The 57,227-nt window shown below is 68.6% G+C and carries 47 protein-coding genes and 1 pseudogene (2 of these 48 cut by a window edge); 33 read left to right on the forward strand and 15 right to left on the reverse strand.

Annotated features, from left to right (window positions below; all coding sequences use genetic code 11):
* Positions 1–494 carry the 5' end (the start) of a lipid A deacylase LpxR family protein gene (locus AB3X08_RS03820; protein WP_369936337.1) on the reverse strand. It extends 574 nt beyond the left edge of the window, so 494 of the gene's 1,068 nt are visible here — the first part of the coding sequence; the start codon lies at positions 492–494; its stop codon lies off the left edge, out of view.
* A 270-nt stretch (positions 495–764) separates the two neighbouring features.
* On the opposite strand from AB3X08_RS03820, the gene AB3X08_RS03825 reads away from it, so the two are divergent.
* The 4 genes from AB3X08_RS03825 to AB3X08_RS03840 all read left to right on the forward strand — a co-directional run bounded on the left by AB3X08_RS03825 (position 765) and on the right by AB3X08_RS03840 (position 5,198).
* Entirely contained in the window at positions 765–1,043 is a 279-nt protein-coding gene (locus AB3X08_RS03825; protein WP_369936339.1) for a DUF493 family protein, read from the forward strand.
* A gap of 98 nt (positions 1,044–1,141) precedes the next feature.
* Positions 1,142–1,744 (forward strand): lipoyl(octanoyl) transferase LipB, encoded by a 603-nt coding sequence (lipB, locus tag AB3X08_RS03830; protein WP_369974782.1) that lies wholly within the window; start codon positions 1,142–1,144, stop codon positions 1,742–1,744.
* Between the two features lie 22 nt (positions 1,745–1,766).
* Positions 1,767–2,783 carry a lipoyl synthase gene (lipA, locus tag AB3X08_RS03835; RefSeq protein ID WP_369936340.1) on the forward strand — a complete coding sequence of 339 codons (1,017 nt, stop codon included), beginning with the start codon at positions 1,767–1,769 and terminating at the stop codon, positions 2,781–2,783.
* A 237-nt stretch (positions 2,784–3,020) separates the two neighbouring features.
* Positions 3,021–5,198: a carboxy terminal-processing peptidase gene (locus AB3X08_RS03840; protein ID WP_369936341.1), complete on the forward strand. Its 2,178-nt coding sequence runs from the start codon at positions 3,021–3,023 to the stop codon at positions 5,196–5,198.
* A gap of 310 nt (positions 5,199–5,508) precedes the next feature.
* Here AB3X08_RS03840 and AB3X08_RS03845 read toward each other — a convergent pair whose 3' ends face one another.
* On the reverse strand, positions 5,509–6,252 hold the full coding sequence (locus AB3X08_RS03845) for a sulfite exporter TauE/SafE family protein (RefSeq protein WP_369936343.1): 744 nt from the start codon (positions 6,250–6,252) through the stop codon (positions 5,509–5,511).
* Positions 6,253–6,337: 85 nt separating this feature from the next.
* Between AB3X08_RS03845 and AB3X08_RS03850 the strand changes: the two genes are divergently transcribed.
* Positions 6,338–7,252: a LysR substrate-binding domain-containing protein gene (locus AB3X08_RS03850; RefSeq protein WP_369936344.1), complete on the forward strand. Its 915-nt coding sequence runs from the start codon at positions 6,338–6,340 to the stop codon at positions 7,250–7,252.
* 24 nt (positions 7,253–7,276) lie between these two features.
* Here AB3X08_RS03850 and AB3X08_RS03855 read toward each other — a convergent pair whose 3' ends face one another.
* Positions 7,277–8,158 carry an endonuclease/exonuclease/phosphatase family protein gene (locus AB3X08_RS03855; protein ID WP_369936345.1) on the reverse strand — a complete coding sequence of 294 codons (882 nt, stop codon included), beginning with the start codon at positions 8,156–8,158 and terminating at the stop codon, positions 7,277–7,279.
* A gap of 86 nt (positions 8,159–8,244) precedes the next feature.
* Entirely contained in the window at positions 8,245–9,240 is a 996-nt protein-coding gene (locus AB3X08_RS03860; protein WP_369936346.1) for a glycosyl hydrolase 53 family protein, read from the reverse strand.
* A gap of 284 nt (positions 9,241–9,524) precedes the next feature.
* On the opposite strand from AB3X08_RS03860, the gene AB3X08_RS03865 reads away from it, so the two are divergent.
* From AB3X08_RS03865 to AB3X08_RS03890, 6 genes are all read left to right on the forward strand, one after another.
* A complete protein-coding gene (locus AB3X08_RS03865; protein WP_369936347.1) occupies positions 9,525–10,580 on the forward strand; it encodes a bifunctional nicotinamide-nucleotide adenylyltransferase/Nudix hydroxylase in 1,056 nt (351 codons plus the stop codon).
* A gap of 64 nt (positions 10,581–10,644) precedes the next feature.
* Positions 10,645–12,069 (forward strand): nicotinate phosphoribosyltransferase, encoded by a 1,425-nt coding sequence (locus AB3X08_RS03870; protein WP_369936348.1) that lies wholly within the window; start codon positions 10,645–10,647, stop codon positions 12,067–12,069.
* 38 nt (positions 12,070–12,107) lie between these two features.
* The gene (locus tag AB3X08_RS03875) at positions 12,108–13,184 is read left to right on the forward strand and encodes a hypothetical protein (protein ID WP_369938410.1); all 1,077 of its coding nucleotides are present in this window, start codon (positions 12,108–12,110) and stop codon (positions 13,182–13,184) included.
* Positions 13,177–14,250, forward strand: coding sequence for a DNA methyltransferase (locus tag AB3X08_RS03880; RefSeq protein ID WP_369936350.1), 1,074 nt, complete (start codon positions 13,177–13,179; stop codon positions 14,248–14,250). Before AB3X08_RS03875 ends, AB3X08_RS03880 begins: the two co-directional genes overlap by 8 nt.
* 77 nt (positions 14,251–14,327) lie before the next feature.
* On the forward strand, positions 14,328–15,068 hold the full coding sequence (locus AB3X08_RS03885; protein WP_369936351.1) for a DUF2242 domain-containing protein: 741 nt from the start codon (positions 14,328–14,330) through the stop codon (positions 15,066–15,068).
* A 143-nt stretch (positions 15,069–15,211) separates the two neighbouring features.
* Positions 15,212–15,580, forward strand: a complete 369-nt coding sequence (locus AB3X08_RS03890; protein WP_369936353.1) for a glycine zipper 2TM domain-containing protein — start codon at positions 15,212–15,214, stop codon at positions 15,578–15,580.
* Between the two features lie 197 nt (positions 15,581–15,777).
* Here AB3X08_RS03890 and AB3X08_RS03895 read toward each other — a convergent pair whose 3' ends face one another.
* A complete protein-coding gene (locus AB3X08_RS03895) occupies positions 15,778–16,665 on the reverse strand; it encodes a TIGR01777 family oxidoreductase (RefSeq protein WP_369936354.1) in 888 nt (295 codons plus the stop codon).
* A gap of 216 nt (positions 16,666–16,881) precedes the next feature.
* Between AB3X08_RS03895 and AB3X08_RS03900 the strand changes: the two genes are divergently transcribed.
* Both AB3X08_RS03900 and gnd read left to right on the forward strand, forming a co-directional pair.
* Positions 16,882–18,183: a hypothetical protein gene (locus AB3X08_RS03900; protein ID WP_369936355.1), complete on the forward strand. Its 1,302-nt coding sequence runs from the start codon at positions 16,882–16,884 to the stop codon at positions 18,181–18,183.
* Between the two features lie 69 nt (positions 18,184–18,252).
* On the forward strand, positions 18,253–19,194 hold the full coding sequence (gene gnd, locus AB3X08_RS03905) for a phosphogluconate dehydrogenase (NAD(+)-dependent, decarboxylating) (protein ID WP_184412140.1): 942 nt from the start codon (positions 18,253–18,255) through the stop codon (positions 19,192–19,194).
* Between the two features lie 15 nt (positions 19,195–19,209).
* Here the strand turns inward: gnd and AB3X08_RS03910 are convergent, their stop codons facing one another.
* Entirely contained in the window at positions 19,210–20,253 is a 1,044-nt protein-coding gene (locus AB3X08_RS03910; protein WP_369936357.1) for an oxidoreductase, read from the reverse strand.
* Positions 20,254–20,406: 153 nt separating this feature from the next.
* On the opposite strand from AB3X08_RS03910, the gene AB3X08_RS03915 reads away from it, so the two are divergent.
* From AB3X08_RS03915 to AB3X08_RS03935, 5 genes are all read left to right on the forward strand, one after another.
* Entirely contained in the window at positions 20,407–20,796 is a 390-nt protein-coding gene (locus AB3X08_RS03915) for a BON domain-containing protein (protein WP_369936359.1), read from the forward strand.
* Between the two features lie 200 nt (positions 20,797–20,996).
* Complete coding sequence (locus AB3X08_RS03920; RefSeq protein WP_369936361.1) at positions 20,997–21,359, forward strand: hypothetical protein; 363 nt, start codon at positions 20,997–20,999, stop codon at positions 21,357–21,359.
* A 200-nt stretch (positions 21,360–21,559) separates the two neighbouring features.
* On the forward strand, positions 21,560–23,371 hold the full coding sequence (locus AB3X08_RS03925) for a sensor histidine kinase (protein WP_369936363.1): 1,812 nt from the start codon (positions 21,560–21,562) through the stop codon (positions 23,369–23,371).
* Entirely contained in the window at positions 23,368–23,808 is a 441-nt protein-coding gene (locus tag AB3X08_RS03930) for a response regulator (protein WP_019797077.1), read from the forward strand. The genes AB3X08_RS03925 and AB3X08_RS03930 overlap by 4 nt, the downstream gene beginning before the upstream one ends.
* 6 nt (positions 23,809–23,814) lie before the next feature.
* The gene (locus AB3X08_RS03935) at positions 23,815–25,329 is read left to right on the forward strand and encodes a response regulator (RefSeq protein ID WP_369936365.1); all 1,515 of its coding nucleotides are present in this window, start codon (positions 23,815–23,817) and stop codon (positions 25,327–25,329) included.
* Between the two features lie 156 nt (positions 25,330–25,485).
* On the opposite strand, the gene AB3X08_RS03940 is transcribed toward AB3X08_RS03935, so the two are convergent.
* Positions 25,486–26,325, reverse strand: coding sequence for a 20S proteasome subunit A/B (locus AB3X08_RS03940; protein ID WP_369936366.1), 840 nt, complete (start codon positions 26,323–26,325; stop codon positions 25,486–25,488).
* A gap of 95 nt (positions 26,326–26,420) precedes the next feature.
* Here AB3X08_RS03940 and folK point away from each other — a divergent pair, with 95 nt between their 5' ends.
* Positions 26,421–26,942 (forward strand): 2-amino-4-hydroxy-6-hydroxymethyldihydropteridine diphosphokinase, encoded by a 522-nt coding sequence (gene folK / locus AB3X08_RS03945; RefSeq protein ID WP_369936368.1) that lies wholly within the window; start codon positions 26,421–26,423, stop codon positions 26,940–26,942.
* 117 nt (positions 26,943–27,059) lie between these two features.
* On the opposite strand, the gene AB3X08_RS03950 is transcribed toward folK, so the two are convergent.
* On the reverse strand, positions 27,060–27,794 hold the full coding sequence (locus AB3X08_RS03950) for a pteridine reductase (protein WP_369936370.1): 735 nt from the start codon (positions 27,792–27,794) through the stop codon (positions 27,060–27,062).
* A 54-nt stretch (positions 27,795–27,848) separates the two neighbouring features.
* Here AB3X08_RS03950 and AB3X08_RS03955 point away from each other — a divergent pair, with 54 nt between their 5' ends.
* The 3 genes and pseudogenes from AB3X08_RS03955 to AB3X08_RS03965 form a co-directional block, all read left to right on the forward strand.
* Positions 27,849–29,033, forward strand: coding sequence for a class I SAM-dependent methyltransferase (locus AB3X08_RS03955; RefSeq protein ID WP_369936372.1), 1,185 nt, complete (start codon positions 27,849–27,851; stop codon positions 29,031–29,033).
* On the forward strand, positions 29,033–29,440 hold the full coding sequence (locus tag AB3X08_RS03960) for a VanZ family protein (protein WP_369936374.1): 408 nt from the start codon (positions 29,033–29,035) through the stop codon (positions 29,438–29,440). Before AB3X08_RS03955 ends, AB3X08_RS03960 begins: the two co-directional genes overlap by 1 nt.
* Before the next feature lie 340 nt (positions 29,441–29,780).
* A pseudogene (locus AB3X08_RS03965) lies at positions 29,781–30,383 on the forward strand (expansin EXLX1 family cellulose-binding protein); the annotation flags it as partial.
* Positions 30,384–30,664: 281 nt separating this feature from the next.
* Here AB3X08_RS03965 and AB3X08_RS03970 read toward each other — a convergent pair.
* Positions 30,665–33,295 (reverse strand): TonB-dependent receptor, encoded by a 2,631-nt coding sequence (locus tag AB3X08_RS03970; RefSeq protein WP_369936375.1) that lies wholly within the window; start codon positions 33,293–33,295, stop codon positions 30,665–30,667.
* A 258-nt stretch (positions 33,296–33,553) separates the two neighbouring features.
* Complete coding sequence (locus tag AB3X08_RS03975; RefSeq protein WP_369936376.1) at positions 33,554–33,685, reverse strand: hypothetical protein; 132 nt, start codon at positions 33,683–33,685, stop codon at positions 33,554–33,556.
* A gap of 737 nt (positions 33,686–34,422) precedes the next feature.
* Between AB3X08_RS03975 and AB3X08_RS03980 the strand changes: the two genes are divergently transcribed.
* The 11 genes from AB3X08_RS03980 to AB3X08_RS04030 all read left to right on the forward strand — a co-directional run bounded on the left by AB3X08_RS03980 (position 34,423) and on the right by AB3X08_RS04030 (position 51,287).
* Positions 34,423–37,122, forward strand: a complete 2,700-nt coding sequence (locus AB3X08_RS03980) for a TonB-dependent receptor (protein ID WP_369936378.1) — start codon at positions 34,423–34,425, stop codon at positions 37,120–37,122.
* Between the two features lie 111 nt (positions 37,123–37,233).
* A complete protein-coding gene (gene galA / locus AB3X08_RS03985; protein WP_369936380.1) occupies positions 37,234–40,110 on the forward strand; it encodes a beta-galactosidase GalA in 2,877 nt (958 codons plus the stop codon).
* Positions 40,111–40,159: 49 nt separating this feature from the next.
* Complete coding sequence (locus AB3X08_RS03990) at positions 40,160–42,469, forward strand: alpha-N-acetylglucosaminidase (RefSeq protein ID WP_369938411.1); 2,310 nt, start codon at positions 40,160–40,162, stop codon at positions 42,467–42,469.
* Positions 42,466–43,620 carry an acyltransferase family protein gene (locus AB3X08_RS03995; RefSeq protein WP_369936382.1) on the forward strand — a complete coding sequence of 385 codons (1,155 nt, stop codon included), beginning with the start codon at positions 42,466–42,468 and terminating at the stop codon, positions 43,618–43,620. The genes AB3X08_RS03990 and AB3X08_RS03995 overlap by 4 nt, the downstream gene beginning before the upstream one ends.
* 104 nt (positions 43,621–43,724) lie before the next feature.
* A complete protein-coding gene (locus AB3X08_RS04000; protein ID WP_369938413.1) occupies positions 43,725–44,447 on the forward strand; it encodes a GntR family transcriptional regulator in 723 nt (240 codons plus the stop codon).
* 38 nt (positions 44,448–44,485) lie between these two features.
* Positions 44,486–45,766 (forward strand): sugar MFS transporter, encoded by a 1,281-nt coding sequence (locus tag AB3X08_RS04005; protein ID WP_369936383.1) that lies wholly within the window; start codon positions 44,486–44,488, stop codon positions 45,764–45,766.
* A 42-nt stretch (positions 45,767–45,808) separates the two neighbouring features.
* Positions 45,809–46,876: a LacI family DNA-binding transcriptional regulator gene (locus AB3X08_RS04010; RefSeq protein WP_184412124.1), complete on the forward strand. Its 1,068-nt coding sequence runs from the start codon at positions 45,809–45,811 to the stop codon at positions 46,874–46,876.
* A gap of 8 nt (positions 46,877–46,884) precedes the next feature.
* Positions 46,885–47,913, forward strand: a complete 1,029-nt coding sequence (locus AB3X08_RS04015) for an SIS domain-containing protein (RefSeq protein WP_369938414.1) — start codon at positions 46,885–46,887, stop codon at positions 47,911–47,913.
* Positions 47,913–49,058 carry an N-acetylglucosamine-6-phosphate deacetylase gene (gene nagA / locus AB3X08_RS04020; protein WP_369936385.1) on the forward strand — a complete coding sequence of 382 codons (1,146 nt, stop codon included), beginning with the start codon at positions 47,913–47,915 and terminating at the stop codon, positions 49,056–49,058. The genes AB3X08_RS04015 and nagA overlap by 1 nt, the downstream gene beginning before the upstream one ends.
* Before the next feature lie 98 nt (positions 49,059–49,156).
* Positions 49,157–49,975, forward strand: a complete 819-nt coding sequence (locus AB3X08_RS04025; protein WP_369936387.1) for a fructosamine kinase family protein — start codon at positions 49,157–49,159, stop codon at positions 49,973–49,975.
* A 130-nt stretch (positions 49,976–50,105) separates the two neighbouring features.
* Positions 50,106–51,287, forward strand: a complete 1,182-nt coding sequence (locus tag AB3X08_RS04030; protein ID WP_369936389.1) for a M23 family metallopeptidase — start codon at positions 50,106–50,108, stop codon at positions 51,285–51,287.
* Between the two features lie 139 nt (positions 51,288–51,426).
* Here AB3X08_RS04030 and AB3X08_RS04035 read toward each other — a convergent pair whose 3' ends face one another.
* From AB3X08_RS04035 to AB3X08_RS04055, 5 genes are all read right to left on the reverse strand, one after another.
* Positions 51,427–54,195: a zeta toxin family protein gene (locus AB3X08_RS04035; protein ID WP_369936390.1), complete on the reverse strand. Its 2,769-nt coding sequence runs from the start codon at positions 54,193–54,195 to the stop codon at positions 51,427–51,429.
* Entirely contained in the window at positions 54,192–54,530 is a 339-nt protein-coding gene (locus AB3X08_RS04040) for a hypothetical protein (RefSeq protein WP_369936392.1), read from the reverse strand. Before AB3X08_RS04040 ends, AB3X08_RS04035 begins: the two co-directional genes overlap by 4 nt.
* 27 nt (positions 54,531–54,557) lie before the next feature.
* On the reverse strand, positions 54,558–54,923 hold the full coding sequence (locus tag AB3X08_RS04045; protein ID WP_369936394.1) for a zeta toxin family protein: 366 nt from the start codon (positions 54,921–54,923) through the stop codon (positions 54,558–54,560).
* Between the two features lie 763 nt (positions 54,924–55,686).
* Complete coding sequence (locus tag AB3X08_RS04050; protein WP_369936396.1) at positions 55,687–56,922, reverse strand: multifunctional CCA addition/repair protein; 1,236 nt, start codon at positions 56,920–56,922, stop codon at positions 55,687–55,689.
* 128 nt (positions 56,923–57,050) lie between these two features.
* On the reverse strand, positions 57,051–57,227 hold the 3' end of the coding sequence (locus tag AB3X08_RS04055) for a transglycosylase SLT domain-containing protein (protein WP_369936397.1). 1,776 nt of this gene lie beyond the right edge of the window; the window shows 177 of its 1,953 coding nt (coding positions 1,777–1,953); its start codon lies off the right edge, out of view — the gene reads right to left on this strand; it ends in the stop codon at positions 57,051–57,053.

The raw sequence follows: 57,227 nt of genomic DNA on the forward strand, positions 1-57,227 counted from the left end.
TGCGCCGATGGACCGACCATGCCCAGGGTCAGCTGGGTGGTGCGCAGGCGGTCCTGGTTGCGCGCGTTGTAACCGAAGTTCACCGCCAGGATGCCGGCGTACGGGCGGTCGTCCTTGATCAGGTCGCGGCGGGTCTTGTCGGTCGGGGTGAAGATGGCCTGGCCGAAACTGAAGATCATGTTCTGCTGCTCGAACTCGCCCGGGTGCAGGCGCTCGAGGTAGCGGTTGACCGCCCGCGCCAGCCGCGGCAGGCAGGGGTCGTCGGTGAAGTCGACCAGGTTCGGCGACACCAGGGTCACGCCGAAGCCGTTGGTATAGCCCTGGTCCTGGCCGGCACCGCCGAACAGGTCGTTGTCGACGCGGAAGTTCACCGTCGGCGGGGTGTCTTGCAGTGCGCTGCCGGCGCACCGGTCGGTGGCGGCGGCAGCAGCAGCGGGCAGCGCAGCGAGGGCGAGCAGCACGGCGAAGGCGAGAGGCAGGCGCGATGACGGCATGGGCGACGTCCCTGGGGGAGGAGGGGATGGGGTAAGCCGACGCTAGCGGGACGGGTGCACGCGTCCCGTGAAGCCTGCATTCATGAAAGTGCGGGGCCGAGCATAGGCCGCGGCGGTGTTCGCGCGAAAGCCGTGTGGCCGTATCGCTTCGTCCTATCGGCATCGCTTGCCAACGGCGCTCACATGCTGCCAAAGCGCTGCGGCTGCGCGAGCGGCCTGCCGGCGCGCCGCGGCCTTGGGTTTGCCCGGCGCCGGCCCGATAATGCAGCCATGGATATCTCCTCCGACAACCCCGATCACGGCTTCCAGTTCCCCGGTGTCTTCGAGCTCAGCGCGATGGGCGCCGCCAATACCGGGCTGGAGACCGAACTGCCGCGCCTGCTCGCCCAGGCCGGCGTGGACGTGCTAGAAGAGCGCGTCAGCTGGAAGCATTCGTCCAACGGCAAGTACGTGTCCGTGCGGATCGCCTTCCGCGCCGCCGACCGCGCCCAGTACGACGCCGCGCACCTGGCGTTGCGCGAGCATCCGGAAGTGAAGTGGACGCTGTAGCCGGCGCCGCGGTACTGCCACCGGAACCGGCGCAGGCGCTGCCGCCGTGCCAGGTCCGCGATCTCGGCCGCCAGCCCTACGAGCCGGTGTGGCGGGCCATGCAGCGCTTCACCGATGCGCGCGGGGACAGCAGCGCCGACGAGCTGTGGGTGGTCGAGCACGATCCGGTGTTCACCCTCGGCCAGGCCGGCAAGCCCGAGCACGTGCTGGCGCCCGGCGAAATCCCGGTGCTGCACGTGGACCGCGGCGGCCAGGTCACCTATCACGGCCCCGGCCAACTGGTGGTGTATCCGTTGCTGGACCTGCGCCGGCTCAAGATCGGCGTGCGCGACTACGTGTGCCGGATCGAACAGGCCATCATCGATACGCTGGACGAATGGAACATCCTCGGCCAGCGCCGCGATGGCGCGCCCGGCGTCTACGTCGGCGCGGCCAAGGTCGCAGCGCTCGGCATCCGCGTGCGCCGCGGCTGCACCTTCCACGGCCTGTCGTTCAACGTGGCGATGGACCTGGAGCCGTTCCATCGCATCAACCCCTGCGGCTACCAGGGCCTGCAGGTGACCTCGGTGCTAGACTTGGGCGGTCCCTCCGGCATGCAGGCCGTCAAACCGGTGCTGCTGGCCCAACTGGCGCGCCAGTTCGGGCTGACCCTGCAGCCGCTCGACGCCTTGCCCGACCTCACGCTCACGCACGCGGCCTGACCGCCTGCCCGCCGACGACGCCATGACCCAGCCCAGCGCACGCACCATCCCCCTGCAGGTCCTTTCCGGCGACAGCGCCTCCGCGTCCGCGCCGCTGCAGGCCGGCGTCAAGCAACTGGGCGGGGACAAGATCAACCGCTCGCCGGTGCAGTTCGCCGACGCGCCGGTGCTGCGCAAGCCGTCGTGGATCCGGGTGCGGATCCCGTCCGGCAATGCCGTGCAGACCCTCAAGGCCAAGCTGCGCGAGAACCGCCTGGTCACGGTCTGCGAGGAAGCCAGCTGCCCGAACATCCACGAGTGCTTCAGCCACGGCACCGCCACCTTCATGATCCTGGGCGAGGTCTGCACCCGCCGCTGCTCGTTCTGCGACGTCGCCCACGGCCGGCCCAAGCCGCCGGACGCCGGCGAGCCGGCCAGCCTGGCGCAGACCGTGGCCGACATGGGCCTGCGCTACGTGGTGGTGACCAGCGTCGACCGCGACGACCTGCGCGACGGCGGCGCCCAGCACTTCGCCGACTGCATCGGTGCGATCCGCGCCGCGGCGCCGGCCACCCGCATCGAGATCCTGACCCCGGACTTCCGCGGCAAGGGCCGCATGGACCGCGCGCTCGAGATCCTGGCGACCAATCCGCCGGACGTGTTCAACCACAACATCGAGACCGTGCCGGACCTGTATCCCAACGTGCGTCCCGGTGCCGACTACCAGTGGTCGCTGACCCTGCTGCAGAAGTTCAAGGCGCAGCACCCGTCCATCGCCACCAAGTCCGGGATCATGCTCGGCCTGGGCGAGACCATGGAGCAGGTGCAGGCCACGCTGCGCGACCTGCGCGCGCATGACGTGGACATGGTCACCATCGGCCAGTACCTGCAGCCGACCGCACACCACCATCCGGTGATGCGCTACTGGACGCCCGAGGAATACAAGGCGCTGGAGGACTACGGCAACGCGCTGGGCTTCAGCCACGTCGCCTCCGGACCGATGGTGCGCTCGTCGTATCACGCCGATCGGCAGGCTGCCGGCGCCGGCGTCGCCGCCTGAGTCCGCCCTGCGGCACCGGTTCCGCTGCCCCTCGCGTCCTGGCGGTCGTCCAGGACGCCCGCCGTGCCGCCCGCATTGCCCACCCGCAGCAGCCGCATCGGCGCCATTCACACTTCGCTACCGGGCCGCGGCTAGTCTGGTTCAGGAACAGGTGACACGGCCTGCAACTTGCGGCACTGTCGTGTTGTCTCACGCGATCTGCAGCCCCCCTGACGGCCTCGTGCCGAGAGTACGTAGATGAAATTCAAAGCTTCCGCCTTCCTGCTGGCGTTCGCGCTGACCGCGCCGCTGGCGCTGTTCGCCCGCACCGACGCGCCCGCGTTGCCGGCCGCCTCGACCGCGGACCAGGCCACCACCGCCAAGCTGGTGTATGGCCTGCTCTCCGACAGCCGCTACGCCTACCGGCCGCGCGCGCTCGACGAGGCGACCTCGAAGGAAGTCTTCAAGAAGTACCTGGAGACGCTGGACGGCAGCAAACAGTTCTTCACCCAGGCCGACGTCGACAAGTTCGCCGCGTTCCAGACCAACCTCGGCAGCAATATCGCCTCCGGCCAGCTGGAACCGGCATTCCAGGTGTTCGCCGTGTACCGGCAGCGCGTGGACGAGCGCATCGGCTACGCGCGCAAGCTGCTCAAGCAGGACTTCGATTTCAACGGCAGCGAGAAGTTCGAGTACGACCGCAAGGACGTGCCGTGGCCCAAGAACGACCAGGAGCTGGACGACCTGTGGCGCAAGTCGGTGATGAACGACTGGCTGCGGCTCAAGCTCGCCGGCAAGAAGCCCGATGACATCCGCAAGACCCTGGACAAGCGCTACGCCAACCTCGCCGATTCGGTGAAGGAGCTGAAGAGCGAGGACGTGTTCCAGTTCTTCATGAACGCCTACACCAACACCGTCGATCCGCACACCGACTACTTCACCCCGCGCACCGCCGAGAACTTCAACCAGCAGATGTCGCTGTCGCTGGAAGGCATCGGCGCGCAGCTGCAGAAGCAGGACGACATGGTGGTGATCCGCGAGGTCATCCCGGGCGGTCCGGCGGCGGTGGACGGCACGCTGAAGGCGGGCGACCGCATCGTCGGCGTCGGCCAGGGCAAGTCCGGCCAGGTCGAGGACGTGATCGGCTGGCGCATCGACGACGTGGTGGCCAAGATCCGCGGCGACAAGGACACCCAGGTACGCCTGGAGTACATCCCGGCCGAAGCGGGCGTGGACGGCAAGCACCGCCAGCTGCTGCTGACCCGGCAGAAGGTGCGCTTGGCCGAACAGGCGGCCAAGGGCGAGACCATCACCCTGCCGGCGAAGGACGGCGCACCGGCGCGGCGCGTCGGCGTGATCAAGCTGCCGGCGTTCTACCAGGACTTCGAAGGCCGCCGCCGCAACGCCAGCGACTACGCCTCGGCGACCCGCGACGTGGCCAAGCTGCTGGCCGGCTTCAAGACCGACAAGGTCGACGGCGTGGTGCTGGACCTGCGCAACAACGGCGGCGGCTCGCTGGACGAGGCGATCGAACTGACCGGCCTGTTCATCGAGCAGGGCCCGGTGGTGCAGGTGCGCGAATCCGGCGGCCGCGTCACCGTCAACAGCGACGACAACCCGGCCGTGGCCTGGGACGGCCCGCTGGCGGTGTTGATCAATCGCGGTTCGGCCTCGGCTTCGGAGATCTTCGCCGGCGCGATCCAGGATTACGGCCGCGGCCTGATCATCGGCGAGACCAGCTTCGGCAAGGGCACGGTGCAGAACATCGTCGACCTGGACCGCTGGCCGGCCAACGAGACCGACCGCTTCGGCCAGGTCAAGCTGACCATCGCCCAGTTCTTCCGGGTCAGCGGCAGCAGCACCCAGCACAAGGGCGTGGTGCCGGACATCGCGTTCCCGGCCAGCGTCGATGCCACCGAGTTCGGCGAGAGCACCTATCCCAACGCCTTGCCGTGGACCCGCATCGCCGCGGTGCCGCACACCCAGTACGGCAACTTCGCGCCGCTGCTGCCGAAGCTGGAGACGCTGCATGCCAGCCGCATCGCCAGCGACAAGGAATTCCAGTGGTGGGAAGAGGACGTGCAGCAGTTCCGCACCGAGGCGGCGAAAAAGTACGTGGTGCTCAACGAGGCCGAGCGCCGCGCCGAGCGCGAGAAGCAGGACGTGCAGCGCAAGCAGCGCCAGGAGATGCGCAAGCAGCTCGGCCTGCCGCTGGATCCGCTCGCCGACGACAGCAGCGACGACGGCCTGACCGGCAACGAGCGCGACATCGTCAAGGATGCCGCGCGCGAGAAGCTGGTCGACAAGCGCCCGGATCCGCTACTGCGCGAGTCGGCCTCGATCCTGGCCGACGCGCTGAACCTGCTGGAAAAGGACCGCCCGCTGTCGGTGCAGGTGCTGCCGCAGTCCACCGGCCCGGGGCGCTGGGCCGACTGAGCCCGCGCCGCATCGCCACGCGAACCCGAACGCGCCATCGCCCAGCGGTGGCGCGTTTTTCGTTGCCGTTCGCATGATGGCGGTATGCCATCGCCTGTGCTCGCGCCGACGGATGCGCGGCAGAGCGGCCAGCACGGTGCCGGCCGATCGCATTGCAGGAGAGGCTAGGGCCATCAACTCCCACAGGCGGCCCGACACACGCTTGTGTAGGAGGGGCTTCAGCCGCGACATTCGCCTTGTCGGAGAGGACCTGTCGCGGCTGAAGCCGCTCCTGCAGGTGCGTGCGCATCCGCTGGATCGAACGCGTGGCCTACCCCAGCGCTTGCCACAGCTGATGCACGCCCAACGCCAGCAAGGTCAGGAAGAACACCCGGCGGAACGCCTCGGCTGAGATGCGCTGGCGCAGGCGCGCGCCCAGCCACATGCCCGCCGCAGTCGGCAGCAGCGCCAGCAATGACGGACCGAGCGCGCTGCGCGCGAAGACGCCGTGCCAGGCCAGGGCCGTGGCGAGCGCCAGCGTGGCCGTGCCGAAGCAGTAGCCCAGCGCGCGCATCAAGATCTCCCGTGGCAAGCCCAGCGCGACCAGATACGGCAACGACGGCAGCACGAACACCCCGGTCGCGCCGGTCAGCAGGCCGGTCGCCAATCCGGCCGCCGGGCCCGCCCAGGGTTCGTGCCGCGGCGGCAGCCGGCCTTGCCAGCGGCTCAGGCCGAGCAGCGCGTACAGCGCCAACAAGGCGCCGAGTCCACCGCGCGCCAGCGCAGGATCGGCGCCGACCAGGATGCCGGCGCTGAGCCAGGTGCCGATCGCGATCGTCGCCAGCAGCGGCCACAGCCGCCGCAACAGTGGCGCCGCACCGGTGCCCCAGGCTTGCTGCAGATTGGTCAGCAGCGACGGCAGCACCAGCAGCGCGGCCGCTTCAGGCGGTGCCAGCCACAGCCCCAGCAAGCCCATGGCGACGGTCGGCAGGCCGGTACCGGCCACGCCCTTGACGAAGCCGGCCAGGCAGAACACCAGGGCGATCGGCAGCAGATGCGGAATCAGCGATTGCATGCCTGCAGCATCGGCGCTGCAGCGGCCCCGGACAATGCGCGATCGCTTCAGGCAGACTTCGGCAACGACGAAGGCTGGAGCGGGGATGCACCTGGATTTCATCGACTTGCGGCTGTTCGTGGCGGTGGCCGAGGCCGGCAGCATCACCGCCGGTGCCGACCGCGCCGCATTGTCGCTGGCCGCGGCCAGCGCACGCATCCGCGCGCTGGAACTGCAGGCGGGTGCGGCACTGTTCAGGCGCGGCCGCCGCGGCGTGAGCCTGACCGCGGGCGGCGCCGCGCTGTTGCGGCACGCGCGGCAGCTGCTGCGTCAGGCCGAGGCGATGCGCGCCGAACTGGGCGAGCATGCCGGTGCCAACCAGGCCACGGTGCGGCTGCTGGCCAATACCGCGGCACTGTACGAATGGTTGCCCGAACTGCTGGCCGAGTTCCTGGTCGCGCATCCGCGCATCGATCTGGCCTTGCGCGAACAGGGCAGCGGCGCCGCGGCCGACGCGGTGCGCGAGGAGCGAGCCGACCTGGCGGTGATCGCCGACCATGCCGACCTGTCCGGTCTGCACGCGCAGGCATTCCGTAAGGACCGGTTGGTGCTGGTGACGGCGGTCGCGCATCCGCTGGCACGCGCGCCGCAGCTGCACCTGGCGCAGCTATGGCAAGCCGAGTTCCTCGGCCTGGCCGACGACAGCGCGCTGCAGCGGCACCTGCGTACGCAGGCTGCGCGCGCCGGCGGCCAGTTGCGCATCCGCGCCCACGTGCACGGCATCGAGCCGCTGTGCCGGATGCTGGCGCGCGGCGCCGGTGTGGCGATCCTGCCGCAGGCCGCGCTGGCCCGGGTCAGCGTGCGCGAACAACTGGTCGCCGTGCCGTTGCAGGAGCCGTGGGCGGCGCGGCAGTTGTCGATCGTGTGGCGGCCCGCACCGGCGCCGGCGGCGGCAGTGCGTCAGGTGCTGGACTGGCTGTGCGCGCATGCCGACGGCGCAGCGATCGCCGGCGCGGGATGACATCCCGCGCGCAGGCGATGCGCCTCACTGCGGCCAGGCGAACTCGGCTTCCACCGGAAAATGGTCCGACGGCCAATGTCCCTGCGGCCGCGCGTCCAGCGTGGCGAAGTGGGTGGCGCGCAATCCGCGCGACAGGATCCAGTCGATGCGCCGATCGGGATGGCCGGTGAAATCGTGGAAGGTCGCTTCCTGTCCCTGCGCGTGCGGCGCCTGCTTGCGCGCGTCGGCCAGCGCAGGCACCAGCGTGCGGTAGGTGGGCGAATCCGGCGTGGTGTTGAAGTCGCCGGTGATCACCACCGGCACGTCGGCCGGCAAGGCCTGCACGCGCGAGAGCAACAGCGCGGCGCCCTTGGCGCGCGCGGGCTCGTCTTCGTCGCGGTACGGCAGGTGGGTGTCGAACAGGTAGAAGCGGCGTCCGTCGGCGACGCGTTCGAACAGTCCCCAGTTCACCATCCGCGGCAGCGGGTGGCCCCAACTGATGCTGCCGACCACGTCCGGCGTGTCCGACAGCCAGAAGTCGCCCGATTCCACCAGCTTCAGGCGGCGGCTGTCGTAGAACACGCCCATGCGCTCGCCGTCCTCGCTGCCGTCGCGGCTGCGCCCGAACCAGCGGTAGTCGGGCAACTGCGCGGCCAGGTAATCGGCCTGCAGCTTGACCAGCTCCTGGGTGCCGAACACATCCGGATGCTGCGTGCGGATCAGCGCGGCCATCGCGCTGCGGCGGATCTCCCAGCGCTTGTCGCCGTCGGTATCGACCGGTACGCGCACGTTGAAGCTCATCACCTTGAGCGGCGCCGGCGCGGCGGGTGGCGCGGGCTTGCGCGCCTGTGCCGGCGCGATGCACACGCCCAGCATCAGCAGCAGAGGGAGCGCAAGTTTGCGCGCGGACGACAACGACATCGACATGGCAGATCTCGACAGGAGCGGAGCGCGCGATGGTGGCATGGCGGCGGTGTCGGTGACCACCGCGTGGCGCTCCTGCCGAGCGGCGATCAGTTGAACGCCGACAGCGCCTGGGTGAGTTTCCCGTTGTTGTCGACCGCGCCCATCGTGTAGCCCTGCCAGCCCGGATAGGCGTCGGGTTCCCAATAGAACACGCCCAGCCCGCGGCTGCCGAGCGCGCGGGTCTTGCTGAGCAGATCGGCCAGCATCGCGCGGGTGGCGGCGGCCTGCTGCCAGTCCATGCCGACCTCGCTGACGATCACGTCAGACCCGTAGCGCGCCACCATGTCCTGCATATTGCTGGCGATCTGCGTGTTGGCGCTCTGCCAGGCGTTGCTGGACGGATAGTGCGACATGCCGACCACGTCCCACTTGCCGCCGGCCGACTTGAGACTGTCGAAGAACCAGCGGAAGGTCGCGTTGTCGTAGCCGTTGGCCAGGTGCACCACCACCTTGGCGCCGGGGTAGACCGACTTGCTGGCGTTGTAGCCGCTGTTGATCAGCTGCGCGAGGTTGCCGAAGTTGGGCGTCTTGCCGTCCGGCCACAGCATGCCGCTGTTGATCTCGTTGCCCACCTGCACCCAGCTCACGTCGATGCCATTGGACTTGAGGTAGGAGAGGATGCCGCTGGTATGCGCGTATACGTCCTTGACCAGGGTGGCGAAGTCGTGGCCGTTCCAGGCGGCCGGCTTGGTCTGTTTGCCGGGATCGGCCCAACTGTCGCTGTAGTGGAAGTCGATCATGATGCGCATGCCCTGCGCCTTTGCGCGCCTGGCCATGTTCAGCGTGTCGGCGCCGTCGTTCCAGCCGCCCTGCGGATTGACCCACACGCGCAGCCGGATCGCGTTGACGCCGGTGCCCTTGAGCAGCGCGAAGAAATCGGTGGTGGCGCCGGAGGCGTTGCGAAAGACGCGGCCGCTGCTCTCCTGCTGGTCGATCCAACTGACATCGGCGCCCTTGGCGAAGGTCTGCGCCATGGCCGGCGCGCACAGGCAGGCTAGCAACACCAGCAACCAGGCGGACACGCGCTTGCTCAATCGGTTCATGCGATTCTCGCAGTGGTGGGAGGAGGGAAGGAGGGGCGTCGCGTGGCAGCGAACGGCGGCCGGCGTGACATGCCGGGCTGTTCCCGCGGCCGCGGCGCGCACGAGGCTAGCGCGATCGCCGTGGCGACGCGCGCTGCACTGCAGCGGGTTGGCGCGGTATCCGGATGCGCTGCCTGGATGGCCGATGAATCTGCGCGGTGCGTCACTTGACGCGATGCGGCATCGGCGTAGCATTCCGCTCACGCCAAGGGACAGACCCGCGGCGATCCACCCAACCGTGAGGGATGCTCATGGAGTTTGATTACCTTGTTTTCATCGGGCGCTTCGAGCCCTTCCACAACGGCCATGCCGCCGTTGCCCGCCACGCCCTGGCGCGTGGACAGAAACTCATCTTCCTCATCGGCTCGGCCGAGACTCCCCGCACCATCCGCAATCCGTGGACGGTGGCCGAACGCAGCGTCATGATACAGGCCGCGCTCGAGGGCGCCGGCGAGCGCCTGATCCTGCGCCCGCTGCGCGACCACCTCTACAACGAGAGCCAATGGATCGCAGCGGTGCAGTCGGCGGTGGCCGAGGCGGTGCGCGCCGATGGCGGCGGCGCCGAGGCGCGCATCGGCCTGATCGGCATGGACAAGGACGCCAGCAGTTATTACCTGCGCGAGTTCCCGCAATGGCCGCTGGTCGACGTGCAGCACACCGAGACGCTGTCGGCGACCGAACTGCGCCGTTACCTGTTCGAGGCCGGCAGCATCGATTTCCACGGCGCGCTGCTGATGCTACGCGGCAACGTGCCGGCGCCGGTGTTCGACATGCTCGAGGCGTTCCGCAAGAACTCGCCGTCGTACGCGGAACTGCTGGCCGAGTACCAGTTCATCGAGCAGTACCGCGCCGCCTGGAAGGAGGCGCCGTATCCGCCGACCTTCGTCACCGCCGATGCGGTGGTGGTGCATTCGGGCCACGTGCTGCTGGTGCGGCGCCGCGCCGCACCGGGCAAGGGCCTGTGGGCGCTGCCGGGCGGCTTCGTCGGCCAGCACGAGAGCATCTTCGATGCCTGCCTGCGCGAACTGCGCGAGGAAACCCGGCTGAAGATCCCGGTGCCGGTGCTGAAGGGGTCGCTGAAGAACCGTCACGTATTCGACCATCCCGAGCGCAGCCTGCGCGGGCGCACCATCACCCACGCCTTCCACTTCGAATTCACCTTCGGCGAATTGCCCGAGGTGCGCGGCGGCGACGATGCCGACAAGGCGCGCTGGATCCCGGTCAGCGAGGTGCTGGGCATGGGCCCGAAACTGTTCGAAGACCACCTGCACCTGCTCGAATTCTTCCTGGGCCGCGGTTGACCGCGGCCTTCCCGGCCGGCGGACAGACCGCTGGCCTTCCCCCGACGCGAAGGAGCTTCCCGTCATGCAATGCCTGAACAACCTGCTGCTCAACACCGACAGCTACAAGGCCAGTCACTGGCTGCAATATCCGGCCGGCACCGATGCCACGTTCTTCTACGTGGAATCGCGCGGCGGCGTCTACGACCGCACCGTGTTCTTCGGCCTGCAGTCGATCCTCAAGGAGGCGCTGGGCCGCGCCATCACCCATGCCGACGTCGACGAGGCGCGCGACCTGTTCGCCGCGCACGGCGAGCCGTTCAACGAGGCCGGCTGGCGCGATATCGTCGACCGTCTCGGCGGGCAGTTGCCGATCCGCATCCGCGCCGTGCCCGAGGGCAGCGTGGTGCCGACCCACAACGCGCTGATGACCATCGAGTCCACCGACGCGCAGGCCTACTGGGTGCCCTCGTACCTGGAAACGCTGCTGCTGCGCATCTGGTATCCGGTCACCGTGGCCACGGTCAGCTGGCACGCCAAGCAGACCCTCCGCCAGTTCCTGGAACGCACCAGCGACGATCCGGAAGGGCAGCTGCCGTTCAAGCTGCACGACTTCGGCGCGCGCGGCGTGTCCAGCCTGGAGTCGGCGGCGATCGGCGGCGCCGCGCACCTGATCAACTTCCTCGGCACTGATACGGTGTCCGGGCTGTTGCTGGCGCGCGCGCACTACCACGAGCCGATGGCCGGCTACTCGATCCCGGCCGCCGAGCACAGCACCATCACCAGCTGGGGCCGCGAGCGCGAAGTGGACGCGTACCGCAACATGCTCCGGCAGTTCGGCAAGCCGGGCGGCGTCGTCGCGGTGGTGTCCGACAGCTACGACATCTTCCACGCGATTCGCGAACACTGGGGGACCACGCTGCGCGAGGAAGTGATCGCCTCCGGTGCCACCGTGGTGATCCGCCCCGATTCCGGCGACCCGGTCGCGGTGGTGCATCAATGCCTGGAACTGCTTGACGAGGCCTTCGGCCACAGCGTCAACGGCAAGGGCTACAAGGTGCTCAACCACGTGCGCGTGATCCAGGGCGACGGGGTCAACCCGACCAGCATCCGCGCGATCCTGGAACGCGTTACCAGCGCCGGCTACGCCACCGACAACGTCGCCTTCGGCATGGGCGGGGCGCTGCTGCAGCGGCTGGACCGCGACACCCAGAAGTTCGCGCTGAAGTGCTCGGCCGCGCGCGTGGACGGCAAGTGGATCGACGTCTACAAGGATCCGGTCACCGACAAGGGCAAGCTCAGCAAGCGCGGCCGCATGAGCCTGCTGCGCCATCGCGAATACGGCGGCTACCGCACCGAACCGGTGCCGGCCGCGGCCACATCGCTGGACGAACTGGCGCGGCCTGCCGGCTACGACGATGCCATGGTCACCGTGTGGGAAAACGGCCGCCTGCTGCACGACTGGAGCCTGGCGCAGGTGCGCGAGCGCGCGAACGCCGCGCGTCTGTAGGTGCCGGCATGGATGCCAGCATGGAGTGCGCGCCGCCGCTGAGCGGCGCCTCGCCGCTGTTCGCCGCACTGCGCGCGGACATGCCGCACCTGGAATGGCGGGTGCCGGCCGCCGCCGATGCCGCGCGCTGGCGCGTGCAGCGCATCGGCGGACGCGACTACCGCGTCGCGCAGCCGGTGACCTTCACCCCGTACGCGTCGGTGCGGCCGTGCTCGGCGCGCTGCCGCTTCTGTTCGGAGACGCTGCGCCCGCAGGCCGGCGGCACCGCCGCGGCCAGCCTGCGGCCACCGCCGGACTATTTCGCGATGCTGCGCCAGGGCCTGGCGCAGCTGTCCGGGCTGCCGCTGTCGCAGTCGCTGTCGGGGCTGGAAATGACCGACGACGAAGCCTGGTTCCTGCAGCTGCTGCAGACGCTGGGCGAGGCCGAACGCGACGGGCTGCTGGTCGAGCAGCGCGTGCTGTACAGCAACGGCGCCGGTTTCGCCCGCGGCCGTGGCGATGCCTTGCTGGACGCGCTGCAACGCTTCGGGCTGTCCTGGGTGGAGTTGTCGCGGCACCACCCGCAGCAGGCCGGCAACGACGCGATCATGCGCTTCCGCGACGGCGAGGCGATCGCCGATGCGCAGGTCTTCGTCGCCACCGCGCAGCGCATCGCCGCCGCGCTGCCGCTGCGCATGGTGTGCATCCTGCAGCACGGCGGCATCGCCGATGCCGACGGCGTCGCCGCCTATCTGCGCTGGGCACGCCAGTGCGGTGCGCGCACGGTGATCTTCCGCGAGTTCTCGCGGCTCGGCGACGGTTACCGCAGCGGCGGCACCCAGCGCTATCTGGCGCAGGCGCGGGTCGGCGTGGAGCAGGTCGTGGCCGCGTGCATGGCCACGCCATGGTGGCGCACGCTGCGGCCGCTGCAGATCACCGAGGGCTATTACTTCTGGAACCTGCGCATGGCCACCGCCGACGGCATGGAGGTGGTGTTCGAAACCTCCGACTACACCGCGATGCAGGCGCGTCACGACAGCGGCGACATCTACAAGCTGGTGTTCTTCGCCGATGGCCGGCTGTGCGCCGGCTGGCAGCCGGAGCGCGATCTGTTGTGGCAGGCCCGGCATGGATAGCATGAATAGCCGCAGCTGGTGGACGCCGCCGCCGGACCCGCCCGAGCACCGCTTGCCCGACGACCTGCGCCAGCGCGATCCGCTGGGCGCGCGCGACTGCGGCTGGGTCAGCCAGATGCGTCCGTTCGTGCGCCAGTTCAGCGCGCCGGACGCCTGCGTGCTGGACCCGTTCTGCGGCTTCGGCAGCACCTTGCTCGCTGCCGAACTGGAAGGCCGGCGCGGACTGGGCGTGGAGATCGACGCCGCGCGTGCGGCGCTGGCGCGCGAGCGCCTGCAGCGGCTCGGGCTGCGTGCCGAGGTGCGGGTCGGCGCGTTGCCGCAGCTCGCGCTGCAGACGCCGGTCGATCTGTGCCTGACCAACGTGCCGTACTTCGGGTGCGACTGGCCGGGCACGGTGTCGCCGGGCCAGCTGTATGCCAGCCCCGATTACGCGGCGTACCTGAGCGGGCTGCGCGCGGTGTTCCATGCGGTGCGCCGTTGCCTGCGCGACGACGGCTTCTGCATCGCGATGGTGGAGAACGCGGACGTCGCCGGCGTGTGCGTTCCGCAGGCCTGGGACCTGGCGCGGATACTGGGCAGCCTGTTCGTGCCCTGCGCCGAGCGCGTGCTGTGCTATCCGCGCGAGAGTGTGCAGGCACTGGCACCCGGCGACACGCGCAGCGACCGCAGCCACGAATACGCACTGATCTTCCAGAAACGGCGCGACGCGATCGACCTGCCTGGCAGCGCGCAATTGCTCGCCGCGCTGCACGCGGACGGGTTCGATTTCACCCTGTACGGCAGTTACCCGGCATGGCGGGCCGACCCGGGCGCGGCCGCGCGCCCGCCTGGCGACGTGGACCTGCTGCTGCCGCACGACCTCGACCACCTGCAACGGCTGCTGGACTGGCTGCGCGCACGCGGCTTCGCGCTCAGCCTGTGGGGCGAGCCGCTGGCGGCGCCGCTGACGCTGGCGGTGCTCGACGCCCACCACTACCTGCGCGCCGAACGCCGCGACCGTGGCGGCGGCCTGCTGCGGGTCGACCTGTCGCTGCAGCCGGCGCCGGGCTCGCTAACCGCGGGATGAGCGCTGGCGGCCCATCAAGGCCGCCTCGACACGCTTGCGGCTATCCTTGGCCGGTTCCTTCCTTACGGTCCACGGCCATGTCCGCTTCCTCCAACGTCCTCGCCTTTCCTGCGCTCGTGCTGGTCGCGATCGGCCTGAGCGGCTGCTTCGCCCGCAAGCAGGACAACCTGGTGAAGGAGACCTTCAACTCCGACAACACCTATTCGCGCAGCTATCCGGTACAACCGGGCCAGGCCTGCGAATCGGCGCGGCGCGCGCTGCTGAGCCAGGGCTACGTGGTCGCCAAGGCCACCGCCGATACGGTCGAAGGCACCAAGAACTTCCAGCCCAACCAGGAGTCGCACGAGCAGCTGGAGCTGCGCGTGTCGTGCGTGGCGCACGGCCAGGACGAGTCCTGGGTGTTCGTCAGCGCGCTGCAGGACCGTTATGCGCTGAAGAAGAGCGCGACCTCGGCCAGCGTCGGCGTCGGCGTGCTCGGCTCGGTGTCGTTGCCGGTCGGCAGCAGCGACGACTCGCTGGTGCGCGTGGCCAGCAGCACGGTGCAGGACGGCGATTTCTACAAGCGCTTCTTCGAGCTCATGGCGCAATACCTGCCCAAGGCCAAGCCGGCCGCGCCGCCCGAACCGCCGCCGGCGGCAGCGCCCAAGCCGGAGCCGGCCGCTGCGGTACCGGCGCCTGCAACGGCGCCTGCACCCGTTCCGGCAGCCGAACCTGCAACTGCAACTGTGTCCCCGACGCCAACATCGACGCCGGTGGCGGAAGCCGCGCCTGCGCCTGCTGCCGCGCCCGCGGTTGATGACGGCGCTACGCCGCGCTGAACTACGCGTTTATCCGCGGCTGCGGAAGCTGAATAGAGGGCTTTTCGCTTCACGATTCATTCGCAATCGCGGTGCAAAGGTGGCGCCGTCGGGAGTGCGATGCCGGTGTCAGGCATCGGCTCCGCCACCCAGGAGCAACCAGCATGAACACTTTCAAATCCGCCGCTTGTCTGAGCATTCTCGCGATCGCCACTGCTGCCGCGCCGCTGGCGCAGGCGCAGCGCCATTACGGGCCGGAAGACGCCGGACGCCGCTTCAACGACGGCACCCGCGTGCACTGCAAGAAGGTCGCGGTGCAGAAGAACAACACCGACCCCAACCGCATCGGCGGCACCGTGGCCGGCGCCGCGATCGGCGGCCTGCTCGGCAACCAGATCGGCAAGGGCGACGGCAAGAAGTTGGCCACGGTCGGCGGCGCGGTCGCCGGCGGCGCCACCGGGCGCTACATCCAGGGCCAGCGCCAGCAGGCCAACGGCAACCGCCGCGTCGAGACGGTCTGCAAGCGCTACTGACGCCACGCCGCGATCGGCCATCGCGGCGCACTCGGCAAGTAGAAACGCCCCGGCGGACAGCATCCGCCGGGGCGTTTTGCGTTGTGTGCTGCACACGCCGTGGCTCGCTTTTCTGTAGGAGCGGCTTTAGCCGCAACCTGGCGTTGCCGGAGGCGTTCTGTCGCGGCTGAAGCCGCTCCTACAAATGCGAGTTCCGCCTAGCCGATCACGGCACTCAGCGCCGCGCCCAGCTCCGGATAGCGAAACACGTAGCCTTCCTGCTGCGCGCGCGTCGGCAGCACCCGCTGGCTGCCCAGCAGCAGCTCGGCCATCTCGCCGAAGGCCAGGCGCAGCGCCGCGGCCGGTGCCGGCAGCAGCGCCGGCCGGTGCAGCGCCTGGCCCAGTTGCTGGGCGAAGTCGGCATTGGTCGCCGGGGTCGGCGCGGTGGCGTTGTATGCGCCGTCGCCGCCATGCTGCAGCAGCCACAGCAACAGGCCGACGTGATCGTCGCGATGGATCCAGCTCATCCATTGCCGGCCGTCGCCCATGCGCCCGCCCAGGCCGAGTCGGAACGGCGGCAGCATCCGCGACAAGGCGCCGCCGTCGCGGCCGAGCACCACGCCGGTGCGGACCAGGCTGGTGCGCACGCCCAGCGTCTGCGCGCGCAACGCCTCGGTTTCCCAGTCGCGGCACAGATGCGCGGCGAAGTCCTCGCCGGCCGGGCTGCGTTCGTCGAGCAGGTCGTTGCCGCGATCGCCGTAGTAGCCGATCGCCGAGCCGGACAGCAGGCAGGCGGGACGCTGCGCCGGGTCCAGGTGCGCGATCCAGTCGAGCAGCGCGCGGGTGGTGCCGATGCGCGAGGTGCGGAAGCGGCGCTTGCGGGTTTCGTTCCAGCGGCCAGCGCTGAGCGGTTCACCGGCGAGATTGATCACCGCGTCCGCCGGAGCCGCGCCCTGCAGGTCCTGCAGGGCCTGCACGCCGGGCAGTGCCCGCGCCGCACGTGCCGCGTCGCGGCTGAGCACGCTGACCTGGTGGCCGGCCTGGAGCAGGGCAGGGCACAGTGCGCGGCCGATGAATCCGGTGCCGCCGGTGACGAGCACATGCATGACGAGGTTCCGCGAGCAGGGGAGCGGCAGTGTAGGGCCGGCCGCCATGGCCGCCGAGTGAATACGCCTGCCGAGCGCGGCCATGCGCATCGCCATGGCGCACGGCTTCGCGGCGCATGCACCGCGCGCAGGTCACGCTGCGCGCCCGCGTGTGGGTGCCGCGTTGCCGCCGTGCCTGCTGCCGCTGCCCTTGTTCGCATCTGCCATGCTCGCGCCATGACCGTCCCGACCCCGAACCCGCCAACGCCGCATCGATGCCGTTTCGCCGCGCGCCTGCTGCTGGCGCTGGCACTGGTCGGCGGCGCCGCGCTCGCCGCACCGCCCGAGCCGGCCGAGCAGGCCAGCGCCGACTGCCTGGCCGCGCTGCTGCGCCAGCTCGGCTGGCGCATCGACAGCACGCCGGCCGCGCAGCCGCGGCTGCTGCCGGGTACGCCCTGCGAACGCAGCTCCCTGGACGACGCGCGGGCGCACGGCGACCTGCAGGCGGCGTTGCCGGCGCAATGGAGTCAGGCGCAACGGCGCGATGCGCTGCGCGCGCTGCTGGAGACGCCGGCCACGCAGTGCGGCTATTTCCTGCTGCTCGGCGCCGCCACCCAGCGCGCGGTGGCGCAGTTGCAGGGCAATCCTGGCTACCGCTTCAGCGCGCTGCAACTGGGCTGGATCGGATTCGGCCCAGGCGGCGCGCGCCGGCAGGGCTGGCAGCGCTTTCGCAGCTTCGGCCGCGGTTATCGTCCGGCGCAGGGCAATGCGCGTGCGATCGAGGCGTTCTACAGCGGCCACGTGCGCTCGGAGTGCGGCGTCGGCCGGCAGATCGCGCAGCTCGCCACGCAGCGCGAGCTGTACGGCGATGCCGGCTTCGATCAGGCGTTCAGCGCCGGGGAACTGTCGATCGGCACCTTCCTCACCCTGCACGACACCGACAGCATCCTGCTCGGCGCGCACGCCGGCGAGTTCCTCGCCGACGGCAAGGCGGTCAAGACGTCGCAACTGGGCGGCGCCGCCTTCCTCGGCGCGCCCGGTTTCATCGCCCATGTGCTCGAACGCCGCTACCTGGACGACATCAACAACCAGGCGGAGAACTTCGTGGTCGTGGCGGTCAGCGCCGACGCGGCGGCGGCATTGCGCCGGCATGGTGGCTTCGCCCACTACGACGCCAGCAACCGTCGCATCTGGGAACTGGCGCAGGCGCTGCGCGGGCGCGGCCGCGAGCGCTTCGAGAAACTGCTGTTCGAACGCGATCCCGCCTTGCGCGCGACGTTGTCGCCGGCGCAACGCAGTGTCCTGGCGCAGATCGACACGCTGCTCGACGATCCCTTCTACCGGGGCTTCGAGGTGTACGTGCATCCCAAGGGCACGAAACCGATCGGCTACCACGTGGCGCGCCTGCTGGACCGCAATCCGCGCACTCCGTTCGCGATCGACCTCACCTTGCACAATCTGCACACCACCTTGTACCGGCGTTGGCGCGACCACCAATTGCAGGCCTGCGCGCAGGGCGCGCAGGCGCAATCGCCTTAGCTGCGCGTCAGCCGCGGCATGGCGCTTCGTGCGACCCTAATGCCCCTCACTTCGAGCTAGGACAGACGCATGGAACTGGGACTTGTGGGCTTGGGCCGGATGGGCGCGAACATGGCCGAGCGGCTGGTGCGTGGCGGCCACCGCGTGGTCGGCTTCGACCTGGGCGAGGCGGCGCGCAGCGCGGCGCAGCAGCGCGGCGTGGAGACCGCGGACACGATGGCAGCGCTGGTCGCGGCACTGCCGGCGCCGCGCGCGGTGTGGCTGATGGTGCCGTCCGGCAAGATCGTCGACGACACCCTGGCCGCCCTGTTGCCGCTGCTGGCCGAAGGCGATGTGGTCGTGGACGGCGGCAATTCCTACTACAAGGATTCGATGCGCCGCGCCGCCGAGTTGGCCGCGCACGGCATCGCCTACGTCGACTGCGGCACCAGCGGCGGCGTGTGGGGCCTGAAGGAAGGCTACAGCCTGATGATCGGCGGCGACGAAGCGGCGGTCGGCCGGCTCAACCCGCTGTTCGCGACCCTGGCGCCGGCCACCGATGCCGGCTGGGGCCGGGTCGGTCCCAGCGGTGCCGGCCACTTTGCCAAAATGGTCCACAACGGCATCGAGTACGGAATGATGCAGGCCTATGCCGAAGGCTTCGCGCTGATGGCGCGCAAGCAAGAGTTCGACCTGGACCTGCACCAGATCGCCGAAGTCTGGCGCCAGGGCAGCGTGGTGCGTTCGTGGCTGCTGGACCTGTGTTCGGATGCGTTGGGCGATAACCCCACCCTGGCCGGGATCGCGCCCTATGTCGAAGATTCCGGCGAAGGCCGCTGGACGGTGGCCGAGGCGATCGACCTCAACGTCCCCGCGCCGGTGATCACCTTGTCGCTGCTGGAACGGCTGCGCTCGCGCGACGACGATTCGTTCACCGACAAGCTGCTGTCGGCGATGCGCAACCAGTTCGGTGGGCACGCGATCAAGCACGAAACGCCGGCCGTGCCGCCGTCCGGGACCGCGGCCGGGTAAGCGAGCGACGGCGGTTCAGTCCAGCGCCAGCGTGCGGCCTTCGGCGGCGCTGCGCTGGCCGAGCTCGAGCAAGCGCATGACCGCCAGCGCCTGCGCCGCATCCACCGGCGCGGGCGCGCGTCCGGCCATCGCCTCGCGAAAGCCGGCATAGCACTGCCGATAGTCGCCGCGCTGCGTCTGCAGCGCGTGCATCGTGGTGCTGCCGTCGTCGGCAACCAGTGTCAGCTGGCCGGCGAGCGGATCCTCGCCCCATTGCGGCGCGGCCGGAGTGAGCCCGGCGCGCAACTGCGCTTCCTGCGTGTCCAGTCCCTGCTTGAGGTAGCTGCCACGTTCGCCATGCACGGCGAAGCGCAGCCCGTTCGCCGCGACCAGCGAGCCGGCATGCAGCACCGCACGCAGTCGCGGGTAGCGCAGCACAGCATGGAAATAATCGGTCGCCTGGGCGCCACGGCGCTGCAGCGCCAGGTCGACCTGGATCGCCTCCGGCAGGCCGAACAGTTGCAGGGCCTGGTCGAGCAGGTGCGGCCCCAGGTCGAACCACAATCCGGAGCCGGGCAGCGCATGCTCGCGCCAGCGGTTGCCGACCTGCGGGCGATGACGATCGAAGTGCGAATGGAACTCGGCGATCTCGCCGAGCGTGCCCGCGTCCAGCAACGCGCGCAGGGTGAGGAAGTCGCCGTCCCAGCGCCGGTTCTGGAACACGCTGACGATGCGTCCGGCGCGTTGCGCCTGCGCGATGATCCGCTGCGCCTCGTCCACGTCCAGGGCGAACGGCTTGTCCACGAGCACGTGCTTGCGCTGCGCCAGTGCCGCCAGCGCCAACGGCGCATGGGTCTGGTTCGGCGTGGCCACCACCACCGCATCGACCTGCGGATCGGCGAAGGCCTGCTGCGCGTCGGCGACGATGCGCGCCCTCGGGTACGCCGCGGCGGCCTCGTCGTGGCGACTGGACACGATGGTGTGCAGGCGCAGGCCCGGTGTGTGCGCGATCAACGGCGCATGGAACACGCGGCCGACGAACCCATAACCGAGCAGGGCGAGATTGAAGGTCTGGTCCATGGCGTGCGAGTGGCGATGCGAGGCGGGACAGTATCCCGGCAAGTGTCTTCACCCGGTGTACACGCCCTTCACGCTGCCGCGATTTTGCGGTCACGTCGCTTGTACGCCGCCATGCCGACACTCCGCTCCACACCTTCAAGGGAGGAGGACATCATGAAAAAGTTCACGTCGCCCACGCTGCTCAGCGTCGCACTCGCCTTCGGTCTGACCCTGGCCGCCGGCCAGGCCCTCGCCGTCGATCCGCCGACCACCGCCGACAAGGACCATGCTGGCATGGCCCACAACGACGGCATGCAGCACGACTCCAAGGAGCCGGTCACCGACACCTGGATCACCACCAAGGTGAAGGCCGATCTGCTCGCCACCAAGGACGTCTCCGGTACCGACATCAAGGTCGAGACGCTCAATGGCACGGTCAAGCTGTCCGGTGCGGTCGAAAGCAAGGCGCAGCGCGACAAGGCCGTGTCGGTCACCAAGATGATCGACGGGGTCAAGAAGGTCGATTCGACCGGCCTGAAAGTGACGGGCGCAGCCAAGCACTGAGCCACGCCACCGGTGAAGGCGGTGGAGCGCGAGACGAGGCGCGCTCCGCCGCTGTCCCTGCGACGCACTCTCCGGAGTGCGTTTTTTGTGGGCGGCACATTCGCGCACTGCGGCCATCACGCGGCGTATCGCCGCGCTTCGCGCTGCATTGACGCTCATTCAGTCATCATCCAGCCACGTTAGCTACCAGGCGAATTGCCATGTTGGATGCTTACTCTCCAGCCGCGTCCAGTCACGCGGCCTCGCACGCCGCGCCGCCCGACGCGGTAGATACGACGCTCCCCTCGACCGGCGCACCGCCGCGCCCGTCCTCGCTGCTCCTGGCGATGCGCCAGCTCGAATCCAAGCTGGGCATGATGCTGGTCACCTTCCACGACGATGCCGGGTTCTGGCGCGCCTTCGCCAGGCTGATGCAGGACCTGGACAAGGACCTCACCGCCGGCGAGCGCGCGCGCCTGCATAGCCACGCCGATTTCCTGCTGGTACGGGCCGGAATGTCGTCGTGGACGCTGATTGGCGCAACGCACGCTGCCGCCGCCGGCGCGCGGGCGGCGGCACGCTGATCCAGTCCGATCGTATGGTTGCAACGATGGGCGGCGTACAGCCGCCCATTTCTTTGTGCCAAAATCGTTAAGATAAAGCCGTATTCAGGTGGTGCGACGGGAGCTTGCGCGAAGCCTGAATAATTCATCGTATGCCTGCGTGGATCGGCGACAATGCCGCCCCCGTTGTCGCTGCCATCTTTCATCGTCCAAGAACAGATATGCAGATCACCGCCAAACATGACGCCTGGGACCGCTGGCGTTTGCCGCTGCTGGCGCTGGCGGTGGTCCTGATCGTGATCCTGCCCTCGTTGCTGTTGCGGCAGATGAGCGAAAGCACCTTGCTTGCGGCAGATTGGGTCAGCCATAGCCAGGAGGTCACGGCGACGCTCAGCCGGCTGGAAGCGGATATGCGCGACATGGAGTCGGCGGCGATGGCGATGTCGCACGAGGTCGACTCGCCGATCCTGCGTGCCCGCTTCCGCGAGTCGCGCGCGTCGATCGCTCCGACCATCGCGCGCCTGGTCGAGCTGACCCGCGACAACCCCGACCAGCAGGTGCGCATCGGCCGCCTGCAGAGCACCCTGGAACGGCGCAGCCTGCTGGCGGGGCGCATCGCCGAGAACCGCGACCCGGAACGGATCCGCGGCTTGATCCAGGAAATGACCGCGGACAATCCGATCCGCGGCCTGGTCGCCGAACTGCAGAAGCGCGAGGATGCGCTGCTGATCGAACGCACCGCCGACGCCGACCAGCGGCGGATGCTGGCTTCGGCGATCAGCTGGGTGTCGCTGGCGGTGCAGTTGTTGCTGCTGGGTCTGGTGATCTGGCTGCTGCAACGGCAGATCGGCCGGCGCCTGGACGCCGAGCGGCACATGCTGCGCGCCAATGCCCGCGCCGCCGCGGTGCTGCAGACGGTGCGCGAGCCGATCGTGCTGCTCGACAGCGAGCAGCGCATGCTGATGCACAACGCCGCCTTCGGCGAACTGTACGGGCTGGACCCGGCGCGTCCGACCAAGATGCTGGCCGATGTCGGCGACGGCGTCTGGCAGGACAGCGTCATCGTCCAGCGCCTGGCCGACGTGCTGCTGCGCGGGCGCGAGCTGTGGGATTTCGAACACGAGCAGCTCGGTGCGGACGGTGTCGCTCGCACCATGCTGCTGAACGCGCGGCGCATGCCGCTGCCGGACAGCGACGACGAAGTGGTGCTGATGACGGTCAGCGACATCAGCCTGCAGAAGGCCTCGCAGCAGCGGATCCAGATGCTCAACCGGCAGCTGGAGGGCAAGGTGGAGCAGGTCTCGGAGGTCAATCGCGAACTGGAGGCCTTCAGCTATTCGGTTTCCCACGATCTGCGCGCACCGCTGCGCCATGTCGCCGGCTTCGCCGACAAGCTGGCCCGCCATCTCGGCGACGACGCCGACGAGAAGAGCCGCCACTATCTGGAAGTGATCGGCACCTCGGCGCGGCGCATGGCCTCGCTGATCGACGACCTGCTGGTCTACTCGCGCCTGGGCCGCAGCGCGCTGCGCCTGCAGGCGGTGGACATGCAGTCGCTGGTGGCGGAGACGCGCTCGGTGCTGGACGCCAATTTCCAGTCCGACCACGCCGGCAGCGGCCACCGCATCGAGTGGAGCGTGGCGCCGCTGCCGATCCTGGTCGCCGACGAGAACATGATGCGCCAGCTGTGGCTGAACCTGCTCGGCAACGCGGTCAAGTACAGCGCCAAGCGCGAGGTCGCGGTGATCGAGGTCGGCTATCAGCTGCAGGCGGACGGCAGCCACCACTTCAGCGTGCGCGACAACGGCGCCGGTTTCGACATGGCCTATGCGGCCAAACTGTTCGGCGTGTTCCAGCGCCTGCACAAGGCCAGCGAGTACACCGGCACCGGCATCGGCCTGGCCAGCGTCCGCCGCGTACTGACCCGCCACGGCGGCCAGATCTGGGCCGACGCGGCGCCGGACCAGGGCGCCACCTTCCATTTCGTCTTACCCCCCGCGCTCGAAGCGCCTACCAACGAGTTGACCGCATGACCGCCATCCGCACCATCCTGCTTGCCGAAGACAGCCCCGCCGATGCCGAAATGGCGGTCGATGCGCTGCGCGACGCGCGCCTGGCCAATCCCATCGTCCATGTCGAAGACGGCGTGGAGGCGATGGACTACCTGTTGCGCCGCGGCGCCTACGCCGACCGCGAGGAGGGCCTGCCGGCGGTGCTGCTGCTGGACATCAAGATGCCGCGCATGGACGGACTGGAAGTGCTCAAGCTGGTGCGCAGCGACGAATCCCTCAAGCGCCTGCCGGTGGTGATCCTGTCGTCCTCGCGCGAGGAAAGCGACCTGGCGCGCAGCTGGGACCTGGGCGTCAATGCCTACGTGGTCAAGCCGGTGGACGTGGACCAGTTCTTCACTGCGGTGAAGACGCTGGGCACCTTCTGGGCGCTGATCAACCAGGCGCCGGACAAAGAGTAAGCGCGCATGCCCATGACCGGCACCAATCTCGGACCGATCCGGATCCTCATGGTCGAGGATTCCCCGGAAGACGCCGAGCTGCTGTCCGACCAGTTGCTGGACGCCGGCCTGGAAGCGTCCTTTCGGCGGGTGGAAGGCGAGTCTGCGCTGCGCGAGGCGCTGCGCGAGTTCGCGCCGGACATCGTGCTGTCGGATCTGAGCATGCCGGGTTTCTCCGGGCACCAGGCGCTGCGCGTGCTGCGCGAGCACAGCACCTCGGTGCCCTTCATCTTCGTCTCCGGCACGATCGGCGAGGAGACCGCGGTGGAGGCGCTGCGCGACGGCGCCAACGACTACATCATCAAGCACAACCCGACGCGGTTGCCGTCGGCGGTGGCGCGCGCGATCCGCGAGGCGCGCACCGAGCGCGAGCGGCAGCGGGTCGAGGGCGAGCTGATGCGCGCGCAGCGGCTGGAGAGCCTGGCGATGCTCGCCGCCGGCCTGAGCCACGACCTGCGCAACATCCTGCAGCCGCTGCTGATCGTGCCGGAACTGATGATCGGGCGCAGCGACGACCCGCAGCTGCGGCACCTGGCCGAGGTCATCGCCGAGTGCGGCCGGCGCGGCCACGAGATGGCCGAATCGATGCTGTCGTTCGTGCGCGGATCGCGCACGCGCAGCGAGCGGGTGTCCATCGCCGGGCTGTTCCAGGCGGTGCAGATGCTGCTCAAGAGCAGCCTGCCCGAGCGGGTCGACCTGCAGGTGGAGGTGGCCGACGCCGAGCTGTCGATCGAGGCGAACTACACCGAGTTGCAGCAGTGCCTGCTCAACCTTGGCCTGAACGCGATCCAGGCGATGCCCGATGGCGGCACGCTGACCATCTCGGCGACGCCGGCGCTCGGCGCCGACGGCAGCGAGCAGGTGCGGATCCTGGTCCGCGACACCGGCGTGGGCATGGATGCGGACACCCAGGCGCAGCTGTTCAGTCCGTTCTTCACCACCAAGGCCGACGGAACCGGCCTGGGTCTGATCTCGTGCAAGCGCATCGTCGAAAGCTACGGCGGCAGCATCGGCGTGGACAGCACGCCGGGCGCGGGCACCTGCTTCGAACTGCTGATCCCGCTGCGCGGCCACGCACCCTCGGCCGAGCCGGAGCCGGCGATGCCGATCGGCAAGGGCCAGCGCGTGTTGCTGGTGGATGGCGAGGCCACGCGCCTTTCGCTGCTCGGCAACGCCTTGTCCAGCCAGGGCTACCAGCCGCAGCTGGCGTCCGACGGCGCCGCGGCGCTGCGCGAGGTGCGCGAACACGGCATGCCGGATCTGGTGATCGTGGACAGCGACATCATCCTGCTGTCGGCGGTGAGCCTGCTGCTGGCGCTGCAGGACATGGACTACCGCGGCCCGGCGATCGTGCTGGAGGATGCCGGCACCGCCCTGCAGCGCGATCATTTCCCGCGCGACATCGCCGTGCACGTCCTGCGCAAGCCGCTGGAGATGCAGCGCGTGTTCCGCGCGGTGGCGCATGCGTTGGAAAGCGGCTGAGAGCCGGGATTCGGGATTGGGGAGTCGGGATTCGTTTCAGGCAACGGCGACGGCAGCGGCACTGTTGCGCCGAAGGTAAAGCGCTTCAGCGCAATCGATCAGATGGCTGGATGCCGCTTTTGCGAATCGCCAATCCCGAATCCCCCAATCCCGGCGTCACTGCTGCGACGACTGGTCTTCCGGGTCGCGCCGGGCCGGGACGCGGCGCGGCGGCAGCGGCGGCAGGGCGCTGCGGTTGTCGGCGTCGCTGTCGACGGTCAGTGCCGGCTCCCAGGGGAAGCGCGGCAGGGTGCGCACCGCGTTCTCCAGCTTGCGCGACCAGGTGTCGTGGATTTCCGCATACAGCGGCGTGTCCGCTTCCAGGCGCAGGCGCTCGGTGACGCGCAGGTCGTTGCGGCGGATCACTGCCAGGTCGATCGGCATGCCGACCGACAGGTTGGAGCGGATGGTGGAATCCAGCGATACCAGCGCGGTGCGCGCGGCGTCCTCCAGCTGCATCTCCGGGCGGATGATGCGGTCCAGGATCGGCTTGCCGTACTTGGATTCGCCGATCTGCAGGTACGGCGTCTCCGGCGAGGTGGCGATGGCGTTGCCCAGCGGGTAGATCATGTACAGCCCGGGCCGCTCGCCGGCGATCTGCCCGCCCAGGATCAGGGTCGACTGCACGCTGACGCCGCTGTGCTGGGACTGGTCGGAGAGCTTGACCTGGCTGGAGACCAGCACCTCGCCGACGTACTCGGCGACCTCGAACAGGTGCTTGAACGAGCGCAGGCTGCGCGGCGCGTCCGGATCGTCCGCGTCGCGCTGCAGCTTGGAGATCGCCAGCTGGGTGGTGGCCAGGTTGCCGGCCGACATCAGCACGAACACCGCCTGCCCCGGATACTCGAACACATGCAGCTTGCGATGCACGCGGACGTCGTCCAGCGAGGCGTTGGTGCGCGTGTCTGCGGCGAAGACCAGGCCTTCGTCCACTTCGATGCCTACGCAATAAGTCATGTCGCTGCCGGAGTTCGATGCGTTTCGATTCTATGCGGGGGGAGACGGGTTGGCTACCCGTTGACGGTCGCGGCCGCGGCATGCGCGAATATCCCATGACCACCGTGCTCCTCAGTCTGGGCAGCAATCTGCGCCCGCAACAGCATCTGCCCGCCGCGATCGTTGCGCTGCGCCAGCGTTTCGGCCCGATCGCGGTGTCCCCGACCTACCGCACCCCGGCGGTCGGATTCGACGGCCCACCGTTTCTGAACAATGCCGTGTCGTTGCAGACCGAGTGGGAGCTCGACGCGCTGGATGCCTGGCTGCATGCGCTGGAGGACGCCCACGGCCGCGACCGCAGCGGCCCGCGCTTCAGCGACCGCACCCTGGATATCGACGTGGTGTTCTACGGCGACCGCATCGTCGAAGGCCCCGGCCACCTGCGCATCCCGCGCCCGGAACTGCGCCACGCCTTCGTGCTCAAGCCGCTGGCCGACATCGCCGCCGACTTCGTCGACCCGCTCAGCGGCCACAGCCTGGGCGCGCTGTGGCAGGCGCATGCGCAGTTCGGGGAGCCGTTCGAGGTGGTGGAGCTTGGTGAGGCCGGGAGTGGGGAATCGGGAATGGGGAATCGGTAAAGGCCGGACGCTGGATCGGGTCTTTGGCTGTCATGGCGCGGTAAGGAATGGCTCTCAGCAACGACTGGCCTAGGGGCGCTCGCCCATTCCCCATTCCCGATTGCCCATTCCCAGCCGTCAAGAAAGCCCCCGCCCCCCATCCACCCGCAGCGTCTGCCCGGTGACGAAGCCGGCGTCGTCGAGCAGCCAGCGCACCGCCTCGGCGATCTCCTCGACCTGGCCGATCCGCGCCAGCGGCGTGCGCGCCAGCAGGGCCTGCTGCGCGGCGCTGTCCTTGCCGGTTTCCGGCCACAGGATCGCGCCCGGGGCGATGGCGTTGACCCGCACCTGCGGCGCCAGTTCCAGCGCCAGGGAGCGGGTCAGCATCGCCAGCGCCGCCTTCGCCGCGCTGTACAGCGGGTGCGCGCGCAGCGGCTGTTCGGCATGCAGGTCGGTGATGTTGACGATCGCGCCGCGGCGCTCGCGCAGCTGCGCGGCCGCGGCCTGGGCCAGGAACAGCGGCGCGCGCGCGTTGACCGCGAACAGGTCGTCCCATTGCGCCGGCGTGGCCTCGGCCAGCGGAGTGGGATAGAAGTTGGAGGCATTGTTGACCAGCGCATCGAGCCGGCCGAAACGCTGCACGCACCGCTCCACCAGTCCCGGCAACTGCGCGGCATCGCGCAAATCGGCGTGCAGGGTCAGGGTGCTGCCGGCCCGCGCGGCGTCCAGTTCCCGGGCCAGCGCCTGCAGCTCGGCCTGCGAGGTATGCGCATGCAGCGCCACGCGATAGCCGGCCGCGTGCAGGTGCCGCGCGATGCCGGCGCCGATGCGGCGCGCGCTGCCGGTGATCAGGACGACCTTGGTCTGGCTCATGTGTGCATTCCACGCTCGGCTATGCTGTGCATTGTCCACGCAATCCAGCGCCGCATGCCTATCGACTTTCCCACCCCCGACGCCGACGCGCTCGCCCACAGCGACCGCCTGGCCGCGCATCTGCGCGCCGAAATCGCCGCCGGCGGCGGCGCGATCCCGTTCTCGCGCTTCATGGAGCTGGCGCTGTACGCGCCGGGCCTTGGCTACTACAGCGCCGGCAGCAGCAAGTTCGGCGAGGACGGCGACTTCGTCACCGCGCCGGAGCTGGGGCCGCTGTTCGCCGCCACCGTCTCCAACGCGCTGGCCCCGGTGCTGCAGCAGCTCGGGCCGCAGGCGCGGATGCTGGAAGTGGGCGGCGGCAGCGGCGCGTTCGCCGAGGTGATGCTCAAGCGCCTGCTGGCGCTGGACGCGTTGCCCGAGCGCTACGCCATCCTGGAACCCAGCGCGGATCTGCGCGAACGCCAGCGCGAACGCCTGCAGCGCGCGCTGATCCCGCCGGTGTTCGAGCTGGTGGAATGGCTGGACCGGCCGTTCGACGACGACTGGAACGGAGTGCTGTTCGCCAACGAGGTGATCGATGCGCTACCGACGCCGCGCTTCACCCTGCGCGATGGCGAGGTGTTCGAGGAAACCGTGACCCTGGATGGCGAAGGCCGCTTCCGCCGCGGCGAGCAGCCGGCCGATCCGCTGCTGGCGGCGGCGGTGCGGCATGTCGAACGCTATCTGGAAACGCCGTTCGCCGACGGCTACCGCTCCGAACTGCTGCCGCAGCTGCCGTACTGGATCCAGGCGGTGGCCGGCGGCCTGCGCAGCGGCGCGATGCTGTTCGTCGACTACGGCTATCCGCGCGGGGAGTTCTACCTGCCGCAGCGCGAGGACGGCACGCTGCGTGCGTTCTACCGGCACCGCACCCATGCCGATCCCTATCTGTGGCCGGGCCTGCAGGACCTGACCGCGTCGGTGGACTTCACCGCGTTGGCCGAGGCCGGCACCGGTGCCGGGTTCGAACTGGGCGGCTACTGCACCCAGGCCAGCTTCCTGCTCGGCAACGGCCTGGATGCGCTGCTGGCCGAGGTCGAGGCGCGCAGCGATGAACGCGGCCGGCTGCGCCTGCGCGAGCAGGTGAAGCGGCTGACCCTGCCCAGCGAGATGGGCGAGCGCTTCCAGGTGATGGGCTTCGAGCGCGACGTGTCGCTGGCGCCGGCGTTCCTGGTCGGCGACCTGACCTGGCGGCTGTGATGGCGGCGGTCCGCGCATTCCGCCGGCCCTGGCTGTGGCTGGGGCTGTGGTGGCTGGGCGTGCTGGTGTTGATCTATGTGTGCATGATGCCGCATCCGCCGCAGCTGTCCGACCTGCCGGACACCGACAAGGCCGAACACTTCATCGCCTACCTGTTGCTCGCCGCGGGCGCGGTGCAGGTCTACGCCGGGCCGCGCGCCTGGCGTTGGGCGGCGCTGGGCCTGCTGTTGCTCGGCATCGGCATCGAGTTCGCGCAGGGCGCATGGACCGCCACGCGTTCGGCCGATCCGTTCGACGCGCTGGCCGATGCGCTGGGCGTGGCGGCAGGGATGGCGACCGCGCTCACCCCGCTGCGCGATCTGCTGTGGCGGTTGGAAACCGGCGCGGGCCGGCGCAGCCGCGGCTGATCCAGGGCGCGCATCGCCTGCGCCGTGCCGCTGGCCGGCGCCGCGGTCTACGCCATCGGCCAAGATGCGGTTTTCCCGGTGGCGGTGCCGGTGCGCGCGCAACGCCTGGCCTAGAGTGCGTCGGCCCGCGGCAGTGCCCGGGCCGACGCGCGCCGCGCCGCGCCCCTTGCGCCTGGCCGGCGGCCGCACGCCAGCGGCCGGCGCGCCTTCGCCGAGGAGAATCCCCATGCCGACACGTCGCGCCCGCACCCGCGCCTTGCGCAGCAGCACCCTGTTCGCCGGGCTGTGCCTGGCCGCCATCGCCGCCCCGGCCGCTGCCGCCTGGGACGGAATCTGCAACGGCACGGCGACCTATACCGGCTCCGGCTACTCCGGCGGCGCCGTGCTGCTGGATCCGATCCTGGCCGATGCGATGATCACCGCGCTGAACCCGACGCAGATGAACTACGGCGGCGTCTCCGCCGCGCTGGCTGGCGCCTACCTGCAGGTGCAGGGGCCGCGCGGCACCGCCACGGTCTACGTCACCGACCTGTATCCGGAGGGCGGCGATTGCGGCCTGGACCTGTCGCCCAATGCCTTCGCCGCGATCGGCGACATGAGCGCCGGGCATGTCCCGATCAGCTGGAAGGTGGTCGCCGCGCCGATTGACGGCAACGTGGTGTACCGGATCAAGGAAGGCAGCTCGCAGTACTGGGCCGCGATCCAGGTGCGCAATCACCTGTATCCGGTGGTCAAGTTCGAATACAAGAAGAATGGCGATTGGGTCAGCCTGCCGAAGATGCCGTACAACCATTTCGTCGGCGAGCAGATGGGTGCGCAATTGCTGGAGATCCGCCTCACCGACATCCGCGGCCAGGTCGTGACCGACACGCTGTCGGCGTTGCCGAGCCAGGGCGACAAGGGCGTGTATTCCGTCGAGGGCCACGTGCAGTTCGCCAAGTGAGCGGTGGCGTGGCGCTGACTGGCGCGTCGCATCTTCGCTGGAACGACGACGGCCAGCGGCGCCTGCGGGGAACGGCGCGGGGCAACTGCCGAATGCACTGTAGGAGCGGCTTCAGCCGCGACAGGTAGCAGGGTTCCTTGCGGAAACCCTGCGCTGTCGCGGCTGAAGCCGCTCCCTGCAGTGGCAGCGTGGGGCCTCCGCGATGCCCCGTGCCGCCTGTCGCGGCTGAAGCCGCTCCTACAGGAGCGTGGTTTGCGCTGCAGCCAGGCGCCGGATCGCCCTCAGAACTTGAAGTGCAGCGTCGCCATGTAGCGGCGGCCGTTCTTGTAGCGCCCTGCCGGATGGTCCTTGTCGCCCAGGTACTGGAAGTACTCCTCGTCCAGCAGGTTCTGCGCGTCCACCTGCAGCGACCACTGTTCGCTGATCGCATAGCCGATGCTCGCGCCCAGGTCGGTGTAGTCGTCGACGCTGGCCGGCGCGGCGCCGGCAACGTAGCCGCCGGCCAGATAGCTGTCGCGCCAGTTCAGGCCGATGCGTGCGTTCCACGGCCCCTTCTCGTAGTACGGGCTAAAGGCCACGCTGTTGCGCGACTGGTAGGGCAGGCGGTCGCCGGTGTTGTTCTCGCCATTGGCGTAGGTGTAGTTGGCGGTGAGGCCGAAGCCGCTGCTGCCGAACGGTTGCTGGTAGGCGAGGGTGAAGCCCTTGACCTTGCCGTCGCCGGCATTGCGCGGGCGCTGGATGCTGTAGTCGCAGTAGCCGTCGGCGGTGCAGCCGTTGCTGCCCAGCATCTGCGCCCAGGTCTGCGGCGAGGTGTCGCGGATCGAGTTGTACTGGCGTTCGATCGTGGCCGAGGTGTCGATGTAGTTGTCGATCTTCTTGTAGAACACCGACCACGCCACCACCGCCTGTTGCGCGAAGTAATACTCGGCCGACAGGTTAAAGTTCCACGATTCGTACGGCGACAGCGCCGCGTTGCCGCCGCTGCCGGTGAGCGTGGTGTCGTTCAAGAAGGTGTTGTTGACCATCTGGTTGTACGGTGCCCAGGCGATCACCTTGCCCGCGGCGAAGCGGAACACCCAGTCGGCGTCGGTGTCGTAGGCCAGGTTCAACGACGGCAGCAGGAAGTTTTCTTTCTTGGTGCGGGTCTGCCACTTGCTGTCCAGGTCGTCCAGCGTCGGCGTGCCGCTGTAGACGAAGCCGCTGCCTTCGGTCTTGGAATCCACGTAGCGCACGCCGAGGTTGCCGCGCAGGCCGCCGTTGGAGAAGTTCAGCTGCACGTAGGCGGCATTGTTGGTCTGCTGCAGCGCCCAGCTGTTGTTGAGGTAGCTGGCCGGGTCGGGATTGGCGTAGTCCACCGGGCTGTTGCGGATCCAGTCGATGACGTTGCCGCGGCCGGCCTGCACGTGCCGGCCCTGGTCGGGATAGAAGCCCTGGATGTCGGTCAGGCCGATCGTGCCCACGTCGGCCAGGGTGCCGGGCGTCACGCCGCCGTAGACGTTCAAGGTGAAGTCTTCGTCGTGCTTGCCCTGGCGCACGCCGAACAGCAACTGGTTGAACACGCTGTCGAACTGCAGGTTGAAATCCAGCTGTCCGTAGCGGTCCTTGCTGTGCGTGGCGAAGACGCCGTTGTTGCCGAACCAGCCGCCGGCCGACCCCCAGTTGGCCGGGTCGCGCGCGCCGGCCGGATCGTCGAAGCGGATGCCGCGCTGCAGGTCCCAGCTGAAGCCGCCGTTGTAGAACGGCTCGATGAAGTATTGCGACAGGTCCTTGTTGTCCGACTTGCTCTGGCCGATCTGGCCGCTCATGCCCCAGCCCTCGCCACGGAACGCGCCGCGCAGGTCGATGCCCTTGGTGACCACTTCCGATTGGCGCACGTTGTTGTCGTAAATCACCGTGCCGCCGCTGGCATTGGCGTTGGCGCTGGAATGACCGCTGCCGACCACGCCGTTGCGCACGCTGCCGAGCGCGTCCACCGCGTCGATGGTGCCCTGGTTCCAGGTCAGGAAGCTGTACATCGACTGGTTGTAGTTGTCGAAGTTTTCCTTGATGTACAGGCCGCTGAGGTTGAACTCCAGCGCATCGCTGGGCTTGAGCTGCAGGTTGACCACGGCGCTGTCGCGCTTGCGGTCCTGCTGGAACCAGGCCGCGTTGACCGAGTTGGGCACGTCGGCATCGGCCGGCACGCCGCCGGCGTTGCCGAAGGTCGCGGCCTTGGCATAACCGAACACCTCCATGCCCTGGCGATCGACCCGCTCCTCGTAGTGCTGCGCGGACACCGCGACGCCGAAGGTCTCCTGCGGGTTCTTCCAGCTGTACAGCAGCGAGGCGTTCGGCTTGCCCTCGCTGGCCTGCTGGCTGTAGCTGTAGCCGACCGAGCCGGCGATCTCGTTGGCCTTCAGGTCCAGCGGCTGCCGGCTGTGCATCAGCACCGTGCCGCCGAGGCTGCCCTCGACCAGCCGCGCCTCGGAGGATTTGACGATCTCCGCCCGCCCCAGGATCTGCGGCGACAGCAGGGTGTAGTCGAAACCGCGGTTGGGCTGCTCGCCGTACAGCCAGATCGCCTGCGCCACCGGGTGGCCGTCCAGGAACGACAGGTTGAGGCTGGGGTCGGTGCCGTCGATGCTGACCCGTTCGCCCTGGCCGAAGCGGCGGTCGATGGTGACGCCGGGGATCTGTGCGAAGGCTTCGGCGACGTTGGTGCTGGGGAACTTGCCGATGTCCTCGGCAGTGATCGCCTCGGACACGGTGACGTTGTTGCGTTTGGTGTCCAGCGATTTTTCCAGGCTGGCGCGGATGCCCACGACCTGGACGGCATCCAGATCGGTGGTGTCGCCGCCGGCTTGCTGCGCCTGCGCGGAAAAGGCCAGGGTGGCAAGGATTGCTGCGGACAAGACGGAATGGCGGTATCGCATGATGTCTCTCCTCATCATTCAATTGGTCGACACGGCGCGCAGCGTTGCGCTGCGTGCCGGCTGTAGCTGTTGTCTTACTGCCTGCGGTGCTGATGCTGCCGTGTGGGTGATGCGGGTGTAGCTGGAGTCCTCCGGCGCGACGAACGCCGGTTTTTCGCTTATGCGTGAAGTGCCTGGTGCGGCGTGCCGCCGTGCTGCGCGACGCGCTGCGTCAAGCTGTAGAGCTGGAAACGATGCGGAAGCGCCGGATGGCGCTGGTCAGGGCGGCGCCAGCCGCTGCGGCGGACAGTGGTCCAGGCACGCCGATCCCAACGCGAACAGCGCGCGCGATGGTGCCAACCGGTGCAACGGCGTGCCGAGCGCGGCACGCGATTCGCGTGTACGGATCATTGCGGTCACATGCCTCTCCCATGTCCCACTTTTGCGCCGCATATGCGCGGCCCCACCCCGTGTGTGCCGATTCTTACGAGGCTATGACAACGATGTCAAGTCTTGTCCGAAAAATTCGTCTGGTACTGGTTTCGCCATGCGTAATCCGGTCCTGGCTCGCGACGTGGCCGCTCCCATTCGCCGAAACGCAGTTGCATCAATGGGTTATGCCGGTCTCCAAAGGCGGGAGTGGTGGCGCGCAAATGAGAACGTGGCGCAGTTATGTCGCGCTGCACAAAATTGGTCTCATTCGTAGAATTGGTGCGGCATAGGTATCGTGACAACGATGCGTGAAATGTGCCGGGCAAAAAATATTTTCCAACATCAAAATACTGATAAATCGAGAAATTTTTCGAAACCAGCGGCAAGTCCAGGCGTCAATTGCCGATTGTGCGTACCGCGGCGTTGACACAATCTTTTTAAGACCATAAGAATCGAAGCGCCTGGAATTGGTCTTTGCCAATTCGGGTCGATCAGTCCAGCAGCAGCATGCAATCGCCCGCTCCGGGGATAGGGACGGGACGCGCCTTCCGCACCACGAGGCGCCGCAACAGACAGCGCATTCCATCGACTCCGTGCCCGCACGGACGGCATCGCCCTGCGCGTCGCGCCGGGCGCAATGGAGGGTGCTGCCTGCCGATCGCCGCCGCTGGATGCCACACGTGCCGTGCCGACCAGCCATCAACCAGGATAGCCCAATGCCACACGCCGCCCGCTCCCGTCCGCACTGTTGTTCCCTGTCCGTCCTCGCCAGCGCCATCGCGCTCGGCCTGCTCAGTGCCGGAGCGCAGGCGCAGGAAGCGCCCGCATCCGATTCCATCTCCCAGCTCGACACGGTCACCGTGACCAGCTCCTACCAGAAGAGCCTGATCACCGCGCTGGACAACAAGCGCGAGGACGCGCGCATGACCGACGGCATCTCTTCCGAGGACATCGGCAAGTTCCCGGCCGAGAACATCGCCGAAGCGATCCAGCGCATCCCCGGCGTGCAGATCTCCACCATCAACGGCCGCGGCTCGACCATCAGCATTCGCGGCCTGGGCCCGCAGTATTCGGCCACCACCATCAACGGCCAGACCATCAAGAGCGCCGATTTCACCGACGGTTTCCGCTACGACATCATCCAGCCGGAAGTGGCCGCGGCGATCGAGGTGATCAAGTCGCCGTCGGCGGACATGGACGCCGGCGGCTTGTCGGGCACGGTCAACATCGAGACCACCAAGCCGCTGGACTACAAGCAGCGCAAGCTGATCTTCTCGGCGAAGGAGCAATATTCCGAATTCGCCGGCGGCGCACCGACACCGAAAGGCGTGCTCACCTACATCGATCAGTTCCAGCTGGCAGACGGCGGCGAACTGGGCGTGTTCGTCAACGCCGGCTACCAGAAGCTCAAGGACCGCGCCGACTATCTGTGGATCGACCGCTGGTACACCCAGGACACCGACGACGGCACGCTGTACATCCCGCGCCGCCCGCGCTACCGCTCGATCGAGCGCGAGACCGACCGCAAGATGCTCACCGCCGGCCTGCAGTGGAAGCCGAACGACCGGCTGGAGATGAACCTGACCGCGCTGTATTCGCAGGACAAGACCGACAACGACATGAACCAGTTGGTCTATTCCTTCGACCGCAACTACCTCACCGTGCTGGAGACCAAGGACCTGACCGCGACCAAGGTGTCGGCGTCCAATTACTGGCTGGAGAACAACCGCCAGCTCGAGCGCCACGACCTGACCTCGCAGCTGCTGACCTGGGACGCCAAGTGGAAGGGCGATGCGTGGACCTTCAGCGGCGTGGCCAACTACACCGAAGGCAAGACCGACGAGGACGAGCGCGCGGTGATCCTCGGCCGCCTGCCGTCGGCGACGCTGTTCGACATGTCCAATCCCGGCGCGATTTCGCTGACCACCGACGCCGACGCCAACGACGCCAGCGCCTGGGACCAGGCCAACCTGGTACGCGACGAATACCCCAACGGCGCGATCACCAAGCTCAGCAACAAGGAATGGTCGCTGCAGTTCGATGCCGAACGCTACGTCGGCGCCGGCTTCCTGGACTCGGTGAAGTTCGGCACCAAGTTCCGCCGCGAGACCTTCGACCGCAACGTCTGGCGCCGCGACTTCCTGTACCTGATCAACTCCGGCGCGGTGTCCGGCTATGCCATGTTCCCCGAGCTGTCGGCAGCCAGTTCCAGCGTCAAGAACTTCCTCGACGGCAACCTTGCCTCGCAGGACAGTTGGGTGGCGCCGGACGTGTACGCCTACGCGCAGGCACTGGCCGCTTCCGGCATCACCGTGCCGGTGCTGTTCGCGCCGCAGGCCAGCTACCACATCCGCAACGACATCTACTCCGCCTACGCGTTGGCCAAGATCGATGCCGAGCTGGGCAGCATGCGCCTGCGCGGCAACGTCGGCCTGCGCTACGAGAACACCAAGCGCACCACCGACACCTATCTGACCACCGCCTCGCAGTACAGCGAGGACGCCAACGACGTGGTCGGCACCGAACGCGCGCCGTACGACTACCACAACTGGTTGCCGAGCCTGAACCTGGTGCTGGACATGCGCGAGGACCTGCTGCTGCGCTTCGCCGCCGGCAAGGTGCTGGTGCGGCCGATCCTGGACAGCAACACCGCCATCGCCACCACCATTTCCTCGGGCAGCAACACCGGCGGCACCACCACCTACGACGTGGCGCTGGGCCAGACCGACCTGAAGGCGCTGACCGCCGACCAGGCCGACCTCAGCCTGGAGTGGTACTACGGCCAAGGCGGCGGCCTGACCCTGGCCGGCTTCTGGAAGCAGGTCAAGAACGGCACCTTCAACAGCATCGTGTGTCCGACCACGTTCAACGGCGTGGCGCTGTCCGGCAACAGCTCCGGCGACTGCGTGGACGGCAACGGCAACATCTACGAGATCACCGCCACCCAGAACGATCCGAGCAAGGTCAAGATCCGCGGCTACGAGCTGGGCTGGACGCAGTCGTTCGATGCGTGGCTGCCGATCCAGGGCTTCGGCCTGACCGCCAACTTCACCCGGGTGCTGCCGCAGCGCGATACCGACTTCAAGATCCGCAACCTGTCGGAGAAGACCTGGAACGCCACCGGCTACTGGGAGAACGCGATGTTCTCGGCGCGACTGTCGCTGAACCACCGCAGCGAGTACGAGCAGGACAGCAGCGACAGCTTCTTCGCCCGCGAAGGCCACACCATGAAGGCGCGCACCCAGCTCGATGCGGTGCTCGGCTACCAGGCCACCGACACGCTCAGCTTCCAGCTCGGCGGACTCAACCTGACCGACAAGAAGGAAGAGGCGTACAAGGACATCAGCAGCCGCTGGCAGATGACCGGCGTCACCGGCCGCAGCTTCTACGTGTCGATGCAGTGGGACATCCTGTGATGCCTGCGCGGTCGTTTGCAGGGTAGTCCGCAGCGTGCCCGGCGCCGCTGTGGCGCCGGGCATGGCAACGTGGGCGATCCCGATCGCATCCACAGGTTCTAGGGCAAGCGCATGCAACGACGAGAATTCCTGGCGGGCGGCGCGGGCGCCGGCCTGCTGCTGGCGGCACCGCGGCTGAGCTGGGCGGACAGTGCGGCGGATGCCGGCATGGCCAGCGGCAACGCTGCGGAGGCGGTGCCGACGCCGACGCTGGCTGCCGATCCGGGGCTGTTGTGCCTGGACGACGGCTGGCGTTTCCACGAAGGCGACATCCCGTTCCCGCCGATCAGCGGCCAGGATGCCAGCTACGACAACGCCAAGGCCGGCAAGGCCTGGGGCGCGGCCGCGGGCGATTTCGACGACAGCCAATGGCGGCAGCTGCGGTTGCCGCACGATTTCGCCATCGAGCAGCCGATCGAGGCCCGCGCCAACGTGGCGCAGGGCTATCGCCGCCGCGGCATCGCCTGGTACCGGCGCAGCCTGCGGCTGGACGAGGCGCAGCGCGGCAAGGCGCTGGAATTGCGCTTCGACGGCATTTCCAGCCGTGCCACGGTGTGGGTCAACGGCCTGCTGATGGCGCGCAGCTGGAGCGGCTACGACGGCTTCGCCATCGACCTGAGCGCGATCGCGCGCTACGGGCAGGATCTGAACACCATCGCGGTGCGCGTCGACGCCGAGGCGATGGACGGCTGGTGGTACGAGGGCGCGGGCATCTACCGCCACACCTGGCTGGCGGTGCGCGATGCGCTGCACATCGTCGGCGACGGCATGCATGCGGTGCCGCGGATCGGCAACGACGATCATTGGACGCTGCCGGTCGCGGTGACCGTTGCCAATGTCGGCGAACAGGCCGATGCGGCCGTGCTGGAGGTGGCGCTGTACGACGCGCACGGCGCACTGGTCGCGCAGGGCAGCGCCGCGGTGCAGGTGGGCGCGCTGGCGCAGGCGGTGGCGCAGGTCGACCTGCAGGTACGCCAGCCGCGGCGCTGGGACGTAGCCGCGCCGCATCTGTATCGGGTCGCGGCGGTGCTGCGCAGCGCCGGCCGCGAGCGCGATCGCCGCGAGTGCGCGATCGGCTTTCGCACGCTGCGCTTCGATGCGCAACAGGGCTTCTTCCTCAACGAGCGGCGGCTGAAGATCAAGGGCGCCTGCCTGCACCAGGACCATGCCGGGGTCGGCGTGGCGGTGCCCGACAGCCTGCTGGAGTTCCGCATCCGCCGGCTCAAGGCGCTGGGCTGCAACGCGATCCGCCTGCATCACGCCGTGGCCAGCGAACTGCTCGACGTGTGCGATCGCCTGGGCATGCTGGTGATGGCCGAGAACCGGGTGTTCAATCCGTCGCCCGATTACGCCGCGCAACTGCGCTGGCTGGTGCGCCGCGACCGCAATCGCGCCTGCGTGTTCCTGTGGTCGGTGTTCAACGAGGAACCGATGCAGGGCACCGCCGCCGGCTATGAAATGGTGCGCCGCGCGGTGGCGCTGGTGCGCGAGCTGGACGACAGCCGCCCGGTGACCGCGGCGATGAACGACGGCATGCTGACCCAGCGCAACGCCGCCGATGCGGTGGACGTGGTCGGCTTCAACTACCGCCAGTTCAACTACGACCGGGTGCGCGCGGCGATGCCGCACAAGCCGCTGCTGTCCAGCGAGGACACCAGCGCGTTCCAGACCCGCGGCGCCTGGTTTACCGACATGGACGCGCACGTCATCGCCGAGGACGATTCGGTCGCCGCGCCGTGGGGCAATACCCATCGCGCGTCCTGGAAGCTGATCGACGAGCGTCCGTATCTGGCCGGCGGTTTCGTCTGGACCGGCTTCGACTACCGCGGCGAGCCGACCCCGTTCGAGTGGCCGTCGGTGTCCTCGTTCTTCGGCATCATGGACCTGTGCGGCTTTCCCAAAGGGGCCTACTGGCTGCGCCAGGCGCAGTGGATCGACGATGCGCCGGTGCTGCAGCTGCTGCCGCACTGGAACTGGCCGGGCCGCGAAGGCACGCCGATCAAGGTGATGGCGTTCTGCAATGCGCAGCAGGTGGAGCTGTGGCTCAACGGGCAGTCGCAGGGGCGGCAAACCGTGGACCGGATCGAAATGAACGCCTGGCAGGTGACGTACGCGCCGGGCGAGCTGGAGGCGGTGGCCTACCGCGACGGCCGCGAAGTGGCGCGGCAGCGGGTGCAGACGGTCGGCGCGCCGGTCGCGCTGCGGCTGACCCCGGACCGCGCGCGGATGCGTGGCGACGGCCGCGATGCGCAGCCGATCACCCTGGAAGCGGTGGATGCGCAGGGCCGCCACGTACCGTTCGCCGATGCGCAGATCGCGCTGCAGGTCGACGGTGGGCGCCTGCTCGGCGTCGGCAACGGCGATCCGAACCGGCACGCGGCCGACAACGTGCCGCAGGTGCAGTTGTTCAACGGCCTGGCGCAGGCCATCGTCGAGGCCGGCACCGAGCGGCGCCGATTGCGCATCGAGGCGCGCGCGCCGGGCTTGCGCTCTACGCAGGCGACGATCGGGCTGGATGCGGTGGCGTTGCCGCCGTCGCTGCCGCCGGCCGCCGCGGCGATGGTGGTGCCCGGCTGGCGGCGGACGTTGCCGTTCGCCGCGCCGCCGGATCCCGCGCTGCCGCGGGCGGCCAACGACAACAACAGCTGGAGCTTCTGCCAGCCGGGCAACCTGGAGACGCGCGCCGAGCGCGATGGCTATGTGCTGTACCGCACCGCGTTCACGCCGTGGGCCGGGATCCAGCAGCGCGGCGGCGTGCTGGGGCTGGGGCGTGCGACCGGCGCGGCGCAGGTGTATCTGGACCGCAAGCCGGTCGCGCGCGTGGCCGCGTGGCAGCGCGCGCAACTGCGCTTGCCGCCTGCGCAGGGCGAACGGGTGCTGGCGGTGGTGATGCAGGTGACGGCCGGAACGCCTTTCGGCTTCGACGATGTCGCGATAGTGGAGTATTGACCGAATGAAGCGAGTTTTCCGCCATGCCTTCCCGCACGCGCGTGCCTGGATGCGCTTCGTGCGCGCGTTGCCGGGCCCCGGACGAGCCGCGTTGCTGCTGGCCTGCATGCTGCTGGCGCCGGCCGCCTTCGCTGCATCGGCGACAGACACCCAAGGCGCCGCGGCGCGCGGCGTGCTGCTGCGCACGCTAGGCCCGCGCGCCGCCGCGCTGACCCTGCAACGGCAGCCGCGCGGCAATGGCAACGACTGGTACCAGGTCGCCGCCGACGCCGGCACGCTGCGCGTGTCCGGTTCCTCGGAAGTGGCGCTGGCGCATGGCGCGTACAGCTATCTGCAATCGATCGGCGCCGCCTCGGTGAGCTGGGAGGGCAGCCGGGTCGCGCTGCCTGCCGCCTATGCCGATTTCAACGGGCAGCGCGTGGTCACGCCGTTCGCCTACCGCGCCTATCTCAACGTGTGCACCTACGGCTACACCACGCCGTGGTGGGACTGGGCGCGCTGGGAGCGCGAGATCGACTGGATGGCGCTGCACGGCATCGACATGCCGCTGGCGATGGAAGGCCAGGATTACGTGTGGCAGGCGCTGTGGCGCGAGTTCGGGGTGAGCGATGCGGATCTGGCGCAGTATTTCTCCGGCCCGGCGTTCGCGCCGTGGCAGCGCATGGGCAACATCGAAGGCTACGACGCACCGCTGCCGCAGCAGTGGATCGACGACAAGCACGCGCTGCAGCAGCGCATCCTGCAGCGCATGCGCGCGCTGGGCATGAAGCCGGTGCTGCCGGCCTTCGCCGGCTACGTGCCGAAGGCGTTCGCGCAGGCGCATCCGCAGGCGCGCATCTACCGCATGCGCGCCTGGGAAGGCTTCCACGAAACCTATTGGCTGGATCCGGCCGATCCGTTGTTCGCCAGGATCGCGCAGCGTTTCATCCAGCTCTACGACCGCACCTACGGCAAGGGCACCTACTACCTGGCCGACGCGTTCAACGAGATGCTGCCGCCGATCGCCGCCGACGGCAGCGACGCGCGCCTGGCCAGCTACGGCGACAGCACCGCCAACACCGCCAAGACCGCGCCGCCCGAAGTGTCGCCGGCGCAGCGCGACAAGCGCCTGGCCGACTACGGCCGTGCGCTCTACGCATCGATCCATCGCGCCAACCCGGACGCGGTGTGGGTGATGCAGGGCTGGCTGTTCGGCGCCGACCGCCATTTCTGGACGCCTGAGGCGATCGCCGCGTTCCTGCGCGAGGTGCCCAACGACAAGCTGCTGGTGCTGGACATCGGCAACGACCGCTATCCGGGCACCTGGAAACTGTCCGATGCGTTCGACGGCAAGCAGTGGATCTACGGCTACGTGCACAACTACGGCGGCAGCAATCCGGTGTACGGCGACCTGGCGTTCTACCGCGACGACCTGCGCGCGCTGCTCGCCGACCAGGACAGGCAGCGACTGGTCGGCTTCGGCGCGTTCCCCGAAGGCCTGCACAACAATTCGGTGGTCTACGAATACATGTACGCGCTGGCCTGGGGCGGACAGGAGCGTTCGCTGCAGGACTGGCTCGGCGACTACACCCGCGCCCGCTACGGCCATACCTCGCCGGCGCTGCGCGCGGCCTGGGACGATCTGCAGGCCTCGGTGCTGTCCACGCGCTACTGGACGCCGCGCTGGTGGCGCAGCCGTGCCGGCGCCTACCTGCTGTTCAAGCGGCCGACGCTGGACATCGGCGAATTCGACGGCGCGCCCGGCGATCCGCCGCGCCTGCGCCGCGCGCTGGAGCAACTGCTGGCGCTGGCGCCGGAGTACGCCGATGCGCCGCTGTACCGCTACGACCTGGTCGACTTCGCCCGCCACTACGCCACCGGTCGCGTGGATGCGCAATTGCAGCAGGCGGTGGCCGCGTACAAGCGCGGCGACGTCGCCGCCGGCGATGCCGCTTTCGCCCGCGTGCAGGCGGCGGTGCGGCAGCTCGACGGTCTGGTCGGCGGCCAGCAGGAAACCCTGTCGAGCTGGCTAGACGCGGCCGCCGGCTACGCGAAGACGCCGCAGGAGGCGGCCTACTACCGGCGCGACGCCAAGGCGCAGGTCAGCGTGTGGGGCGGCGAGGGCAATCTCGGCGACTACGCGTCCAAGGCCTGGCAGGGCATGTACGCCGATTACTACCTGCCGCGCTGGGCGCTGGCGATGCAGGCGCTGCGCGCCGCGGCGGTCGAGGGCGGCAGCGTGGACGAAGCCGCGCTGCAGCAGCGACTGCGCACCTGGGAGCGGGATTGGGTGAAGCGCGAGACGCCTTACGCGCGGCAAGCCCCGGCCGATCCGGTCGCTGCGGTGCGCACGCTGCTGCAGCAGGTGGATGCCCGATGAATACCGCTTCCGTGAACATCCCCGCCGCGGCGCCCTCGCGCGAACGCTTCCTGTCGCTGGACGTGTTCCGCGGCCTGACCATCTTCCTGATGATCCTGGTCAACACGCCCGGTGCCGGCGCCGACGCGTTCGTGCAACTACGGCACGCGCCGTGGTTCGGCTTCACCGCCGCCGACCTGGTGTTTCCGTCGTTCCTGTTCGCGGTCGGCAACGCGATGAGCTTCGCGCTGGACCGCGGCCAGCCGCTCGGCGCGTTCCTGCGCCGGGTCGGCAAGCGCAGTGCGCTGATCTTCCTGCTCGGTTTCCTGATGTACTGGTTTCCGTTCGTGCACCAGGGCGCCGACGGCAGCTGGAGCTTCACCGCGATCGATCAGACCCGGGTGCCGGGCGTGCTGCAGCGCATCGCGCTGTGCTACGCACTGGCCGCGCTGCTGTGCCGCTGGCTGCCGCCGCGCGCGCTGCTGGCTGCCTGCGTCGCGCTGCTGCTCGGCTACTGGGCGGCGCTGTACCTGTGGGGCCAGCCGGGCGCGGAACTGAGCAAGCTCGGCAACGCCGGCACGCGCCTGGACCTGTGGTTGCTGGATCCGGCGCAGCTGTACCGCAAGGACGGCGGCTTCGATCCGGAAGGCCTGCTCGGCACGCTGCCAGCCACGGTCAACGTCATTGCCGGCTACCTCACCGGCCTGTACGTGCGGCGCGTCGGCAAGCAGGCGCGCACGGTGCGCTGGCTGCTGCTGGCCGGCGTCGCGCTGGCGCTGTTGGCCCTGGCCTGGCAGCCATGGTTCCCGCTGGCCAAGAAGCTGTGGACCGGTTCGTTCGTGCTGCTGACGGTGGGCTTGGACCTGCTGCTGCTGGGCGCGCTGCTGTGGGCGATCGAGGTGCGCCAGTGGCGGGCCGGCAGCGACTTCTTCACCGTGCTCGGGCGCAATCCATTGGCGATCTACCTGTTCTCCGAGCTGTTCGTGATCAGCCTGCGGCTGGTCCCCGCCGGCAACAGCGGATGGGACCTATACCAATGGCTGGGCATCGCGGTGTTCCAGCGGCTGTTGCCCGGACCCTGGGGCAGCCTGGCCTGCGCGCTGGCCTACACCCTGCTGTGCTGGGCGGTGGGCTGGTGGATGGACCGGCGGCGGTTGTACCTGCGGCTGTGACCCGGCGTGCACAGGCCGCGGATTGGTACTATATTGGACATAACGAATCCATACGGTCCGGAGGGAGCGCGATGACCAAGCCCAAGCCGGAGGCCGACCCCAGACTGGCGGGCCTGGCCGTGGACCCGAGCGCGCCGACCCCGCTTTACCTGCAGCTGGCCAGCAAGCTGGTCGAGGCGATCAAGGGCGGCCAGTGGAAGCCGGGCGAGGCGCTGCCGGCCGAGCGCCAGCTGTGCGAGCAACTGCAGGTGTCGCGGGTGACCCTGCGCCAGGCGGTGGACGCGCTGGTCGAACAGGGCCTGGTCTCGCGCCGGCAGGGCGCCGGCACCTTCGTCACTTCGCATATCCAGCACCAGCTCAGTGGTCTGGCCAGTTTCAGCGAAACCCTGCGCATGAAGGGCCTGGAGCCGGGAACGCGCTGGCTGGAGCGGCGCGTGCGCCCGGCGCATGGCGAGGAAATCCTGCGCCTGGGCCTGTCGCCGGACACCGTGGTGGCGGCGCTGACCCGCCTGCGCAGCGCCGACGGCCGGGTCATGGCCTACGAGAAGGCGGTGCTGCCGCAGCGCACCGTGCCCGATCCGCTGGCCATCGGCGATTCGCTGTATGCCTACCTGGACGCGCAGGGCACGCCGGTGGTGCGCGCGCTGCAGTACTTCCGTGCGATCAACCTGCCGGCGCGGCTGGCCGGACACCTGGGCATGAAGGAAGGCGAGGCGATCCTGCACGTGGTGCGGGTCGGCTACACCCGCGACGGCAGCGCGATCGAGCTGACCGACACCTATTGCCACAACGACTACTACGACTTCGTCGCCGAACTGCGACGCTGATCGACCGACCCACGCGCCCCTCCGGAGCCCGCCCGCCCATGACCACCGCACGGCCTGCCAGTCCCTTCGCCTCGATCGCCATCGTCGGCTTGCTGTTCTTCATCATCGGCTTCTTCACCTGGATCAACGGCCCGCTGATCACCTTCGTGCGGCTGGCGTTCGACCTCAACGAGGTCAACGCGTTCCTGGTGCTGATGGTGTTCTACCTGTCGTACTTCTTCCTGGCGCTGCCGTCGTCGTGGATCCTCAAGCGCACCGGCATGAAGAAGGGCCTGGCGCTGAGTCTGGTGGTGATGGCGGCGGGCGCGGCGGCGTTCGGCCAGTTCGCCACGCAGCGCTTCTATCCCGGCGCGCTGACCGGCCTGTTCGTGATCGGCAGCGGCCTGGCGCTGCTGCAGACCGCGATCAATCCGTACATCAGCATCCTCGGCCCGATCGAGAGCGCGGCGCGGCGCATCGCGGTGATGGGCATCTGCAACAAGATCGCCGGCATCCTGGCGCCGTTTCTGATCGGCACGCTGGTGTTGCACGGCGTCGGCGATCTGGCCGCGCAGGTGCAGGCGGCCGATCCGGTGGCCAAGGAAGCCTTGCTCACCGCGTTCGCCGCCAAGATCCACGTACCGTATCTGGTGATGGCCGGCGTGCTGGTGCTGGTGGCGATCGGCGTGCTGTTCTCGCCGCTGCCGGAGCTGAAGGCGTCGGAAGTCAACGCCACGCCGGTCGGCGCCGGCAACCCGGCGCAGAAGACCAGCATCTTCCAGTTCCCGCACCTGTGGCTGGGCGTGCTGTGCCTGTTCGTGTACGTGGGCGTGGAAGTGATGGCCGGCGACGCGATCGGCACCTACGGCAACGGCTTCCACCTGCCGCTGGACGAGACCAAGCTGTTCACCTCCTACACCCTGGCGGCGATGCTGGCCGGCTACGTGGCCGGACTCGTGCTGATCCCGACGTTGATCTCGCAGGCGCGCTACCTGAGCGTGTCGGCGGTGCTGGGCGTGCTGTTCTCGGCCGGCGCCTACTTCACCCACGGCTACGTGTCGGTGGGCTTCGTCGCCGCGCTGGGCTTCGCCAACGCGATGATGTGGCCGGCGATCTTCCCGCTGGCGATCAAGGGCCTGGGCCGCCACACCGAGATCGGTTCGGCCCTGCTGGTGATGGGCATCGCCGGCGGCGCGATCATCCCGCAGTTGTTCGCGGTGCTGAAGCAGCACTTCGACTTCCAGCTGGTGTTCCTGCTGCTGATGGTGCCGTGCTACCTGTACATCCTGTTCTATTCCCTGGTCGGCCACCGCGCCGGCCAAGCCGCTGCCCGCGCGTGATCGCGCATCATGGGCGTACTTCCCGACGTGCAGGACCGCAGTATGCGTAGACCCACCATCAAAGATGTCGCCGAGCGGGCGCGGGTGTCGTTGAAGACCGTGTCGCGGGTCATCAACAACGAACCGTCGGTGATGCAGGCCACGCGCGCGCGCGTGCTGCACGCCATCGCCGAGCTGGACTACGAACCGGATCCGTCGGCGCGCAACCTGCGCAGCGGTACCCCGTTCGTGATCGGGCTGGTGTACGACAACCCCAACCCGTACCACATCATCGGCGTGCAGAACGGCGTGCTGGCGGCGTGCCGCGAGACCGGCTTCGGCCTGCAGATCCATCCCTGCGATTCGACCTCGCCGATGCTGGCCGAGGAGCTGGCCGAATGGACCCAGCGTTCGCGCCTGGCCGGGCTGGTGTTGACCGCGCCGATGTCCGAGCGCGCCGAACTGGTCGCGGCGCTGACCGCGCGCGGGATCAAGACCGTGCGCATCATCGCCGCCACCGAAGATCCGAAGGACGGCCCCTGCGTTTACGTCGACGACCGCGATGCCGCCTACGAGGTCACCGAGCACCTGATCCAGCTCGGCCATCAGCGCATCGGCTTCCTGTGGGGCGGCACCTCGCACCGCTCCAGCGGCGAGCGTTACGCCGGCTACGAGGCGGCGCTGAAGGACTACGGCATCACCCTGGACAAGCATCTGGTGATACCGGGCGACTACACCTTCGACGACGGCTTCCGCGGTGCGCGCCGATTGCTGGCGCTGCGCGAGCCGCCGACCGCGATCTTCGGCTCCAACGACGAGATCGCCGCCGGCGTGCTGGCCGCGGCCAAGTCGGCGGGCATGAACGTGCCCTACGACCTGTCCATCGCCGGTTTCGAGGACAGCCCGTTCTCGCGCCAGTCGTGGCCGGCGCTGACCACCGCCAAGCAGGCCACCGAGGACATCGCGCGCCACGCCGCACGGCTGTTGATCAGCCAGCTGCGCAGCGACGCCTACGAAGACCACCCGGCGCCGATGCACAACCAGGGCTTCGTGCCGCAGCTGGTGGTGCGCGGCTCCACCGCGCCGATGCAGCCGCAGTCCCGCCGCTCTCCTTCCCCCGATCCCACATGACCCTGCCCATGGCACTGCCCACCGAAACCGAAACCCTGATGTTCCGCGAAGCCGCGGAAACCGCCGATGTCGTCGCTGCGCAGTTCGCGCGCAATCATGCCGTGGTCAGCGCGCTGGCCGCGTCGTTGCGCGCCGATCCGCCGCCGTTCGTGGTCACCTGCGCGCGCGGCAGTTCCGACCATGCCGCGACCTACGCCAAGTATCTGTTCGAGACCCAGCTCGGCGTGGTCACCGCTTCGGCGTCGCCGTCGGTGGGCTCGGTGTACGAATCGCCGCTGCAGTTGCGCGGCGCGCTGTACGTGGTGATCTCGCAGTCGGGCAAGAGCCCGGACCTGCTGCGCAACGCCGAGGCCGCCAAGGCCGCCGGCGCGCGCGTGGTGGCGCTGGTCAACGTCGAGGATTCGCCGCTCGCCCAACTGGCCGACACGGTGATCGCGCTCGGCGCCGGCCCGGAGAAGAGCGTGGCCGCGACCAAGAGCTACCTGGCCTCGCTGGCGGCGATCCTGCAGCTCGGCGCGCACTGGAAGAACGATGCGGCGCTGCTCGCCGCGCTCGACGCGCTGCCGCAGGCGTTGCGCGCCGCGTGGCAGGCCGACTGGCGGCCGCTCACCGACGGCCTGGTCGAGGCGCACAACCTGTTCGTGCTCGGCCGCGGCCTGGGCCTGGCCGCCGCGCAGGAAGCGGCGCTGAAGTTCAAGGAAACCTGCGGCCTGCATGCCGAAGCCTACAGCTCGGCGGAAGTGAAGCATGGGCCGATGGCGCTGGTCGGCCCCGGCTTTCCGGTGCTGGCCTTCGCCCAGCCGGACGAAACCGGCGCCGGCACCCGCAGCCTGGCCGAGGAATTCCGCGGCCGTGGCGCGCAGGTGTGGCTGGCCGGCGCCGACGGCGACCTGCCGCTGGTCGCCGCGCCGCATCCGGTGTGCGCGCCGCTGCTGACCATCCAGAGTTTCTACCGCGCGATCAACGCGCTGGCGCTGCGCCGCGGCTACAACCCGGACCTGCCGCCGCATCTGAACAAAGTGACGGAGACGGTGTAATGACGACGACGGCGCTGCGCAACGCGCGCGTGCTCGGCGAGGACGGATTCCTCGATGGCGTGAGCGTGCTGCTGCAAGGCGGGCGCATCGCCGCGCTGCTCGACGACGGCGACGCGCGCGTGGCTGCGGCGACGGCGCAGCTGGACCTGGGCGGCGGCACGCTGCTGCCGGGTTTCATCGACGTGCAGGTCAACGGCGGCGGCGGCGTGCTGTTCAACAACAGCACCGACGTCGAGGCGCTGCGCCGCATCGGCCAGGCGCATCGCCGCTACGGCACCACCGGCTACCTGCCGACGCTGATCAGCGACGATGTCGACGTGATGCGCGCGGCGATCGCCGCGACCCGCCAGGCCATCGCCGACGGCGTGCCGGGCGTGCTCGGCATCCACCTGGAGGGGCCGTACCTGGCGCCGGCGCGCAAGGGCACGCACAACGTCGCCAAGTTCCGCGTGCCCGATGCCGACGAGTTGGCGCTGGCCGCCTCGCTGGACAACGGCGTCACCCTGATCACGTTGGCGCCGGAACGCATGCCCGCCGACAGCATCCGCGCCCTGGCCGCGACCGGCGCATACGTGTTCGCCGGACACACCGCCGCCACCTACGAAGAAGCGCGCGCCGGACTGGACGCCGGCATCCGCGGCTTCACCCACCTGTACAACGCGATGTCGCCGCTGCAGGGACGCGACCCCGGCGTGGTCGGCGCCGCACTGGAAGACCGCAACGCATGGTGCGGGATCATCGTCGACGGCGTGCACGTGCATCCGGCGAGCCTGCGCGTGGCGCTGGCGGCCAAACCGCGCGGCAAGCTGCTCCTGGTCACCGACGCGATGCCGATGGTCGGCGCCGACAGTCCCAGCTTCGACCTGTACGGCGAAACCATCACCGCCGTGGACGGCGTGGTGCGCAACGCGGCCGGCACCCTGGCCGGTTCGGCGCTGGACATGGCCAGCGCGGTGCGCAACAGCGTGCAGTGGCTGGGCGTGGGCCTGGACGAAGCCGCGCGCATGGCCTCGCTGTACCCGGCGCAATGCCTGGGCCTGGACGACCGCTACGGACGCATCGCGCCGGGCTACCAGGCCGACCTGGTGCTGCTCGACGACGCGCTGCAGGTGCGGCAGACCTGGATCGGCGGGGCGATGGAGTAGCCGGCGATTTCGATCCAGGTGTGGGAGCGACTTCAGTCGCGACGCGCTGCGCCGTGAATGCCGATCGCACCCAAGCGAAACGCCCTCTAACCTGAGCCATGCCTACCGCCGGTTCCGACCTGTTCGACCTGTTCGACCTGCCGTCGCGCGATGGCCTGCACCGGCTGACGTTGCGCGACGGACGCGGTGCGATCTGCAAGCGCCGCCGCGCCATGCCGGCCGATTTCTTCGCCGCCGAGGTGTGCGGCCTGGAAGCGCTCTGCGCTGCAGGCGGCCTGCGCGTGCCGCAGGTATACGCGCAAGGCGAGGACTGGCTGCTGCTCGAAGACCTGGGCACGGCAGCGCCCCATCCGCACTTCGCCTCTGTCGCTGGCGAGGGCCTGGCGCGTCAGCACCGGGTGCGCGGCGGCTCCTTCGGTTTCGGCCACCACGGCTACATCGGCGACAGCCCGCAGGACAACCGCGCCGACAGCGACGGCCATCGGTTCTTCGTCGAGCGGCGGTTGCGCCCGCAGGCGGAGCGCGCGCTGCGCAACGCGGCCCTGGCCCCTGCCGACATGGCGCGCCTCGAGCGGCTGTATGCACGCCTGCCGCAGCTGATCCCGGCGCAGCCGCCGGTGCTGCTGCACGGCGATCTATGGCAGGGCAACCTGCATTGCGCCGGCGACGGCCTGCCAGCGCTGATCGACGCCGGCGCAGCGCACTACGGCTGGGCCGAAGCCGAGCTGGCGATGCTGACGCTGTTCGGCGAACCCGATCCGCAGCTCCTGCGCAGTTACGCCGAACACGCGCCGCTGGCCAACGACTGGCGCGAGCGCGCGCCGCTGTACAACCTCTACCACCTGCTCAACCACCTCAACCTGTTCGGTGGTGGCTATGCCGCGCAAGTGGAGCGGGTGCTGTCCCGCTTCGGATAGGCATGCAGAAGGGCGCCTTGTGGCCGGCCCGAATCATCGGCAAGCTTGGCCATCGGTTTCCACGCAGCGATTGCCCAGAAGCGAACGGTCGTCGCTTCGCTTCACGCATCTTCCGAGGAGTGTGCATCGAATGCTTCGCAGCGCTGCACTGGTGCTCCTGTTTGCGGGAATCCTGGGCGTTTCCGCTGTACGTGCCGAAGAAGCCTTGGCGCCGGTGGAGGCACGCGCACCGTTCGCGCCCGCTGCGTTCTCGGGCAGCGACGGGCGCACGCATCTGGCGTATGAGCTGCACGTCACCAACTTCTATGGCGACTCCGGCGCACTCGCGCCGCAGGGCTTGGCCGTGTTCGGTGACGATGCGGCCATGCCGCTGTTGGCACTGGATGCGAAACAGCTAGCGCAAGTGGTGAAGCCTGCGCCGGCGGCGCATGAACCGGTGGCGATCCTCCCCGGCAAGCGCGCGGTGTTCTTCGTCTGGCTGACCCTGCCAGCGGGTGCAGCCGTGCCGCACCGCCTGCGCCACCGCATCCCATTCACCGCGGACACCCATGCGAACAGCACGCTCGATGGCGCCACTGTCCAGGTCGGCGATGCGCAGCCCATGGTCATCGGCGCGCCGCTGCGCGGTGGCCGCTGGCTGGCCCACGAAGGTCCTGGCGCCGCCCAGTCGCACCATTGGGGCAGCCTGGTGGCGGTGAACGGGCAGCTGACCATTCCGCAGCGCTATGCCCTGGATCTGGTGGGTGTCGACGCTGCCGGGCATGCGCTGAGATCCGGCGTAAAGGACATCCGGAACACCCGCTACGCCGATTGGATCGGCTATGGCGCGGACGTGCTTGCCGTGGCCGACGGCGTCGTGCGCAGCGCGCGCGATGGCGAGCCCGAACACCAGCCGCTCAGCGCGCAACCGGAACCCACCGCGCTCACCAGTGACGGCCTGTTCGGCAATTACGTGGTGCTGGAAATCGCGCCGGGCACCTTCGCAAGCTATGCGCATCTGCGGCGAGGCAGCCTCAAGGTGAAACCGGGCGACCGGGTGCAGCGGGGGCAAGTGCTCGCGCAGCTGGGACAGTCCGGCAATTCCGCCGCACCGCATCTGCATTTTCAGCTGTCCGATGCCGTCGCGTTCGAAGGTTCGGAAGGCGTGCCTTACGTGTTCGAGCACTTCGGCTACCTCGGCACCGAATCCGAAGCCCAGCTGTTCGGGCAGGACGCTCCATGGAAAGCCTCGCCCATGGAACACCGCCGGTCGCAGCTGCCGCTCAACGACGTGGTGATCCAGTTTCCCGGTCTGTCAGGGCCAGGACCCTAACCGAAGGCGGAAGACCGCCGCTCGGAACAACTGTTGCGCAGCGTGATCCTGCGTCAAGGGCCATGGCTTGGCACGAGCCGCAGGGCCGCGAGCGTTCTGGGCCGGCATAACCGCGCGCCCTGCTGCGGTCCAGTCGGCCTCAACCGATTGCAGGCCCGCTCTTGCCGGCAGGCCCTTCCTGCTGCCGTTGCTGCGCTTCCAGCGCCAATTGCTGCTCGCGCTGTTGATCGAACACCTGCGCCTGCTGCACCGTCGCCTGCAACGGCGCGGCCGGCTGCGCCACGTCGGTCGACGCACGGAAGCCAGGCGTCGAACCCGCCACCCAAAGGCTGTCGCCGGCCATCAGCACGCGGTCGATCTTGCCGGCATCGGCGATCCCCGCCTGCTTGGCGCCGAGCATCGCCTGCGCCACGTGGTCGTCGCCGATATGCGCCGGCACGTCCTGGCGGATGCGCGCGAACATCGCCTGGTCCGCTGCCGACAGCGCGGCGAGGCCCTGCGCCTGGCCGGCGCTGCGTTCGGCCGCCGGCGCCTGGCTGACCAGGTGGGGCGAACGCAGTTGCGCCCACTGGCTGGCGTAATCGCCCATCTCCACCGACTGCGCCGTCGCCGGATCGATCTTCACCATCTTCGGCGCAGCGAAGGCGCTGTCGCGCTGCAGTCCCTGCACCTCGCCGTCGGCGCCCATGCGCACGTTGTTGATGCGCACGCCCTCGCGTTCGCCCTGCACCAGCAGCGCCGCGGCCACCTTCTCGCTGTGCGGACCGGAGCCGATACCCTGCCCGGCTTCCATGTGGTGCACCTCGCGCAGAGTCCGCGAGAACTCGGCATGGCCGGGGTGGGATGGATCGCGCAGGTCGCCTGCCCGATGTGGTGTTGCCGGCGCCGCAGTGGGACCTATGGCCTGAGCGGGTTCAACGGACCGCGCGGGCTCCTGCTGTGGCTCCCGGGCTTCGGCCGCCCCCCGGGCAGACACCGGCGCGTGCTCCCTCGCCTGATCGCGCGATCGCTCGGCCTCCATCGCTTTCATCGAGGTGTAGGTTGCTTCCAGTTCGTCTGGCAGATTGCCAGTCGCCTGGCGCGTCCCCAGCCAGCCATCGCGCGTCCACTGCCCCTGCGCACTGCGTGTGTAGACATGCCCGTCGGATCCTGGCTGCACCTGCGGGTTGTCGCGCGCGCGGGTCACCGCTTCGGGAACCGGGCCATGGCGATCCCAGCCCGCTCGCGCATGCAGCTCGGCGTAACCCGCGGCGATCGCCGCCGGCGAGCGTGCCGCGTTGTAGGTCACCACCGACTGCGCGAAGGCATCCAGGGCAGCGGCCTTCTCCGGACCGGCGCGGTCGCGAACGGTATGCATGACGTTGCGCTCCAGCAAGCCATCGGCGACCTGCCGGGTCCATTGGCCGCTGCGCGCATCGCGCTCCCAGGGCGCCTCGCGCAGGCTCGGCCGATCGCTGGCGTCTGCCGGAACACGGTAGGGATCGATCGGCACGTCCGGCGTGGCCAGACGCAGCTGCGCCGCGCGGCTGGCCGCCTTGAAGGTCAGCTCGTCGGCTATCCGCGGCGGGGCGATCTCTTGATGGGTCACAGAGAGGCCGTGATCGCCGAAGGCATCCACCACCGTGCGGGTCCAGCCCTTTTCCGGCGCCTTCGGATCGAAGCTCCAGGCGACGCCGGTGTGATCGGTCTGATTGTTGATGCGGCGCTGCTCCAGCCACTGCACGGCCTCGTTGGCCCCCATGGCGCCCACCACGCCGCCGGCCAGCCCGGTCACCAACAATCCCGGCCCGGTCTCCACGCCTGCCGCCGCGCCGATCTGTGCGCCCAGCGCCCCGCCGGCCCAGGCGCCGACATTGCGTGCGCCGAACTGCAGCATCTGCGACTGCGCACCGACCTCGTTGCCTTGTGCCTGCAATTGACCGGCGCTGCGCGCGGTCTCGGCAGCGTCGTAGGCCGTGGCCGCGGCACCAAGCACACCCATCCCACGCATCGCCACCGGCTTGACCCGCACGTTGAAGTCCACCGTGTGCGCGGCGGCCGCCTGTCGCTCCACGCCTTCCACGACCCGTAGCTGCGCGCGCTCGGCGAGCAACTGCGCGGCCGTGTCCGGCGCCACGTTGGCATTGTGCGGGACCTGTTCGGGCAGTTCGGCATGCCAGCTGCGCTGCCCCTGCCAACCCGCATTGACGCCGCGCGTCACCGCCGGATCCTGCAGGCGCGCCTCGCGCGCCTCCCGCAACACCTGGCCCGCTGCGCGGGTATCGTGCCGGCTGTCGTAGAGTTGGACGCCTTCGCGGTTGAACAGGCGGATCGGCGCCGTGGTCTGCTGCTGCACCGTCTCCAGGCTGGCGGGCAGCTTGTCGTAGATGAAATCGCGTGCGCTTTCGGGCACGTAGCGGCCGTGGCCAAGCGCATCAAGCGACCTTGAGAATCGATTGTCGACACCAAATTCGCTCTCCAGCTTGTGCGCCGCCATCGCCCGCACTTCTACGTCATAGCCACGGGACTGCAGGTCCTTGATCAGCCCGGCACTCCATTCGCCATTGCTGAGCGTGGTATCGAAGATCAGGTTCTTCCTGCCATCGACCGTGGCCCTGAGCAACTCGTCGGCCCATTGGCTGGCGTCGGGATGGGTGAGCCCGGACCAGGTGTAGGGGTGGGCGTTGCGAAAATCTCTGACTTGCGGGTGGAATTCCCGCAGTTGATCTGGATCGACCTTGACTACATCCCAGTCGAGTTCACGCTCAGCCATCTCGGCGAGACTGCCTTTTCCGGCGCCTGGCTGCCCAGCCAAAATGATAGCCTTTGGATGCTGAAAGGAAGATTTTTCGGGCAATCCACTCTTAAAAACGATTTCCTCGCCAAAAATCCTTTCATGCTCATCGCTTGGAAGCTTGCCATCACTCACAAGGCACTCCCATTCTGCTCAAAGTAGGCATGCAAATCAGACATTCCACCCATATTTAATAGGGCAGACCCGACAGCAAAATCCTTTCTCTTTGCATTTTCTATAACTAATGGATCGCCATTGGCTTTGGCATCTTTGAGTTCATCGCGCACTTCCGAGATGAAGGAGCCAAGCGTATCTTGTAAGATCCACACCGCGCCATCAAATGGCATCAGAGGGTTTGGGTTTTTGCAGTAATTATTAAGCACATCTTGAAGCTTTTGAATCTTTTCGGGGTATTCCCTAAGTATTTCTTGCAGCTTCTGCGGCACGGGGGGAGGGGGCAAGATCTTCATGCTGCACATCCTTGGAAGAAATTTTTATTAAACAGATGCGTTTTTTACTAAGCGCTCTTCACCGCCCAGTGTTGCACCCAGAGTTGCTTTTTTAGCATTGGCCTCGAACTGGCGCAACCATTGGCTGGCTTCGGGATAGGTGAGGCCGGACAAGGTGTAGGGGTGGGTGCCGTGCCAATCACTGACACTTGGATGGAATTTACGTAGATCGTCAGAATCAATCAAAACCACATCACTGCGCATTCTTCGAGGCAGCTCGAGCAAGTCACCTTTTCCCGAACGGGGCTGCCCCGCCAAGATGATAGCACTGGGGTGTTCCAGCGATGATTCGCGCTTGGAAATAAGCCCGAAGCTCATTTGATTCGGACATGCCATGGTTTTTGGAGTTCGCATGTCTTGTCAGTCTTTCCTTTTCCTGTGCCTTGTTGATAATTTCCGGAACACCTGAAGACTCGGCGGTGCTGAGTTCATCGCGAACTATTACGTAGAAAGAATCAAGCGCACCCTCAAGACTCCATATGGCCTGCTCGAACAAGGGAGTGCCATGGAGAGGCCTGGCTACCACATCATTGAGCGCTCGCTGCAACTCATCCAAGTATTGAGGATAGTCCTTAAGCACTTCCCGCAGCTTCTGCGGCGCTGGAGGAAGGGCAAGGTCTTCATGCTGAATATCCTTGGAAGAATGTTCTATTAAAAGACACCCTGGGTCGAACGCCCTATCGCTGCTGAGCGTGGTACCGCGAGATCAGCCTTTCGCATCGGCCTCGAACTGGAACAGCCCTGGACCGGCATCGTGGCGGGTGAGGCCGGAGATCGGCCGCAAGCCAAGCCATTTTCTGGCTTTCCTGTATCTGGCTTCTTTCCCGATGTAGTTGGGAGAGACGCCGATGGAAGCCTAGCCCATTGAATATCGCCGATCGCAGCTGCCGCTCAATGACGTGGTGATTCAGTTTCCTGGCCCGTCAGGGTTGGGTCATAACCAAAGGCAGAAGCCCGCTGCCTGGAACAGTTGCAGTTGTCGAGATGACCGAAGCGGCTTTCGGCCAGCCTCTGCAAGCGTATCGCGTCGCGTCCCCGCCAGCCGCTTCGAGCCGCCGTTTTATCAGGTGAAAACCCGCCGTGCCTGCGAGACGGCTTGCGGCACGGCGCGGCTGCGTCAGTCCGCAGACGCGCTGCGCGCCGCGGCGATCGCCGCGATCCGCGCTTTCGCGAGCGCCTCGCCGATCTGCGGGCCGCTCAGGCCCTGCGCGGCCAGGTCGCGGGCGTTGACCGCCAGCGCGGCGGCGTGCAGACGCTGCAGCTCGCGGCCCTGCGGGTAGTCGGCGTCTTCGCTGCCGAGGCGGCCGCGCTTGTCGGCTTCGCACACCAGCGCCAGCTGCGCGATGCGTTCGGGCTTGCGGAAGCCGTCGCAGCGCTGCAGCAGTTCGTGCACGGTGCGGTCGCGCAGCTCGGCCAAGCGATGCACGTTCAAGTGCTCGCGGCAGGCGATTTCGGCCAGCTGGCGGTGCTCCTGCGGCAACTTCAGCCGCTCGCACAGCGCGCGCAGCGGGGCGACCCCGCGCTGTTCGTGCATCACGTGCCTGGGCCATTCCGTGGGAGGCGTCAGCGCCTTGCCCAGGTCGTGGGTCAGCGCGGCGAAACCGATCAGCGCATCGCCCGGCGCCAGCCGCGCGGCCATGTCGCTGACCAGTTCCTGATGGCGGCCGGTGTCGATCTCGGGATGGTATTCGGCGCGTTGCGGCACGCCGTACAGCGCCTCCAGCTCCGGCAGCACGCTGCGCAGCGCATCGGCATCGTGCAGGGTGCGCAGGAACGCCGACGGTTGCGCCGAGGCCAGGCTGCGGCGCAGCTCCTGCCACACGCGCTCGGGCACCAGCGTGTCCAGTTCGCCGCTGGCGGCCATCTCGCGCATCAGCGCCAGGGTCTCCGGCGCCACGCTGAAACCGAGCGGCGCGAGCCGCGCCATGAAACGCGCCGCGCGCAGCACGCGCAGCGGGTCTTCGCCGAAGGCCGGGCCGATATGGCGCAGCACGCGCCGCTCGATGTCGCGCACGCCGCCGTACGGATCCACCAACGTGCCGCTGTCCTCGTCGCGGGCGATCGCGTTGATGGTGAAGTCGCGCCGCTGCAGGTCTTCTTCCAGCGTCACCGACGGATCGGCATCGACCACGAAGCCGTGGTAGCCGCGCCCGGACTTGCGCTCGGTCCGCGCCAGCGCGTATTCCTCGCCGCTGTGCGGATGCAGGAACACCGGGAAGTCGCGGCCGACCTGCTTGTAGCCCAGCTCCAGCATCTGCTGCGGCGTGGCGCCGACCACGACCCAGTCGCGGTCGCCGGGCGGTTGCCCGAGCAGGCTGTCGCGGACGGCGCCGCCGACGAGGTAGATGTTCATTGGCCGGGATTCGGGATTAGGGATTCGGGATTGGCAAGGGCGGTGTCGAGCAAACGGATGCCGCCCTGGCCTATCCCGACGATGCTACCTGCATCCAGACGCGCTGCGCTGTTGCCAATCCCGAATCCCTAATCCCGAATCCCCGCCTCACACACGAACTTCTTGCGCGGCGCATCCAGCTTGCCCAGCATGCGGTCGCTGACCGGCAGGGCGTCGCCGTTGAGGCGCCAGTCGTAGATCACGCTGAAGGCGAGGATGCGCGCGACGTATTCGCGGGTTTCCTTGTAGCTGATGGTCTCGATCCA

Source organism: Xanthomonas sp. DAR 34887 (assembly GCF_041245805.1).
GTDB lineage: Bacteria > Pseudomonadota > Gammaproteobacteria > Xanthomonadales > Xanthomonadaceae > Xanthomonas_A > Xanthomonas_A tesorieronis.

Coding starts and splice junctions, on each gene's coding strand:
- AB3X08_RS04010 (WP_184412124.1), top strand. CDS start 45,809: ATGCGTAGACCCACCATCAAAGATGTCGCCGAGCGGGCGCGGGTGTCG.
- AB3X08_RS03970 (WP_369936375.1), bottom strand. CDS start 33,295: ATGCGATACCGCCATTCCGTCTTGTCCGCAGCAATCCTTGCCACCCTG.
- nagA (WP_369936385.1), top strand. CDS start 47,913: ATGACGACGACGGCGCTGCGCAACGCGCGCGTGCTCGGCGAGGACGGA.
- AB3X08_RS04050 (WP_369936396.1), bottom strand. CDS start 56,922: ATGAACATCTACCTCGTCGGCGGCGCCGTCCGCGACAGCCTGCTCGGG.
- AB3X08_RS04015 (WP_369938414.1), top strand. CDS start 46,885: ATGGCACTGCCCACCGAAACCGAAACCCTGATGTTCCGCGAAGCCGCG.
- AB3X08_RS03865 (WP_369936347.1), top strand. CDS start 9,525: ATGCTCATGGAGTTTGATTACCTTGTTTTCATCGGGCGCTTCGAGCCC.
- AB3X08_RS03890 (WP_369936353.1), top strand. CDS start 15,212: ATGAACACTTTCAAATCCGCCGCTTGTCTGAGCATTCTCGCGATCGCC.
- AB3X08_RS03975 (WP_369936376.1), bottom strand. CDS start 33,685: ATGATCCGTACACGCGAATCGCGTGCCGCGCTCGGCACGCCGTTGCAC.
- AB3X08_RS03990 (WP_369938411.1), top strand. CDS start 40,160: ATGCGCTTCGTGCGCGCGTTGCCGGGCCCCGGACGAGCCGCGTTGCTG.
- AB3X08_RS03840 (WP_369936341.1), top strand. CDS start 3,021: ATGAAATTCAAAGCTTCCGCCTTCCTGCTGGCGTTCGCGCTGACCGCG.
- lipB (WP_369974782.1), top strand. CDS start 1,142: ATGCAGCGCTTCACCGATGCGCGCGGGGACAGCAGCGCCGACGAGCTG.
- AB3X08_RS03940 (WP_369936366.1), bottom strand. CDS start 26,325: ATGACTTATTGCGTAGGCATCGAAGTGGACGAAGGCCTGGTCTTCGCC.
- AB3X08_RS03895 (WP_369936354.1), bottom strand. CDS start 16,665: ATGCATGTGCTCGTCACCGGCGGCACCGGATTCATCGGCCGCGCACTG.
- AB3X08_RS04025 (WP_369936387.1), top strand. CDS start 49,157: ATGCCTACCGCCGGTTCCGACCTGTTCGACCTGTTCGACCTGCCGTCG.
- AB3X08_RS03955 (WP_369936372.1), top strand. CDS start 27,849: ATGCCTATCGACTTTCCCACCCCCGACGCCGACGCGCTCGCCCACAGC.
- AB3X08_RS04005 (WP_369936383.1), top strand. CDS start 44,486: ATGACCACCGCACGGCCTGCCAGTCCCTTCGCCTCGATCGCCATCGTC.
- AB3X08_RS04045 (WP_369936394.1), bottom strand. CDS start 54,923: ATGCGAACTCCAAAAACCATGGCATGTCCGAATCAAATGAGCTTCGGG.
- AB3X08_RS04040 (WP_369936392.1), bottom strand. CDS start 54,530: ATGAAGATCTTGCCCCCTCCCCCCGTGCCGCAGAAGCTGCAAGAAATA.
- AB3X08_RS03910 (WP_369936357.1), bottom strand. CDS start 20,253: ATGGACCAGACCTTCAATCTCGCCCTGCTCGGTTATGGGTTCGTCGGC.
- AB3X08_RS03825 (WP_369936339.1), top strand. CDS start 765: ATGGATATCTCCTCCGACAACCCCGATCACGGCTTCCAGTTCCCCGGT.
- AB3X08_RS03850 (WP_369936344.1), top strand. CDS start 6,338: ATGCACCTGGATTTCATCGACTTGCGGCTGTTCGTGGCGGTGGCCGAG.
- lipA (WP_369936340.1), top strand. CDS start 1,767: ATGACCCAGCCCAGCGCACGCACCATCCCCCTGCAGGTCCTTTCCGGC.
- AB3X08_RS03925 (WP_369936363.1), top strand. CDS start 21,560: ATGCAGATCACCGCCAAACATGACGCCTGGGACCGCTGGCGTTTGCCG.
- AB3X08_RS03935 (WP_369936365.1), top strand. CDS start 23,815: ATGCCCATGACCGGCACCAATCTCGGACCGATCCGGATCCTCATGGTC.
- AB3X08_RS03900 (WP_369936355.1), top strand. CDS start 16,882: ATGACCGTCCCGACCCCGAACCCGCCAACGCCGCATCGATGCCGTTTC.
- galA (WP_369936380.1), top strand. CDS start 37,234: ATGCAACGACGAGAATTCCTGGCGGGCGGCGCGGGCGCCGGCCTGCTG.
- AB3X08_RS03995 (WP_369936382.1), top strand. CDS start 42,466: ATGAATACCGCTTCCGTGAACATCCCCGCCGCGGCGCCCTCGCGCGAA.
- AB3X08_RS03930 (WP_019797077.1), top strand. CDS start 23,368: ATGACCGCCATCCGCACCATCCTGCTTGCCGAAGACAGCCCCGCCGAT.
- AB3X08_RS03855 (WP_369936345.1), bottom strand. CDS start 8,158: ATGTCGATGTCGTTGTCGTCCGCGCGCAAACTTGCGCTCCCTCTGCTG.
- AB3X08_RS03880 (WP_369936350.1), top strand. CDS start 13,177: ATGGATAGCATGAATAGCCGCAGCTGGTGGACGCCGCCGCCGGACCCG.
- AB3X08_RS03860 (WP_369936346.1), bottom strand. CDS start 9,240: ATGAACCGATTGAGCAAGCGCGTGTCCGCCTGGTTGCTGGTGTTGCTA.
- AB3X08_RS03885 (WP_369936351.1), top strand. CDS start 14,328: ATGTCCGCTTCCTCCAACGTCCTCGCCTTTCCTGCGCTCGTGCTGGTC.
- AB3X08_RS03960 (WP_369936374.1), top strand. CDS start 29,033: ATGGCGGCGGTCCGCGCATTCCGCCGGCCCTGGCTGTGGCTGGGGCTG.
- gnd (WP_184412140.1), top strand. CDS start 18,253: ATGGAACTGGGACTTGTGGGCTTGGGCCGGATGGGCGCGAACATGGCC.
- AB3X08_RS03980 (WP_369936378.1), top strand. CDS start 34,423: ATGCCACACGCCGCCCGCTCCCGTCCGCACTGTTGTTCCCTGTCCGTC.
- AB3X08_RS03950 (WP_369936370.1), bottom strand. CDS start 27,794: ATGAGCCAGACCAAGGTCGTCCTGATCACCGGCAGCGCGCGCCGCATC.
- AB3X08_RS03915 (WP_369936359.1), top strand. CDS start 20,407: ATGAAAAAGTTCACGTCGCCCACGCTGCTCAGCGTCGCACTCGCCTTC.
- AB3X08_RS03870 (WP_369936348.1), top strand. CDS start 10,645: ATGCAATGCCTGAACAACCTGCTGCTCAACACCGACAGCTACAAGGCC.
- AB3X08_RS03920 (WP_369936361.1), top strand. CDS start 20,997: ATGTTGGATGCTTACTCTCCAGCCGCGTCCAGTCACGCGGCCTCGCAC.
- AB3X08_RS04030 (WP_369936389.1), top strand. CDS start 50,106: ATGCTTCGCAGCGCTGCACTGGTGCTCCTGTTTGCGGGAATCCTGGGC.
- AB3X08_RS03845 (WP_369936343.1), bottom strand. CDS start 6,252: ATGCAATCGCTGATTCCGCATCTGCTGCCGATCGCCCTGGTGTTCTGC.
- folK (WP_369936368.1), top strand. CDS start 26,421: ATGACCACCGTGCTCCTCAGTCTGGGCAGCAATCTGCGCCCGCAACAG.